The sequence below is a fragment of the Sandaracinaceae bacterium genome, from assembly GCA_020633055.1.
Lineage (GTDB): Bacteria > Myxococcota_A > Polyangia > Polyangiales > Houyiibacteriaceae > JADJJE01.
On the sequence record JACKEJ010000004.1, the window covers coordinates 403,701 to 461,371 of the forward strand.

At 71.5% G+C, this 57,671-nt stretch carries 36 protein-coding genes and 2 pseudogenes (2 of these 38 cut by a window edge); 18 read left to right on the forward strand and 20 right to left on the reverse strand.

Going from position 1 to position 57,671, the window contains the following annotated elements; genetic code table 11:
• Positions 1-126, reverse strand: partial view of a 2OG-Fe(II) oxygenase gene (locus H6726_01590; protein MCB9656314.1) — the 5' portion only. It extends 705 nt beyond the left edge of the window; 126 of the gene's 831 nt are visible here — the first part of the coding sequence; the start codon lies at positions 124-126; its stop codon lies beyond the left edge, outside the window.
• 115 nt (positions 127-241) lie between these two features.
• On the opposite strand from H6726_01590, the gene H6726_01595 reads away from it, so the two are divergent.
• Positions 242-1,408: a hypothetical protein gene (locus H6726_01595; protein MCB9656315.1), complete on the forward strand. Its 1,167-nt coding sequence runs from the start codon at positions 242-244 to the stop codon at positions 1,406-1,408.
• A gap of 80 nt (positions 1,409-1,488) precedes the next feature.
• On the forward strand, positions 1,489-2,379 hold the full coding sequence (locus H6726_01600; protein ID MCB9656316.1) for a diiron oxygenase: 891 nt from the start codon (positions 1,489-1,491) through the stop codon (positions 2,377-2,379).
• Positions 2,380-2,514: 135 nt separating this feature from the next.
• Here H6726_01600 and H6726_01605 read toward each other — a convergent pair whose 3' ends face one another.
• On the reverse strand, positions 2,515-2,847 hold the full coding sequence (locus H6726_01605; GenBank protein MCB9656317.1) for an antibiotic biosynthesis monooxygenase: 333 nt from the start codon (positions 2,845-2,847) through the stop codon (positions 2,515-2,517).
• Positions 2,848-3,141: 294 nt separating this feature from the next.
• Between H6726_01605 and H6726_01610 the strand changes: the two genes are divergently transcribed.
• The 7 genes and pseudogenes from H6726_01610 (at position 3,142) to H6726_01640 (ending at position 13,971) form a co-directional block, all read left to right on the forward strand.
• Positions 3,142-3,399 (forward strand): hypothetical protein, encoded by a 258-nt coding sequence (locus H6726_01610; GenBank protein ID MCB9656318.1) that lies wholly within the window; start codon positions 3,142-3,144, stop codon positions 3,397-3,399.
• A 13-nt stretch (positions 3,400-3,412) separates the two neighbouring features.
• Positions 3,413-5,149, forward strand: a complete 1,737-nt coding sequence (locus tag H6726_01615) for an amino acid adenylation domain-containing protein (GenBank protein MCB9656319.1) — start codon at positions 3,413-3,415, stop codon at positions 5,147-5,149.
• The gene (locus H6726_01620; protein ID MCB9656320.1) at positions 5,146-6,024 is read left to right on the forward strand and encodes a polysaccharide deacetylase family protein; all 879 of its coding nucleotides are present in this window, start codon (positions 5,146-5,148) and stop codon (positions 6,022-6,024) included. Before H6726_01615 ends, H6726_01620 begins: the two co-directional genes overlap by 4 nt.
• Before the next feature lie 55 nt (positions 6,025-6,079).
• Positions 6,080-9,498 (forward strand): annotated as a pseudogene (locus H6726_01625) (NAD-dependent epimerase/dehydratase family protein).
• Complete coding sequence (locus tag H6726_01630) at positions 9,495-10,676, forward strand: glycosyltransferase (protein MCB9656321.1); 1,182 nt, start codon at positions 9,495-9,497, stop codon at positions 10,674-10,676. Before H6726_01625 ends, H6726_01630 begins: the two are co-directional and overlap by 4 nt.
• Positions 10,677-10,863: 187 nt before the next feature.
• Positions 10,864-11,841 (forward strand): hypothetical protein, encoded by a 978-nt coding sequence (locus H6726_01635; protein ID MCB9656322.1) that lies wholly within the window; start codon positions 10,864-10,866, stop codon positions 11,839-11,841.
• A 135-nt stretch (positions 11,842-11,976) separates the two neighbouring features.
• Positions 11,977-13,971 (forward strand): hypothetical protein, encoded by a 1,995-nt coding sequence (locus H6726_01640; protein ID MCB9656323.1) that lies wholly within the window; start codon positions 11,977-11,979, stop codon positions 13,969-13,971.
• Here the strand turns inward: H6726_01640 and H6726_01645 are convergent.
• From H6726_01645 to H6726_01670, 6 genes are read right to left on the reverse strand one after another with little or no spacing between them, the layout of a single operon-like run.
• Positions 13,926-15,095, reverse strand: coding sequence for a hypothetical protein (locus tag H6726_01645; protein ID MCB9656324.1), 1,170 nt, complete (start codon positions 15,093-15,095; stop codon positions 13,926-13,928). The genes H6726_01640 and H6726_01645 overlap by 46 nt on opposite strands.
• Complete coding sequence (locus tag H6726_01650) at positions 15,092-15,604, reverse strand: glycosyl transferase family 28 (protein ID MCB9656325.1); 513 nt, start codon at positions 15,602-15,604, stop codon at positions 15,092-15,094. Before H6726_01650 ends, H6726_01645 begins: the two co-directional genes overlap by 4 nt.
• Positions 15,601-16,062 carry a UDP-N-acetylglucosamine--LPS N-acetylglucosamine transferase gene (locus H6726_01655; GenBank protein ID MCB9656326.1) on the reverse strand — a complete coding sequence of 154 codons (462 nt, stop codon included), beginning with the start codon at positions 16,060-16,062 and terminating at the stop codon, positions 15,601-15,603. Before H6726_01655 ends, H6726_01650 begins: the two co-directional genes overlap by 4 nt.
• Before the next feature lies 1 nt (position 16,063).
• Positions 16,064-18,070, reverse strand: coding sequence for a hypothetical protein (locus tag H6726_01660; protein MCB9656327.1), 2,007 nt, complete (start codon positions 18,068-18,070; stop codon positions 16,064-16,066).
• A gap of 10 nt (positions 18,071-18,080) precedes the next feature.
• Positions 18,081-22,787: an LLM class flavin-dependent oxidoreductase gene (locus H6726_01665; protein MCB9656328.1), complete on the reverse strand. Its 4,707-nt coding sequence runs from the start codon at positions 22,785-22,787 to the stop codon at positions 18,081-18,083.
• Between the two features lie 43 nt (positions 22,788-22,830).
• Positions 22,831-23,826 (reverse strand): SLBB domain-containing protein, encoded by a 996-nt coding sequence (locus tag H6726_01670; protein ID MCB9656329.1) that lies wholly within the window; start codon positions 23,824-23,826, stop codon positions 22,831-22,833.
• A 357-nt stretch (positions 23,827-24,183) separates the two neighbouring features.
• Between H6726_01670 and H6726_01675 the strand changes: the two genes are divergently transcribed.
• The 4 genes from H6726_01675 to H6726_01690 are packed head-to-tail and all read left to right on the forward strand — an operon-like array spanning position 24,184 to position 34,215.
• Entirely contained in the window at positions 24,184-25,527 is a 1,344-nt protein-coding gene (locus H6726_01675; GenBank protein ID MCB9656330.1) for an undecaprenyl-phosphate glucose phosphotransferase, read from the forward strand.
• A 5-nt stretch (positions 25,528-25,532) separates the two neighbouring features.
• Positions 25,533-26,522, forward strand: coding sequence for a hypothetical protein (locus tag H6726_01680; GenBank protein ID MCB9656331.1), 990 nt, complete (start codon positions 25,533-25,535; stop codon positions 26,520-26,522).
• 23 nt (positions 26,523-26,545) lie between these two features.
• Positions 26,546-33,271, forward strand: coding sequence for a KR domain-containing protein (locus H6726_01685; GenBank protein MCB9656332.1), 6,726 nt, complete (start codon positions 26,546-26,548; stop codon positions 33,269-33,271).
• On the forward strand, positions 33,268-34,215 hold the full coding sequence (locus H6726_01690; protein MCB9656333.1) for a glycosyltransferase family 2 protein: 948 nt from the start codon (positions 33,268-33,270) through the stop codon (positions 34,213-34,215). Before H6726_01685 ends, H6726_01690 begins: the two co-directional genes overlap by 4 nt.
• Positions 34,216-34,925: 710 nt before the next feature.
• Here H6726_01690 and H6726_01695 read toward each other — a convergent pair.
• The 7 genes from H6726_01695 to H6726_01725 all read right to left on the reverse strand — a co-directional run bounded on the left by H6726_01695 (position 34,926) and on the right by H6726_01725 (position 42,210).
• Positions 34,926-35,606, reverse strand: a complete 681-nt coding sequence (locus H6726_01695; GenBank protein ID MCB9656334.1) for a hypothetical protein — start codon at positions 35,604-35,606, stop codon at positions 34,926-34,928.
• Between the two features lie 57 nt (positions 35,607-35,663).
• A complete protein-coding gene (locus H6726_01700; GenBank protein ID MCB9656335.1) occupies positions 35,664-36,923 on the reverse strand; it encodes an ATP-binding protein in 1,260 nt (419 codons plus the stop codon).
• A 119-nt stretch (positions 36,924-37,042) separates the two neighbouring features.
• Complete coding sequence (locus H6726_01705) at positions 37,043-37,957, reverse strand: hypothetical protein (GenBank protein ID MCB9656336.1); 915 nt, start codon at positions 37,955-37,957, stop codon at positions 37,043-37,045.
• Positions 37,957-38,622 (reverse strand): TrkA family potassium uptake protein, encoded by a 666-nt coding sequence (locus H6726_01710; protein MCB9656337.1) that lies wholly within the window; start codon positions 38,620-38,622, stop codon positions 37,957-37,959. The genes H6726_01705 and H6726_01710 overlap by 1 nt, the downstream gene beginning before the upstream one ends.
• Before the next feature lie 27 nt (positions 38,623-38,649).
• Positions 38,650-40,785, reverse strand: coding sequence for a hypothetical protein (locus H6726_01715; GenBank protein ID MCB9656338.1), 2,136 nt, complete (start codon positions 40,783-40,785; stop codon positions 38,650-38,652).
• 4 nt (positions 40,786-40,789) lie between these two features.
• Entirely contained in the window at positions 40,790-41,530 is a 741-nt protein-coding gene (locus H6726_01720; GenBank protein ID MCB9656339.1) for a hypothetical protein, read from the reverse strand.
• A 32-nt stretch (positions 41,531-41,562) separates the two neighbouring features.
• The gene (locus H6726_01725) at positions 41,563-42,210 is read right to left on the reverse strand and encodes a hypothetical protein (GenBank protein ID MCB9656340.1); all 648 of its coding nucleotides are present in this window, start codon (positions 42,208-42,210) and stop codon (positions 41,563-41,565) included.
• A 231-nt stretch (positions 42,211-42,441) separates the two neighbouring features.
• Here H6726_01725 and H6726_01730 point away from each other — a divergent pair, with 231 nt between their 5' ends.
• The 5 genes from H6726_01730 (at position 42,442) to H6726_01750 (ending at position 51,703) form a co-directional block, all read left to right on the forward strand.
• Positions 42,442-46,398, forward strand: a complete 3,957-nt coding sequence (locus H6726_01730) for a cadherin-like domain-containing protein (protein ID MCB9656341.1) — start codon at positions 42,442-42,444, stop codon at positions 46,396-46,398.
• Between the two features lie 779 nt (positions 46,399-47,177).
• Positions 47,178-48,125, forward strand: a complete 948-nt coding sequence (locus H6726_01735) for an ATP-binding cassette domain-containing protein (protein ID MCB9656342.1) — start codon at positions 47,178-47,180, stop codon at positions 48,123-48,125.
• A gap of 1 nt (position 48,126) precedes the next feature.
• Positions 48,127-48,825, forward strand: coding sequence for an ABC transporter permease subunit (locus H6726_01740; GenBank protein MCB9656343.1), 699 nt, complete (start codon positions 48,127-48,129; stop codon positions 48,823-48,825).
• A 3-nt stretch (positions 48,826-48,828) separates the two neighbouring features.
• On the forward strand, positions 48,829-50,484 hold the full coding sequence (locus H6726_01745; GenBank protein MCB9656344.1) for a GldG family protein: 1,656 nt from the start codon (positions 48,829-48,831) through the stop codon (positions 50,482-50,484).
• A 7-nt stretch (positions 50,485-50,491) separates the two neighbouring features.
• Positions 50,492-51,703: a DUF4340 domain-containing protein gene (locus H6726_01750; protein MCB9656345.1), complete on the forward strand. Its 1,212-nt coding sequence runs from the start codon at positions 50,492-50,494 to the stop codon at positions 51,701-51,703.
• A gap of 486 nt (positions 51,704-52,189) precedes the next feature.
• Here H6726_01750 and H6726_01755 read toward each other — a convergent pair.
• From H6726_01755 to bioA, 5 genes and pseudogenes are all read right to left on the reverse strand, one after another.
• A pseudogene (locus H6726_01755) lies at positions 52,190-52,585 on the reverse strand (RNA-binding protein).
• A gap of 86 nt (positions 52,586-52,671) precedes the next feature.
• On the reverse strand, positions 52,672-54,597 hold the full coding sequence (locus H6726_01760; GenBank protein ID MCB9656346.1) for an ATP-dependent DNA helicase RecQ: 1,926 nt from the start codon (positions 54,595-54,597) through the stop codon (positions 52,672-52,674).
• A 26-nt stretch (positions 54,598-54,623) separates the two neighbouring features.
• The gene (gene lnt, locus H6726_01765) at positions 54,624-56,270 is read right to left on the reverse strand and encodes an apolipoprotein N-acyltransferase (GenBank protein ID MCB9656347.1); all 1,647 of its coding nucleotides are present in this window, start codon (positions 56,268-56,270) and stop codon (positions 54,624-54,626) included.
• Positions 56,271-56,288: 18 nt separating this feature from the next.
• Entirely contained in the window at positions 56,289-56,687 is a 399-nt protein-coding gene (locus H6726_01770) for a response regulator (protein ID MCB9656348.1), read from the reverse strand.
• Between the two features lie 20 nt (positions 56,688-56,707).
• Positions 56,708-57,671, reverse strand: partial view of an adenosylmethionine--8-amino-7-oxononanoate transaminase gene (bioA, locus tag H6726_01775; GenBank protein MCB9656349.1) — the 3' portion only. Its footprint extends 380 nt past the window's final position; the window shows 964 of its 1,344 coding nt (coding positions 381-1,344); its start codon lies off the right edge, out of view; it ends in the stop codon at positions 56,708-56,710.

Consider the following 57,671-nt stretch of genomic DNA (forward strand, 5'->3'; position numbering starts at 1 on the left):
CGCCGCCGCCGCCGGATCGAGGAAGTTGTCCAGCACCACGTGCGGGAACGGCTGCGCCGCCCGAAACTGGGCGTTCAGGCGGGTGAGATCGGCCGGGGTGAAGGGCGTGATGAGCGGCGTTTGCATGAGCGTTGACGGAGGCGTGGGGTCGGTGGCGGGGCGCGGCCACTGGCGTGCGCACTCGTGTGCGCCATACTGACCTTTCCCTACATGGTCTCGGACCCTAGGGCAACGTGCACTCATGGCCATCGCGATCGTCCCCCACAGCGTCGAGCGGAAGCCCCTCGTCGAAGCGTTCAACGCCGAGCTGCGCGCGGCCCAGTCGCCGTGGGGGTTTTACGTGGACCCGGTGCCCGCCTGGATCCCGAAGCAGCGCGACGACCAGCCCGTGTGGCGGGAGCTGCACCTCGCCGTGGAGCGCGGGGCCGGGGCACAGGGTACGGAGGGCGCGCCGGAAGAGCGCTGCGTGGGCGCCTATGGGCTCAAGCCGCAGGTCTGGCGCGTGCACGGGCAGGAGCACGTGGTGGCGGACTGGCAGGGGCCGGTGTCGCTCGGCGCCATCGACAACCGCTACGCCGCGCTGGGGCTGCGCCTCTTGCGCGACATGAAGAAGAAGCAGCCACACCTCTACAGCTGGGGCCACGGCGGCGGCGACGAGCCCATCGTGCAGCTGCTCACGAAGATGGGCTGGATGCTGTACGACACGCCCTTCGTGTTCCGCGTCTGTCACGCGGGGAACTTCCTGCGCAAGAACGCCTACCTGCGGCGCGACCCGCGGCGCGCGTTGGCGCAGGACGCGCTGGCCGCGACGGGGCTGGGCGCGGTCGGGTTCTCGCTGCTGCACGGCGGGCTGCGTGCACGCTCACGCAAGCGCTTCACGGCGGAGGCGCAGGTGGTGCCCTCGTTCGGGCCGTGGGCAGACGCGCTGTGGGAACGCGCCAAGGATCGCTACGCGGCCATCGCGGTGCGCGACGCGTCGGCCATGAACACGCTGGTGCCCAGCGAGCACCACACGCTCGAGTGGCCTGCGCCCACCCGGCTGCGCGTGGTGCGCGGCGGCGAGACGCTGGGCTGGGCGGTGGTGGTGCACAAGCGGCTCGAGGGGGACGCGCGCTTCGGAGATCTGCACGTGGGTCAGGTGGCCGACTGCTTCGGGCTGCCGGAGCACGCGGGCGAGGTGCTGCATGCGGCCTTCACGCACCTGCGCGGGCTCGGCGTGGACCTGGTGACCGCGAACCAGTCGCACCCGGGGTGGGTCGCGAGCTACGCGGACAACGGCTTCGTGGTGATGCCCAAGCGCCGGCTCTTCTGCGCCTCCCCCGAGCTCCAGGCGCTGCTGCAGCCCTTCGAGCAGACGCGCCGCGGCCTGTTCCTGACCAACTTCGACGGCCACGGGCCGATGCTCTAGTCCCCACCTTTCGCTGCTCCCGCCGCTGCTCCCCCGGCCCGCTGCTCCCGCGCCCCGCTGCCCCCACCTCTCGAGGACCCATGTCGACAGCCGCTCCCGCCCGTACCACCAAGTCCGCCTCCGACGTGGCCGTGCGCCTGACCGCGCTCTCGCGCGAGCGCGCCTGGGACGTGTACCGCGACATCGCGTGGCCCGAGGCGCTGACCGGCGAGCGCTACTGCATGGCGCCCGAGCTGATGAGCGTTTGGGGCACGGAGTACTGGGACACACTCGACGAGGCTCAGCGACTGCGGCTGTCGCTCTACGAGTGCGCCAACTTCTTCAGCCTGACGCTGCAGGGCGAGCGGCCGCTGGTGGCGGGGCTGAGCGACCGCCTCTACTCGAAGCGCGTCACCAAGGAAGGCACCGAGTACCTGCACCACTTCCTCGACGAGGAGAACAAGCACATGGTGATGTTCGGGATGTTCCTGAACCGCTACGTGGGCAAGGTCTACCCCGAGAAGAAGGTGGCGCTCGAGCGCAGCTACGCCAAGGGCGAAGAAGAAGTGATGTTCTTCTGCAAGGCGCTCGTCGTGGAGGAGCTGGGCGACTACTACAACATGAAGATGATGAACGACGCGCGCCTCGAGCCCATCGTGCGCGAGCTGAACGACGTGCATCACCGCGACGAGTCGCGGCACATCGCCTTCGGTCGCCTGCACCTGGCGGAGCTCGCCGCGCACTGGCTGAGTGAGTGGAGCGACGAGGTGCGCATGCGCGTGCAGACGTGGCTGGCGCAGTACCTGAAAGCCAGCTGGGCCGACTTCTACAACCCCAGCATGTACCGCGACGCGGGGCTGCCCGACGCGTTCAAGCTGCGCACGGCGGTCATGGCGCACCCGGCGAGCGCGGCGCTGCGTACGCAGGCGAGCGCCAAGCTGGTGCGGCTGTTCTTGGACTGCGGGCTGCTCAGCGAAGCGCCGGCGCTCTGAGGGCGCTGCGTCCCGCTTTGCCGCGCGTCGCCGCATGGCGTTGGCGGTCGCCTGAACACTGCGCCTCGGCACGCGGGTGGGCACCGAGTCGCAGACCGACCCACGCGTGGGCCGGGACCCGAGGGTAGGCGGGGCTCAGCGCGACCAGCCGTACGCGCGCTCGATCTTCGCGACGCGCAGGGTGTAGCGGTCGTACCAGCGCGCGCGGCCCTGCTCGCGGGCTGCAGCGTGCTCCACCTGCGCCTTCCACGACGCGATGGATGCCTCGTCGCGCCAGTACGACACCGTGATGCCGAAGCCCGCCGCGTCGCGCGTGGACTCGATGCCCAGGAAGCCGGGTTGCTGTTCGGCCAGCTCGACCATGCGGGCGGCCGTGACGGGGTAGTCCGCCGTGTCGTCCTGCGCGGCTTGGTTGGCAAAGATGACGGCGTAGTACGGGGGCTCCGGGAGGGGCGCGAAGCGGCTCATGCACTTAGCTGACCCGACGCGCGGGGACGGTCAACCTCGAGCACCAGGGATCTCGCCAGATGGCTGTCGGTGCCCGTCGAATGTCCGCGCAAGCGCGCTCTCTGCTTGTGCCTCGGCTCGTGACGGTCGCGAGATCGGGAATCCCGAGCGCACCAGGGGGCCTGGCACACCCGCGCACATCGTGCGCCAATAGCGGCCACCGGGGTACCTGGGGTGTCTTCGCCCACCTTGCAGCACTTTGGCGCACATGACAGGTTTCCGAGGCCCTTTTTGGCCCTACGACGCCACGGACCGATGCACGACCCCCAAAACATTCGCGCGCAGCTGAAAAGCTGGCTCCTGGAACACGCCTCGGCGGCCCCACCAGAGGAGTTCACCGACCAGCTGCCCATCTTGGAGGTGGGGCTGCTGAACTCGCTCGACATCGTGGAGTTCGTGCTCTTCATCGAGGACCTGCGCGGCGAAGAGGTCGACACCGACGCCATCGAGCCCGAGGTCTTCACCAACGTCGACAGCCTGTGGGACGCGTTCTTCGCGCCCCTGGCGGCGTAGGGAGACAACGGACGTGGGGCAAGCGACGCGCACGCTGAGGGACGGCTTCCTGGGCTCGCTCGAGCGCTTCCCGGACCGGCCGGCCCTGGCCATCGGGGACGAGGCGTGGAGCTTCGCCGAGCTTGGGGTGCGCGCCGCGCAGGTGGCTGCAACGCTCCGCGCCGTCGGGTTCCGCGACGAGGGCTCCGAGGTGCGCCGCCCGGCGAGCCCCGACGCGAACCCTGACGTGGGCGCTGACGTCGGTGCCGAGGTGAGCCCCGGGGAGAGCCGCCTGGTGGCCGTCTTCGGTCATCGCCACCCCACCGCCTTCGCGGGCATCCTCGGGGCGCTGCTCCACGGCAGCGGCTACGTGCCGCTGAACCCCATGTTCCCGGTCCCGCGCAGCCGCGCCATGCTGGAGCGCTCGGGCTGCTGCGCGCTCGTGGTGGACGCGACGGCCAGCAGCAAGCTGGTGGAGCTGGTAGCCGATTTTCCGCGCGCCCTGACCATCGTGCTGCCCGACGAAGCCGACGTGAGCGCGCTGCAGGCTGCCCTGCCGGAGCACACTGTCCTGGGCGCGGTGGACCTGCGCCCCGCGAACGAGCACGTGCTGGGCGAGGCCTCGCCGGACGACATCGCCTACCTGCTCTTCACCAGCGGCTCCACCGGCCAGCCCAAGGGCGTGATGGTGGCGCAGCGCAACGTGACCGCCTTCGTGGACGTCATGGTCGAGCGCTACGGGGTCTCGGAGCAGGACCGCTTCAGCCAGACCTTCGACCTCACCTTCGACCTGAGCGTGTTCGACATGTTCTGCGCGTGGGAGCGCGGCGCGTGCGTGTGCGTGCCCACGGCGCAGCAGAAGCTGTTCCCCAGCAAGTACCTGAAGCAGCACGCGCTGACCGTGTGGTTCAGTGTGCCGTCCACGGGCGTGCTCATGAGCCGCCTGCGCATGCTCAAGCCCGACAGCTATCCGAGCCTGCGCTACACGCTGTTTTGCGGTGAGGCCCTGCCCACGGAGGTGGTCACGCAGTTCGCGGCCGCCGCGCCCGCGAGCGTGGTGGAGAACCTCTACGGCCCGACCGAGCTCACCATCGCGTGCACGCTCTACCGCTGGCGCGGTGACGCGTCCCTGCCCGAGAGCGAGCACGGCGTGGTGCCCATCGGCGAGCCCTACCCGGGCATGCGCGCCATCGTGGTGGACGAGCAGCTGCGCGCGGTGCCCCGCGGCGAGGCGGGCGAGCTGTTGCTCACAGGCCCGCAGGTCACGCCGGGCTACTGGCAAGACCCGGAGCGCACGGCGCAGGCGTTCGTGGTGCCGCCTGACGAGCACGAGACCTTCTACCGCACGGGCGACCGCGTGCGCTGGCCCGCGGGGGGACCGCTGCTCTACCTCGGACGCGTGGACAACCAGGTGAAGATCCAGGGCTACCGCGTGGAGCTCGGCGAGATCGAGGCCGTGCTGCGCGAGGTGGCCGGGGCCGAGGTGGCCATCGCGCTGGGCTGGCCCCTGTCCACCAGCGGCGCCGACGGCGTGGTGGGCTTCGTGCCCACGCCGAGCGAGCTGGTGGGCAAGACGGACGCCGCCAGCCAAGCCGCGCGCGACGCGCTCGGCGGTGCGCACGTGGCCGGCGCCCGCGAGCGACTGCCGAGCTACATGCAGCCGTCGCGCGTGCTGCTGATCGACGAATTCCCGCTCAACGCGAACGGCAAGGTGGACCGCAAGGCGCTGCGCGCGCTGCTGGACACGCCGGCCGAGGGAGGTGCCGCGTGAAGCGCCCGCTGAACAAGCGCTGGGTGGTGAAGAAGGCGGCGCGCGCCGGCGTGACGCTGGGCTCGGCGTTGAGCGGCTCGCTATGGCTGCGCTCCGCCATGGCAGGGGGCGCGTGCGTGCGCGTGCTGACCTACCACCGCGTGGGGGACGACTGCCCGGAGGACCCCTTCTGCGTGACGCGCGACGCGTTCGACGCGCAGATGCGCCTGCTGGCCGAGGAGGGGCGCGCGGTGTCCCTCGCGCAGGTGCAAGCGTTCGTGAGCGGCGCACCGACCGACGGCGCAGTGCTCCCCGCGGACGCGTGCTTGGTGACCATCGACGACGGCTGCCTGAGCACGCTGACCGAGGTGCTCCCGACGCTGCAGCGCTGGGGCGTGCCGGCGGTGGCGTTCGTGAGCGCCGCGCTCGTCGGCGCAGACTACGAGGGGCTGCCCGAGCGCTACCTGACGTGGGACGAGCTGCGCACGCTCGACGCAAGCCCGCTGGTCACCATCGGCTCACACGCGCACACGCACCGCTCGCTGGGCCTGATGGACCCCGCCGAGGCGCGCACCGAGGCGCGTCGCTCGCGAGAGACGCTGGAGGCGCAGCTGGGGCACGAGGTGCGTTCGTTCGCCTACCCGTTCGGGACGCGCGCAGACTTCAACGGCGTGACCGAGCGCGTGCTGGCCGAGGCCGGCTATCACATCGCGTTCAACAGCATGCACGGCGCGGTGCGGCCCGGTGCCGACCCCATCAGCCTGCCGCGCGTGAAGGTGGAGGGCGGCGAGCCCCTGTCGTTGTTCGCGCTGCAGACCCGTGGGGCGATGGACGCGTGGCGCGTGGTGGACCAGAACCTGCACCGCCTGCAGCGCGTGCGTCAGGAGATCGTGTGACGGCTCGGCGCACCGTGAGCCGTGCGGCGGTCCGCTGGGAAACGGGGGGTCGCTCGTGAGCCGGGGCGGCCGGGTCGCACGCGTGGGGGTCGTGCTGATCGGACGCAACGAGGGCGCGCGCCTGGTGCGCTCCCTCGAGTCCGTGTGCGACGGACGGCGCCCCGTGGTCTACGTGGACTCGGGCTCCACCGACGACAGCGTGGCGGAGGCGCAGGCGCGTGGCGCCCTGGTGGTGGCGCTCGACATGTCGCAGCCCTTCAGCGCGGCGCGAGCGCGCAACGCTGGCTGGCGTGCGCTGCTCGCCGCACACCCGGACCTGGACGCGGTGCAGTTCGTGGACGGCGACTGCGAGGTCGCCGAGGACTGGCTCACGAGCGGCGCCGCCGCGCTGGCCGAGGACGACACCGTGGTGGCCGTCATGGGCTACCGCCGCGAGCGCTACCCCGAGGCCAGCGTGTACAACCGCGTGTGCGACGTGGAGTGGCGCAGCGGCCCGGCGGGGGACGTGCGCTGCTTTGGCGGAGACGTGATGATCCGCGCCACCGCGCTGCAGGCCGTGGGCGGCTACGACCCGAGCGTGATCGCGGCCGAGGACGACGAGCTGGGCGTGCGCCTGCGCGCCGCCACGGGCGGGCGCTTCGTGCGGCTCGCGCAGGACACCACGCTGCACGACGCGGACATGCACCACGCCAGCCAGTGGTGGCAGCGGGCCAAGCGCTGCGGCCACGGCTACGCGCAGGTGAACCACCTGCACGGCGCGCCGCCGGAGCGCTACTTCGAGGCGCAGCTGCGACGCAGCCTGTTGTGGGGGCTGGTGGTGCCAGCTGGCGCGCTGCTGCTCGCGCCACCCACGCTCGGGCTCTCGCTGGGCCTCTTCGCGCGTTACCCGCTGGTCGCCGTGCGCGCGGCGCTGCGGACGCGACGGCAGGGCTTCCCGGTCTCGCACGCGCTGGCGTGGGGCGGCAGCGTGGCCCTCGCGCCCTTCCCGGAAGCGCAGGGCGCCCTCAAGTTCCACCGCGACCGCGCACGGCGCGCCGCCCCCGAGATCATCGAGTACAAGTCATGAGCGCCAACGACCCGAGCACGCCTTCGCCCCTGTCCGTCGCCATCGTCGGCGCGGGGTACATCGCCGACTACCACGTGGCCGCGCTGCGCGCCGTGCCCGGGGTCCGCATCGCCGCGGTGTGCGACCTGCGCGAGAGCGCGGCCGCACGCTTCGCCGCGTCCCACGGGATCGGGGCCTCGTACGGCGACCTGGGGGCGATGCTGAACGCGGAGACTCTGGACGCGGTACACGTGCTGACGCCACCCCAGGCCCACGTCGCGCCGGCCGCGCAGGCGCTGCGCGCGGGGGTGGACGTGCTGCTGGAGAAGCCGCTCGCCCACACGCTCGCGGGCTGCGAGGAGCTGGCCCACGCGGCACGCGAGGGGCGCGCGCAGCTGGGCATCAGCCACAACTTCCTGTTCACCAAGCCCTACGAGCGGCTGGTGGCCGACGTAGAGAGCGGGCGCCTCGGGCACGTGGACCAGATCGACGTGGTCTGGAACAAGGAGCTGGGGCAGCTGAAGGGCGGGCCCTTCTCGGCCTTCATGCTGGCCGACCCGCGCAACATCCTGTTCGAGGTGGCGCCGCACTCGTTCGCGCACGCGCTGCACCTGACCAGCGTCGGGCCGCGCGCCGCGGGTGTGGTGGACGCGGCCGCGTGGGACGACCTGAGCGTCGACGCGCGCGACGAGGTGGCGCTGCCGCGGGGCCTGCGCTTCTTCCGGCGCTGGGAGATCCGCGGCTGGCTGGGCAAGACCAGCGTGCGCCTGCGCTTCGGCTTCGACGCGGGCTACCCCGAGCACTACGTGCACGTGCACGGCAGCAACGGCACGGGGCACGTCGACTTCGAGAACAACACCTACGTGCGGCAGGAGCACACGCCCTACCTGCTGGACATCGACCGCATGGTGAACGTGGCCCGCGGCGCAGAGAGCGCCGTGCGGCAGGCGGGCGCGACGCTGGGGCGCGTGGTGTTGGCCAAGGCCGGGCTGCCGTTCGCGGCCGGGCCCTTCGCGGAGAGCATCGCGCGCGCCGTGGGCGCCTTCTACGCGACGCGCACGGACGCGCTGGACACGCGCCTGGGCCTGCCGCTGGCGCACGCGACGGTGGCCTTGGCCGAGCGCATCGCCGAGCGCGTGGCTGAGCAGGCCGGGCTGGGTGAGGCCCGTAGCGCCAGTGCCCCAGCCGCGAAGACGGGGACTACTGCCGGTGCCCGCAAGGTGGCCACCGCGCGCCGTCCGGACACGCTGGTGGTGGGCGGCACGGGCTTCATCGGACGCGCGCTGGTGCGCCGCCTGGTGGAGAGCGGCGTGAGCGTGCGCGTCCTGGCGCGTGACCCAGCTGGCGCCCCCCCCGAGCTGCAGCGCCCCGAGGTGGAGTGCGTGCGCGGCGACTTCACGGACCTCGGGTCCGTCGTGCCTGCGCTCGAAGGCATCCAGCACGTCTACCACCTGGCCCGCGGCTACGGGAACACGTGGGACGAGTACCTGCGCTGGGACGTGGCGCCGACGCGCGCGTTCGCCGAGGCGTGCGCCAAGGCCGGTGTGTCGCGCTTCTTCTACGCCAGCTCCATCGCCATCTACTACGCCGGGGCGCGCGCGAGCGTCATCACGGAGGAGACGGCGCCCCTCGAGGACATGCTGGCCGCGAACCCCTACGCGCGGAGCAAGGCCGAGAACGAGCGCGTGCTGCGCGAGCTCATGCGCGACGCGGGGCTCCCGCTGACGATCTTCCGCCCGGGCATCGTGCTGGGCGCGGGCGGCCCGCCGCTGCACTGGGGCATCGCCGCGTGGCCCTATGCCTCCGTCTGCCGCCTGTATGGCTCCGGCGACCACCCGCTGCCCATCGTGCTGGTGGACGACGTGGCCGACGCGATGGTCGCGGCGCGCACGGCCGAAGAGGTGTTGGGCAAGTCGTACAACCTCACGGCCGAGGCGTGCATCACGGCCAACGAGTACCTGGACGAGGTCGAGCGGCACGCGGGCGTCTCCATCCGCCGGGTGCCCGTGTCGGCGCCGCGCGCCTTCGTCACGGCCTGGTCCAAGTACGCCATCAAGGCGCTAGGGGGCGACCCACGCGCGCTGCAGCCCAGCTACGCGGACTGCGAGGGGCGCAGCTTCGCGGCCACCTTCGACTGCAGCAAGGCCGCGCGCGAGCTGGGCTGGCTGCCCGAGCAGCGGCGCGAGCGGCTGGTCGCCGAGGGGATCCACCGGCCGGTGGAGGAGCACTTCGAGCTGGCGCCCGCGACGGCGGGAGACGCGCACGTCGCGTCGCTCGACGCGGCGGCGCGCACCCGGAAGGCCAGCGCCGACGAGCTGCGCGCCACGAACCCAGGACTCGAGCGGGCCCCGTCCCCTCACGGCGAGCGCAGGCGTGCGCGCGCGGCCAGCGGGGCGCGCACTCGTCGCACGTCGGAGAAGCGCCCGTGATCTTCGCGGCCAGCGCGGGACTCGGTCTGAGCGGGACGCTGCTGACGCTGCCGGGGACGCTCGAGCTAGGCGCCCTCACGCTCGGCTCGCTGCTGGCGCGCCCACGCCCGCTCGGTGACCCGGCCCGCTGCGGCGTGCTCGCGGTGGTGGTGCCGGCCCACGACGAAGCGGACGGCATCGGACGCTGCGTCGCGAGCCTGCTCGCCTGCGTCCCTCCGCCCGGCGGCGTGCGGGTGCTGGTTGTGGCTGACAACTGCAGTGACGACACGGCCGAGCGCGCACGCGCGGCGGGCGCCGAGGTCCTGGAGCGCAACGACCCCGAGAGGCGTGGCAAGGGCTACGCGCTCGAGCTCGGGTTCGAGCACGTCCTGTCGGATCCCCGCGTGGAGGCCGCGCTGGTGGTCGACGCCGACACGACCGTGGCCGAGAGCTTCCTCGTGACCATGGCGGCGGCGTTCGCGCCAGGTGCGGATGGGACTCCGGGCGCGGACGGGGCGCAGTGCCGGTACCTGGTGAGCAACCCAGACGCACAGCGCCTACGCAATGTCGCCCTCTTGGCCTTCAACGTTGCGCGACCTCGTGCGCGCGAGTGTTTCGGCCTGTCGGTGGGTGTCCTCGGCAACGGCTTCGGCCTGCACCGCCGCGTGCTGGAGACCGTCCCCTACACCGCGCGTTCGGTCGTAGAGGACCTCGAGTACCACGTCATGATGGTGCGTGCGGGCTTCGCCATGCGCTTCGTCGAGCAGACCCACGTGAGCGCCGACGTACCAACCGCAGATGCCGCGGTACGTACGCAGCGGGCACGCTGGGAGGGCGGTCGGCTGCGCGTGTTGCGCGAGCTGGCGCCGAGCCTCTTGGGCGACGTGCTCCGTGGACGCGGGCGCTGCGTCGAGCCGCTGGGGGAGCTGCTGTTGTTGCCCCTCGCGACGCACGTGGGTGTCCTGCTCGTGGTGCTGGCGCTGCCGTTCCCGCCTACGCAGCTCTACGCTGCTTCGGCGCTCGCGCTGGTGGGCGCACACGTGCTCGCCAGTCTGTTCACCAGCGGCGCTTCGCGGGACGACTGGTCCGCGCTCGCCAAGGCGCCCCTGTACGTCGTGCGCAAGGTCGCCCTCGCCCCCGCCATCCTGCGCGCCAGCCGCGCCGAGCAGGAGTGGGTGCGCACGGAGCGAGCGTCGTGAACTCCGCATGCACATGGCCCGCCCGGGTATGTGAAACCCCTCGGCCCCCTCCGTCCGGGCCGGCAGACGCCGTTCATCGCTGGCGCGCTCGGCGAGCTGGCCATGCGCGTCGATGGGCAGCCGCCTGTCGAACCTCCCTCTGGCGCCCGTGCGCCGCTCCACGCGCGTTCGCGCTCCCACGGCTGACATGACCCACCTCACACGAGCCCGCTCCCTTCCGTCTCTGTGGTCCACCCTCGGCATGCGCCTGCTCGGCACGCTGCTGCTCGTCGTACCTGCAGCCTGCGCCGGGCAGTGCGGCACCCCTGCCAGCGAAGGGACCTCGGGCGGTGATGCCACCACGTCCACCGACGGCACAGCGCCGCCCGAGGTCCGCCCCCCGCAGCCCGACCCAGGTACCCCCCTCACGCAGGCGAACGTATTCTTCCTCGGCCACAGCCTGCAGGGCTGGGATGCGCCGGCGATGATCGGCTCGTTCGCGACCGACGCCGGGGTCACGTACCAGTATCAAGCCGCCATCGGGATTGGCGCGAACCTGGCGTGGCAGTGGACGCACCCGGAGGGTGCCGAGGGGAGCAACCCGCGCACGACGCTCGCCACGGAGCCCTTCGACGTGCTGGTGATGACGGAAGCGATCCCGCTCGCCTCGCAGATCAACGGAGCCGACAGCTTCGCCAATGCGCGACGCTTCGTGGCGCTGGCGCACGGCCAGAACCCCGACGTGCAGACGTACCTCTACGAGACGTGGGACTACCTCACGGTGGACGACTGGCGTGGCCGGCTGGACAGCGACCGAGCCCTGTGGGTGTCGATCGTGGACGCGGTGAACGACGAGCACCCGGGTCGTGACATGCTGCTCATCCCGGGCGGCGCGGCGATGGCTGCGCTCTACGACCGTATCGAGGCTGGCCAGGTGCCCGGCATCAGCGACCACCGAGATCTGTTCGTGGACGACATCCACCTCACGAACATCGGGTGGTACTTCATCGCGATGGTGCAGTACGCCACCATCTACCGACGTAGCCCGGTGGGGTTGCCCGCAGAGACGACCAACCGATTCGAACAGCCCATCCCGCCCCCGCCCGCGTCCGCCATCCCCGTGCTCCAGGAGGTCGCGTGGCAGGTGGTGCTCGGCGACTCGCGCAGTGGGGTGGCCGCGCGCTAGTCGCCGGTTCCACATCACACGCTCGGGCCCGACGGGCGGGCGGCGGTCTGGCGGTGCCGCCACGAGGTCCAACGGCACCGCCATCGTGCGTTGCGGCGATTGTCTTCGGTCAGTCCATCGGATATGCGGGTCCGCATGGATTCCTCGCGCTCGAGCCGCGTCGCGACCGCCCTGCTGCTGGGGCTGCTGGTGGCTGCGCCGTGTGCGCTGCAGGCATGGGTGAGCGACGACGCGTTCATCACGCTGCGGGTGGTCGACAACGTGCTCGAAGGGCGCGGCGCCGTGTGGAACGAAGGGCAGCGGGTGCAGGCGTACACACACCCGGCCTGGTTTGCGCTGCTGGTGATCGTCGTTGGCGTGACACGCGAGTTCTTCCTCACGCCCATGGCGCTCGGGGTCGCGCTCTCGTTCGCGTTCGTCGCCGGGCTGATGCGGCACGCACGCTTGGGACGCGGATGCTTCGTGGCCGCCCTGCTCGCCGCCTCGCCCTCCTTCGTGGACTTCGCCACCTCGGGCCTGGAGAACCCCCTCACGCACCTCCTGTTGCTGCTCGGGGCCCTCGAAGCACGTCGCCCACACCCTCGGGTCGCCCGCCTCGTGCTGTGGGCGGGGCTCCTGCACCTCACGCGCCCGGACGGTGTGCTGCTGATGGCACCTCCGCTCGCCCTCGTGCTGTGGCGCGCGGTTCGAGCGGACGGGCCGCGCCGTCCCGCACGCGACACACTGGTCGCCCTGCTGCCAGTGCTGGGGTGGTATGCGTGGGCGCTGATCTACTATGGGACACCCATCGCGAACACGGCGCTGGCCAAGCTCGGCGCCGGGCTCCCTCCGCGACACACGTGGCCCGTCGGGCTCCACTACCTCGGAACGCTGGTGCGGGACCCCGCGGCGCTGGTCCTGGTCGCGGCGGCCTCGGCGACGGCGTTGCGGGCGCTCGCACGGAAGCACACCGAGTCGTCCGGGGCGGTAGCGTTCGCGTGGTGGCTCGGCATGCTCCTGCACGTCACGTACATCGTGAGCATCGGCGGAGACTTCATGCTGGGGCGATTCTGGACTCCCCTGATCGCGCTGTCGGCGATCGTGCTCGTGCTGCACGCCCCTGCAGACCCGCCGCCCCTGACGACCGCGACGCCACACGCCCGGCGTGGCTGGGTCCTCGCGACCACGGCGTCGCTGATCGTGCTGGGTGCCCACGCCGCCGTGTTCGCGCTCGGGGTGCATCCGGGCCAACCAGAGCCCGCCACCGAGCTGGTGACCGACTACGAGTATGGGGTCTACGACGAGCGAGCCTTCTATCGGGGCGACGTCAGCATCCAAGCGTGGGTCGAGGGACGCGGCCCGTGGACGACGCTCTCCGGCCGGCGCGCGCGGGCGCTCGCCGCCGAGCTGCGAGAGTCGGGACAGCGGCGCGTCGTCGAGGGCGCGCAGGCGGGGTTCTTCGGCTTCTATGGTGGCCCCGCGGTCCACCTGCTGGACGCCTACGCGCTGGCCGACCCGCTGCTGTCGCGCTTGCCAGCGTTTCGGATGCCGCTCTTCCGCGCTGGGCACCTGCCGCGCGTCGTCCCGCCCGGCTACGTGGTCAGCGAGCGCGTCGGAGAGAACCGCTTCGACGACGAGGCGCTGGGCGCGCTGTGGGAGCGCGTACGCCTGCTGACCCGCGGGCCGTTGTTCACACGCGCGCGCTGGGAAGCCATCGCGTGGTTCATGACCCACCAGAGCACCGATGGCCTGGACGTGGACCGCTACCTGCTCTGGCACGCGACGCACGTAGCGGCGGGCCAGCTCACCCGCGGCCCCGTGGGAGTGCGCGACATGGGCATCCACGTCGAGCTCGAGGGCGTGGCGCGCGCCCACCAGGTCACCGTGACGCTCGACCCTCCGGACCGACGCGAGCTGTGGTTCTACCGGGGCGACACGCGCCTCGCGGAGCTCGTGGCGCCCGCGTCGAACGACCCCGTCGACGTCCCCGACGCGGCGCGCGGTGGCTTCGACCGAGTCGTCGTGCTGCCGCGCGACCGCTACCTCCCTGACGCGCGTCGCCTCCTGGGCTTCGCGCTCGATGGACGTGTGCTGCCCGAACCTGCTCAGCCGTCCGGGGTCAGCCTGCCCCACTCCAATACGCGCAGGTGAGCGAGGTCGATGCCCGCGGTGTCCCCGCTCGCCAGAACACCCGCGTAGGCTCCGCGCGCCGCCTCTGAGCCATCCGCGTACACGTTGATGGAGTCCGAGTAGTCGCCCACGTAGGCACCGTAGACCTGGATGGCCCGCGCAATGACGCGCGCGCCAGGGGAGAGGCCGAGGGCGTCCACGTCGAGCCGCGGGTCGAGCTGCACGCGGCCTCCGCAGGGGATCCCCGTGTGTTCCGAGATGCGGCCGTTGGCGGGGTGTCCCGTGCTCGCAGGGGAGACGAACCAACGCTGGCGAACTCCGGGGTAGGCGAGCACGAGGGCGTGGCGGATCTCGCCCGCGCGTAGCTCGTCGGGGGTGACCAACCCGGCGACGAGCGGAAAGCCACACGCGCGGGAACCGTGCGACGCGTACCATGGCGCGGGGCCGCCCTTGGGGGGACGCACGCCTGAGCCCCCGAGGTCCACCGTGGCGCACAGCGTGCAGTCCCAGCCTCCATCGGAGCGTCGCCGCGCCTGAAAGAAGTCGTAGGCGCGGCCAGCCGCGCGATCGACGAGGGCCAGGTGACCATCGGACTCGGGCGCGGGCTGCGCGTCCGTGGGCACTGGCCAGCGCAACGTGGGGTGCTCGCCTTCATTGCTGAGTGAGGTGTGGACCGCCACGCGCGGGGTGCGGCTGTCGACCGTGTACACCGGCACGCTCCACGGGTGGATGCTCACGCTCAACCCCGGCCAGCGCGAGCTCCGCGCGAGATGCTGGATCAGCGCCGCGCTGTCAGGGCGAACCGGCGCGTCCGCGGCGATTGGGGTATTCCACGGGCTGTCGTCGGCGAACGGACGGTAGGGACGTGCCGACGCGGGCACGGCAGGCGTGGTATCCAAGCGCTCGGGTGCGACCGAGGGACCGTGGCCGTCGCGGCCGGCGCCAGCGCACCCGAGCGTGACCAGAGCGGCGAGCGCGAGCGACGTGGAGCGCAGGCGCGCCCCGCTCGGAGGCATGTCCCGCGAGCAGTCCCGCGATCCCAGCCGCGTGCCCCCGGACACGCGCACCGGGCCGGGGTGGGTGTCCCGCGCGTCGTGTACGCGTCGCGCTTCCTGTACCCGCAGCGCGTCCCGTGCGCGGCTCACGGTCGCGCCGTCGGGAGCGCCCCGGTGTCGATGAAGGCGCGCAGCGCGTCGAAGAGCGGACCATCGGTCTGGGCCGGCACGGGCACCACGGGCGCGGCGCGCAAGAGGACGGCGAGGCGCTCGAGCTGCGCGGGGAGCTCGCGCGCTTCCCAGGCCACCAGCACCCCGGGTCGGAGCGCAAAGCGGCGTGCGGTCGCCAGCTGGTGATCGTTGCGGGTCTCGCGCAGGTCGGCGCGGCGCGGCAGCACCAACACGGGCTTGCCCCGCTCGAGCGCGGCGAAGAGCGTGCCGGTCCCGGCGTGGCCCACGATGGCATCGGCCTCGTCGCAGGCGCGCTCGAAGTGCTCGGGGTCGAGGAAGGGCTGCGCGCGCAGGTGCGTGGGACACAGCGCGCTCGGCCCGATCTGCGCCCTGACACTCGCCTCGGGGTGCAACCCAGCCCACCCGTCCATGGCATCCACCAAGCGGTCGAACGGCATCTGGGCGCCCACCGTCAGCAGCAGCTTCATCCCAGCACGCTCCCCGCGAACAGCGGCCCGCCCGGGCGCGCCAGCTCGGGCCACTGCGTGAGCCACAGGTTCGCGAAGCGCCCCACCTTCTGCCCGCTCATGGACAGCTCCTCGACGTTGGCGAGGCTGTCCACCCAGATGGTACGCGCCCCCAGCGCGCGCCCCAGCACCACGCCGAAGAAACCCGGCAGCGCGCCAGTGCTGACCACTACGTCAGGGCGCTCGGACACCAGCACCCGCAGCACCGCCGACGCACAGCGCAACATCCCCACGCGGTCCCAGCGCGTGGTGTCGGGAACGACCCGCAAGGGCGCGTTGCCCACGTGCGCCCGGTAGCGCTCGTCCACGGTCACGAACACCACGAAGTGTCCTTCCAAGGCCGGCCGCAAACGCAGCAGCTCCACGAAGTGACCGCCCCCGGAGCTGATGGCCAACACCTTCTGTCGCCGCCCGGGCATGTCAACCAGCGAACCCCGCGAGGAACCCCCCCACATCGCCCGCGCGGTCGTTCTGACGCGCGACCGTCTCGGAGACGGCCAAGAGCGCAAACGCGACGCCCTCCTCGCGCGCCAAATCGCGCCGCAGCCACGTCAGCTCGGCGGCCTTGATGCCCGCCCCCACCAGCACCAGCACTCCGTCCGCGCGCCTCGCTGCGCGCCGCAAGCCCGCGATCCCGCGTGGCCCCTCCCACGCGTGGGTGACCACACGCAGGGCCTGGCTGACACGGATGCCCCCCGTTTCGTCTCCCGACGGTTGTCCGGCCGGCGGGTGGCCCGACGCTCCACTCGGGATGCCGGTGGGGGAGCTGGGTCGCCCGCGGCGCTCGATGGGCAGCACGTTCCCGATGACGTGGCGCTCGGGCTCCCCCGCGCTCACCGCCCGCAAGGACGCGAGCACGGTCTCGGAGCCCTCCTGCTCCACGCCGCGCCAACTGCTCCGGATGGTCAAGGTGAGCATCTCCGCGAGGCTGCGCTCGACCTCGGTGGCCCCGACCATCAGCAGCTCACCGCGCTTGTCGCGCAGCAGCTCTTCGAGATCCGCCAAGAGGTCCGTCAGCGCCTCGCCGTCGGACGGCCAGCGAGACGTCGCCACCACGGGCCCGTTGCCCCACCACGCGATCTCCTGCGGTGCGATCAGGCGCAGGCCGTTCAGGTCGCGCGCCACGACCACGAGCAGCGCGAACAGGGCGAACGCGAGCGGCACGGCGAGCGCGATGATCTTCTTCTTCTTGGAGGGCACGGCCATCTCCGGGGGGATGGCGGCGGACACCGACCGGAAGCCCGTCGGGACGTCGTGCAGCTGGTCGTCGATGGAGCCCGCGCGCTCGGTCAGGCTCTCCACCAACGCGCCCTTCACGTTGACCTGCGCGAGCAGGCTCGCGGCCTGCGACTCGATGTCGCTGAAGCGATTCCCTCGCTCCTCGGCCTGCGTGGCGAGCTGCTCGAGCGTGCGCTGCCGCTGCTCGAGGGAGCCCAGCTCGGTCTGCGCCGTCGCCAACCGGCTGCGGCGCTCGGCGCTCAGCGCGCTCCCACCGACCACCACCGTTCCTGCAGTGGCGTCCGCGCTCTCCTGTTGCCGCGCCAGGGCATTCACCTGCCGCTGGAGGGACTGCACCTGCGGGTGCGACTCGCCGAGCCCCTGCCCGCGCGCCTCGCGCAGGTGCTGCCGCAGCTCGGCCAAGCGCGCCTCTTCACGCCGACGCTCCGGAGTGGCGGTCGACGCGCTGCGCACGCGAGGCGCCTCGTTGGCGCCGTCCTCCAGCTGCGCGACTCGTGCGCGCATGGCCTCCACCTCGGCGGCCGCCAGCGTGGCTTGCGTGCGAAGCTCGGCGGCCTGGGCGATGACCTGCGACTGCTCCACGTCCATCTCGCTGATGCCGTGCTCCGACCGGAAGGTGTCGTAGGCGGCGCGCGCGTCGTTGAGCTCCACCGCGGCCGCCGCGATGCGCTCGGCCACGCTCGCCTGCTCGCTCTCGAGGGCTGCGCGCCGTAGCTCGGCGTGGTGCATCAGGAACAGCTCCGCCGCGCTGTTGGCGAGGGCCGCCGCCGCCTCTGGGCTGTCGCCGTACGCGTTGAAGCTCACCTGCCGCGTCCCGTGGTCGGCGACCACCTGCAGCACCGCGCGCATCGCGTCGAGCGTCAGGTGCTGGAGCCCAGCGCGCTCACGCATCTCGAGCACGTAGCGGTCGGTCAGCGCGACGGACGCGAGCGAGGGCAGCTCCTGCTGCGCCTCGAGGAAGCTCTGCCCAGGGAGGCCGTCATAACGGACCACGGCAGACGTCAGGTAGGAGCGCCCCACGCCGAACTTGGCCACCAGCACGCCGATCACGAGGCCCACGCAGGCCGCGCCCACGATCCACGCCTTGCGCTGCCAGACCACGCGCACGAGCCGCAACGGGTCGAGCGGCGTCCCGGCCCGCCCGCCGGCGCCTTCGTCGTCCATGTCGTCTTCGGGTCGTCGACTCATCGTGCCCTCCTCAGCGGCGCCTCAAGACGCGTCGCGAACCTTCGGGTGCGGGGGTGGCGCCGTTGGCAGCGGCGCGCTCCGCGGCGCGCTCCGCGGCCTTGGCCAAGGCCTGGTTGGCCGCGCCGCCGCCGTCCAGATGCTCGGCGAGGGCGGCGATGGTCGGGAAGCGGAACACGTCGGTCACGGTCAGTGTCTTGCCCGTGGCCTCGCGGATCTCGCGGTGCGCCTGCACGGCCAGCAACGAGTGCCCGCCCAGGTCGAAGAAGTTGTCGCGCGCGCCGACGTCGGCCAGCCCGAGCAGCCGCTTCCAAACCTCGGCGATCTGCTTCTGCGTCTCGCCGGTGGTGGGCACGCGCTCGGCCGACGCGCCCTCGGCCTTGTGCTCGGGCCGCGGGAGCGCCTTGCGGTCGACCTTCTTGTTGGGGGTGAGCGGATAGGCCGGGAGCCGCACGAAGTGGGCCGGCACCATGAACGTCGGCAGCGTCTCGGCCAGGTGCGCCTTGAGCGTGGGCACGTCCAGCGGTGCCGGGCTCAGCAGGTAGGCCACCAGGCGCTTGTCGCCCGGCACGTCCTCGCGCGCGATGACCACCGCGTTGGTGACGCTCGCGTGCGCCTCGAGGCGCGCCTCGATCTCGCCCAGCTCGATGCGGTAGCCGCGCAGCTTCACCTGATGATCGACGCGGCCGAGGAACGTCAGCTCGCCGTCGTGACGCCACTGCACCTCGTCACCCGTGCGGTACATGCGCGCGCCGGCGGCGCTCGCGAATGGGTCGCGCACGAAGCGCTCGGCCGTGAGCTCGGGGCGGTTCCAGTAGCCGCGCGTGACGCCCTCGCCGCCGATGTACAGCTCACCCGGCATGCCTGGCGGCACCAGCTCGTGCGCCTCGTCCAGCACGTAGAGCTGCGTGTTGCAGATGGGTCGGCCGATGGTGATGGCCGCCGCCTCGGGGTCGACCGCCGACGTGGAGGACCAGATGGTCGTCTCCGTGGGGCCGTACATGTTCGTGATGGTCGTGGCCGACGCGCGACGGATGTCCTGCGCCAGGCTGAGCGGCAGCGCCTCGCCCCCGATCATCATGTGCTGCACCCTCGCGAGGGCGCGGCGCGACTCGTCGTTGGTGACCAGCATGCGGGCCATCGATGGTGTGCACTGCAGGTGCGTCACGCCATGCCGCACGAGCTGCGCGGCGATGCTGTAGTCGTCGGCGGCGTGGCTGGGCGCATCGTCGCTACATGCCGCGCGCAGCTGGTTCAGCATGGGCAAGTGCGCCATGACCGTGGCCGAGTCCACGCCGAAGTCGATCAGGCAGCCCACCTCGTCGACGCCGACCGCGCGACAGGCCTCGACCATGCGACGCGCCGAGGCGGGCGTCCCGAACAGCGCGCTGGTCTCGTAGTAGCGCTCGAACGAGTGGTCGAGCAGCGCCTCGGTGTCCTCGGGCGACAGGCTCTCGAAGTTGTCCGCGAACGACTTGGTGCTGTCGGCCGCCGCCTTGAACGCAGGGAAGGCCCACGCGTGCGTCTGGATGAGCGCGATCGAGCTGCGCAGGTAGTCCTTCATGGGACCGCGCACCAGCTCCTTCACGGCCGCGTCGTCCTCGCCGATGAAGGTGTGCAGCATGAGCACGACCGTGCCCTCGCCCGGGTGCCCGGCCTTCTTCCAGGCCTCGCGGTAGACGCGGATCTTGTCGGCCACGTCGCTCAGGCTCTGCCCGAGCAGGTGCGTGAGGATGCCTCCGCCCATGCGGCCGGCGAGCTCGAAGGTCTCGGGGTTGCCCGCCGCCGTGATCATGAAGGGCAGCTCGGGCTGCACCGGGCGCGGCAGCGAGCGCACGGCCACCGGGCCCGTGGGGCCCTCGAAGGTGACGTGCTCGCCGCGCCACAGGCGCCCGATGGTCTCGATGTCCTCGATCATCTGCTCCTTCTGACGACCGAACGATTGCGGGCGCAGGAGGAAGTCGTTCGGCTGCCAGCCAGCCGCGAAGCTGATGTCCACGCGCCCGCCCGAGAGGTTGTCCACCAGGCCCCACTCTTCGGCGATGCGCACGGGGTGGTGCAGCGGGCTGACGCAGCTGCCCGCGCGGATGCGCACCCGCTTCGTGACGGCGGCGATGGCGGCGCTCACGACGGACGGGTTCGGGTAGAGGCCGCCGAAGGCGTGGAAGTGGCGCTCGGGGGTCCACACGGCCGAGAAGCCGTGCTCGTCGGCGAAGCGCGCGCCGTCCAGCAGCAATTTGTACTTGTCGGCCGCGTTCTCGCCTTCGTCCGACGCGAAGTAGAACAAGCTGAAGTCGATGCTGCGCTCACAGCTGCGCGTGACGGCGCCGCCGCTCACCAGCCCGCGGTCCTCGTCGCCGGCCAGCACCACGCGGAAGCCGCGCGCCAGCGTGTAGAACAGCTCCAGCACGGAGATGTCGAAGCTCAAGCTGGTGACCGCGAGCCACGTGCTGCCGGGCTCGTGCGCGATGCGCTCGTCCATGCCGACGAAGAAGTTCGACACCTGCTGGTGCTCGACCATCACGCCCTTGGGCGTGCCGGTGGAGCCGCTGGTGTAGATGAGGTACGCGAGGTGCCGCGACGAGAAGCCGTCCACGGGGTGCCGCGCGTCCGACTGCTGCGCCAGCTCGGGGCACGCGTCTAGCGCCACCAGGTGGGCCTCGGTCCCGTCGAGGTCGGCGCGCAGCGCGGCCTGGGTGACCACCAGGCGTGCCTCACTGTCGCGCAGCATGAACGCGACGCGGTCGGCGGGGTACGTGGGGTCGAGCGGCAGATAGGCCGCGCCCGCCTTGAGGATTCCCAGCGCGCCCACCACGAGGTCCACCGAGCGGTCGGTGTACAGGCCGATGGGCGCGTCCGCCGTAGCGCCAAGCGCGCGCAGGTGCGCGGCCAGGCGGTTGCTGCGCTGGTCCAGCTGCGCGTACGTCAGCTGGGTCTCGCGATGCACGAGCGCCACCGCGTCGGGGGTGCGGTCCACCTGCTGCTCGAACAGTTGGTGCACGCCCAGCTCGGACGGGTACGGCGTGGCGCTGGGGTTCCACTCGGTCAGCAGGCGCGCGCGCTCCGCCTCGCTGAGCAGCGGCAGCTTGCCCACCGCCTGCGCGCCGTCGGCCAGCGCGCTCTGCAAGAGCACGTCCAGCTGCTGCGCGAAGCGGGTCGCCGTGCGCTCGTCGACCTGCGCCGCGTCGAACACCAGCTGCGCGCGGCGGCCGTCGGTCTGCACCGCGAGCAGCGCACCGACAGGGAGCTCGGCGTTGGGCGCGATGTGTTCCTGCACGTCGAACGCCACGGGCCAACTGGGCAGCGTGAGCCCAGGCTGCCGCGCGGCGAGGTCCAGCGGGAAGGTCCCGCGGCGCGCCGTGGTCGCGAGCGCGTCGGCGGCGCTCCCAGCGAGCTCTTGAAACGAGCTGTCGCGCGCGACAGCGAGCACGAGCGGCACGCGGCCGCTGAAGACGTGCGCCGCGCCCGCCACACGCGCGAGCCCCGCGTGGGTGTGACCGAGCTCCACGCGCGACGCCGCCCCGAGGCGGTGCAAGAGCGCGCTGACACCCGCGAGCAGCGCTGCGGGATCGGCCACGCCGGTCTCGAGCACGAGCGTGTCCCCCTGCGACGCAGCGCCGGCAGCGTTGGTCTGCGGTGCGGCGTCCGCAGCGCTGGACTCGGCGGCGCCGCTCCCGCTAGTCGCGCCCGGCAAGCGCGCCGGCGCGCTGTCCCGCAGCGCGCGCACCCACACGGGCTCGTGCGGCGCGAGCCGCGCGTCGAGTTCGGTGAGCTGGGCGCGAACGGCGTCGCTGGCCTGCACGCTGGACCCAGGCGAGACCCCCAGGGCCGTGAGCGCGCCGTCGGTCAGCGGCTCCCCGCTCGTGCTGCGCAGATCGCTCAGGCGGATGGTCCCACGCCCGGTCGCGACGTCGAGGCTGCCCGCGTCCACCGCCACCACGCTGCCCGGCACCAGCAACGCGCTCGCCCCCGTCTCTTGCGCGGCGCCCACGAGCACCACGCCACCGTCGAGCACCAGCTTCGCCGTGCCGACGGGGTTGGGGTAGCGGCCGTGGTCGAGCGCGCGCACCCACGCCACCAGCTCCGCCGCCGAGCGCGTGAAGTCGAGCGCGCAGGCCCCCGCGGGTCGCTGCGCCTTGGCGAAGTAGCTGCGCTGCGAGAGGTCCTGCTTCGTGCGTGGGAGCTCACCGCGGCCCAGCGCGTCGGCCACACCCGCGAAGGTCTCGATGGCCACCTCGTAGCAGCGCGTGTTGAGCGTGAGGCAGGTCTCGCCCGGCGCGACGTCGAACGTGCGCTGCGCGACGATGTCGCCTTCGTCGACGCCCCCCTCGATGAGGTGGAACGTGATGCCGTGCGTGGGCTCTTGGTTCAGCAGCGCCCAGACCGGCGCGTTGAGCCCGGCGTAGCGCGGCAGCGGGCCGTCGTGGAAGTTGATGGCGCCGCGCGCCGGCAGCGCCAGCACGTCCTCGGGAATGATGGACAGGTTCGCGATGCTGAACAGCCACTCGAACGGCTCGCTCCCGAGCCGCTGCGCGAGCGTCTTGCGTGGGGCGGGCTCGAGCACGCGCAGCCCACGCCCCTCTGCCCAACGGGCGATGTCTGCGTTCTCGGTGACGATGGTCTGCACCGCGTTCCCACGCGCGAGCAGCGCCTCGGCGCACTGCACGAGGAGCGTCCCGTTGCCCATGAGCACGCTGCGAAAGGGGTTTTGCGCTTGCATCTTCGTCTCCGACATCCGTTCTCTGACCTGGGTGCGCGCCGGCTCAGCGCGAGGTGCTCACCACGGCCGCGCCAAGGCCTGTGGTGGCCGCGACGCTGACGACGGGCGCGATCGCCGCCATCACGTCCCGCAACTTCGAGAGGCCGGTGGCGCCCACGTAGACGACGTCACCAGGGGCCAGGATCGGGTCCGCGCCCTCGCCGTCCAGCAGCTGATCCAACCGCGCCACGTAGACCTCCGGCGCCGCGTGGTCGCCGCGCACCACGATGATCTCGGCGTGGTCCGCGTCACGCGTGGGCCCGCCCGCAAAGGCGAGCGCCAGCGTGAGCCGCAAGCCCGCGCGGTAGGGCATGGTGCGGGCGGCGTGGACCTCACCGAGCACGCTCACCAACCCCTCGAGCTGGGGCGGCACGTAGAGGTGGTCGCCTGGGCGGACACGCACGTTGTGGCGTGGGTCGCCCATGACCGCGAGCACCAGGCTGACGGGCACCACCTGCCCTTGGCGCACGAGACGCGCGCCGTGGAGATCGGCGAGAGGCACCGTCATGTTCGCCTCTTCGCCGTGCGCGCTCCCCCCCGCGGAGGCCAGCAGGTCCGCAAGGCGCATGCCCGGCACCACTGTGACGCGTCCAGGCGAAGCCACGGCGCCGATGACCGTCGCGCGCTGACCGTTGGGCTGCGCGACGATGATGGTCACGCGCACGGTCTGATCGAACGGCCGCAGCGCAGCCTCGATGCGCGCCTCGCCCTCGGTGAGCGACAGACCCGCCACGTCGACATCGCCCGCGAGGGGCACGTGCAATACGCCGCGCTCGTCCACGGTCAGCCCCAACACGGCGGAGTCGGTGCCGCTGATCATCTGGAGGTTGACCACGTCGCCGGGCATGAGCGTCAGCGCCTGCGGGGGGTCCTCGTCGAGGCCCGTGAGCTCGGGGGCGGGGGCCTGCACAAATCCGTGCTCTGCGGATGGCACGGTGGGGAGCGGGGGCAGCGAGCTGCCGCAGCCGGCGGTCAGGAGAGCGAGCACGACTCCCGACATGGGGACCCACCACCCATAACGTGTGCAGGTATGTGTGAATGTAGGCACGCGGTTCCTGCTAGCGCCGATCGGGAGCGGCGGCAAGGCGACAAAAGTCCTATTTACACGAGCGATACGCGACTGGAGGGCACACCGTGCCAGCTTCCGTGCAGCCGAATCGGAATCCGTTCACATGGTCAAGTTTCTCGCACGCAGGTGCCGAAGTGGGTGGCCAGGTAGGTCATTCTGACCCAGAGTCCGCCATGTAGTCCGCTGGAGCACTACGTCGCCATGCCGCTTTTCGACTCGTCCAAGCCTGGAATCATTCGCCCCTACCACTCGCTGTTGACCCTGGTCCAGCGGGCGCTGGACGTGGCCATGATCGTGGTCGCCCTGTGGGTCACCCGTGGGCTGTACGCTCCCGAGTTCGAGCCTTGGCGGGTTCACGACACGCTGGAGGCCGGCGCCGCCGCGCTCCTCTTCCTCTTCTCGGCCGACGCCTGCGGGCTGTACCAGGGCTTCCGCGGCGTGCCGTTGGTCCAGGAGCTGAAGCGCGTCTGGTTGGCGTGGTTCGCGGTGTTCGGCCTGTTGCTGCTCACGGCGTTCGCGCTCAAGGAGTCCGCCAACTACAGCCGTGTCGTGTCCATGGGCTGGATGCTCAGCGCCCCCGTGTTCGTGAGCGTGTGGCGCTCGCTGGTGCGCCTCGCGCTGCACGAGGCTCGGCGTCGCGGCCACAGCACGCGCCGTGTGGCCATCGTCGGCATGACCCCGCTCGGGGAGCGCGTCGCGCGCAGCATCCATCAGGCGCCCTCGCTCGGGCTGTCGCTCGAAGGCTTCTACGACGACCGCGGCGACGACCGGCGCGAGGCCATCGACGCCGAGCTGGGCGAGTTCGCGGGCACCTTCGACGAGCTGGTGGCGCGCGCCACCCTGGGCGACCTGGACCTGGTCTACGTGTGCCTGCCGCTGCGCGCCGAGTCGCGCGTGCACAAGCTGATCGCCCAGCTGGCCGACACCACCGTGAGCGTGTACGTCGTGCCCGACTTCTTCGTGTTCGACCTGTTGCACGCGCGCTGGACGGCGCTCGGCGAGATCCCGGTCGTGAGCATCTTCGAGACGCCCTTCATGGGCACCGAGGGCTGGCTCAAGCGCGCGGAGGACCTGGTGCTGGGCACGTTCGCCGTCGCCGTGGCCGCCATCCCCATGGCGCTCATCGCCATCGGCATCAAGCTCACCAGCAAGGGCCCCGTGCTGTTCAAGCAGCGCCGCTACGGGCTGCACGGTGAGGTCATCGACGTCTACAAGTTCCGCTCCATGACCGTGGCCGAAGACGGCACCAACGTGCGTCAGGCCACCGCCAACGACAGCCGCATCACGCCCTTCGGCGCGTTCCTCCGGCGCACCTCGCTGGACGAGCTGCCGCAGCTGGTGCACGTGGTCACCGGCAGCATGAGCCTGGTGGGCCCGCGCCCGCACGCCGTCGCGCACAACGAGGCGTACCGCAAGCACATCTACGGCTACATGCTGCGCCACAAGGTCAAACCGGGGCTCACCGGCTGGGCGCAGGTCAACGGCTGGCGTGGCGAGACGGACACGCTCGAGAAGATGGAGAAGCGCATCGAGCACGACCTCGAGTACATCCGGCGCTGGAACCTCTTGCTGGACATCAAGATCGTGTTCATGACGGTGTTCGGACGCGCGGTGCACCAGAACGCGAAGTGACCGGCATGTCGCGGCGCAAGAGGGCAGGCTTCGTGCTCGCGCTGACGTCGGCGCTGGTGGGCGGCGTGGGCCTTCTCGTGCATCGCCGCTGGCACAAGCTCTGGTTCATCCCCGAGCCCCCCAGCCGCGGCATGGCGCAGGGGAGCTGCGAACCCGCCGGTGTGGTGCCCCGGCTGCACGTGCTGTTCGTGGGCCACAGCCTGGTGAACCAGACCATGCCACGCATGGCGTCGGCCATCGCCGCGGCGCTCGGGGTGGAGCTCACCTACGACGTACAGCTCATCGACGGGGGCTCGCTCGAGGTCAACTGGAACCACGCGGAGGAGGCCACGGGCGTGAACGCGCGCGAGGCGCTGGGCACGGGCGCGTACGACACCATGGTGCTCACCGAGGCCGTGAACCTGGACGACCACCTGCGCTGGAGCGATCCGCCGGGACACGCGCTGCGCTGGTACTTGCTGGCCCGCGCGGCGCGCCCGGACGCGCGCCTGTTCTTCTACGAGACGTGGCACCACCGCAGCGAGCCGCGGCACGCGAGTGGCTTGCCCGTGCTGCCCAGCCGGCTGAGCTGGCGCGAGCAGCTGGACGCGGACCTCGGCAAGTGGGAGCACATCGTGGACGCGGCCACGCGTGAAGCCATGCGCAGCGCGCCCGACGCCGCGCCCCTCGACGTGCACATCGTCCCGGGTGGGCAGGCGCTGGCCGCGCTGGTGGACGCCGTGCGCGCGGGTGAGGTGCCCGGGGTGGCACGCGAGGTGGAGCTCTTCACGGACGGCGTGCACCTGAGCGACCTCGGCAACTACTTCATCGCGTTGGTCCAGGTGGCGACGCTCACGCACGTGGACCTCACCGGCGCCCCGCACCAAGTGCCCCGCGCCGACGGCGAGCTGGTCAGCGTCCCCCCTGACACGGCGCGCGCGCTGGCGGCGCTTGCCCAGCGCGCGGTCCGCCTCTACCCCCGCTCGGGCGCGACCTGCCCCACGGAAGCGAACTGATCATGTCCGACGAATACGAAGTCATGGAGCGCGACATCGCCATCGTCGGGATGGCGGCGCGCGTGCCCGGGGCGCAGACCCCCGCCGAGCTGTGGAAGAACCTGGTGGGCGGGGTCGAGTCCATAAGGCAGTACACGGACGAGGAGCTGCTGCAGAAGGGCGAGCGCCCGGAGCTGCTGCGCGACCCCCGCTACGTGCGCGCGGCGGCGCCTCTCGCCGGCCTGCCGAACTTCGACGGAGAGTTCTTCGGCTTCAGCCCGAAGGACTGCGCCATCATGGACCCGCAGCACCGGCACTTCCTCGAGTGCGCGTGGGAGGCGCTCGAGAACGCCGCGCACCCGCCCGAGCGCTTCGGTGGCCCGGTGGGCGTGTTCGCGGGCTGCGGCATGGGCAGCTACTTCTACGTGAACGTGTGCTCGCAGGCCGAGCTGGTGCGCGACGTGGGGCTCTTCCTGCTGCGCCACACGGGCAACGACAAGGACTTTCTCTCCACGCGGGTGAGCTACCTGCTGGACCTGGCCGGGCCCGCCATCAACGTGCAGACCGCCTGCTCCACCTCGCTGGTGGCCACGCACCTCGCCGTGCAGAGCCTGCTCGCTCGGGAGTGCGACATGGCGCTGGCGGGGGGGGTGACGATCGAGCTGCCGCACGAGCGGGGCTACCTGTACCACGAGGGCGAGGTGCTCTCGCCGGACGGGCACTGCCACGCGTTCGATCACCGCGGGCAGGGCACCGTGTTCGGCTCGGGCGTGGGCGTGGTGGTGCTGCGCCGCCTGGGCGACGCGCTGGACGACGGCGACGTGATCCACGCGGTCATCCGCGGCACGGCCGTGAATAACGACGGCGCGAAGAAGGTGAACTACCTGGCGCCCAGCGTGGACGGACAGGCCGCGTGCGTGGTGGAGGCGCTGGGCGTGGCGGGTGTTCCTGCGCGCAGCGTGGAGTACATCGAGTGCCACGGGACGGGCACCGCGCTGGGCGACCCGATCGAGGTCGAGGCGCTGACGCAGGGCTTCCGCACGCAGACCGAGGAGCGCGGCTTCTGCCAGCTGGGCTCCATCAAGACCAACATCGGGCACCTGGACACGGCCGCGGGGGTGATCGGCCTGATCAAGGCCACGCTGGCTCTGAAGCACGCACAGATCCCGCCCTCGCTCGGCTACGAGAAGCCCAACCCGGCCATCGACTTCGAGAGCTCGCCCTTCCGCGTGGCCAGCCAGCTCAGCGCGTGGCCAGCGCCCGCACAGCACCCGCGTCGCGCGGCGGTGAACTCGCTCGGCGTGGGCGGCACCAACGCGCACGTGGTCTTGCAGGAGCCGCCGGGCCTGCCCGAGCCCGAGCCGCCCAAGCGCACGACGCAGCTCATCACGCTGTCGGCGCGCACGCGCAGCAGCCTCGACGCGCAGAGCCAGCGCCTGGCCGCGCACCTCTTGGACCACGCACAGCGCCAAGAGGCGGGCGACGGCGCAGACGAGCCCTCCGAGCTGAGCCTGGCCGACGTGGCCTTCACGCTGCACCACGGGCGGCGCGCCTTCGGTGAGCGACGCGTGCTGGCGGCCAGCAGCCTGCGCGAGGCGGCCGAGCTGCTGCAGGCGGGCGACCCCCAGCGCGTGTTCACGCACACGGCGCTGCGTGGCACCACGGAGAGCGGCGCGCCGCACGTGGCGTTCCTGCTGCCGGGCGGCGGGGCGCAGTACGCGCGCATGACGGCGGGGCTGTTCGAGCACGAGCCGGTGTTCCGCGAGCACATGGAGCGCGGGCTCGAGCTGCTGCGCACGCGGCACCAGCTGGACCTCGCGCCGCTGCTCTACCCGGCGGCGGGCGACGAAGCGCGCGCGCAGTCCGAGCTGGACGCGCGCATGGACCGGCAGCTGCCGGCCATCTTCCTCACCAGCGTGGCCATGGCGCGCACCTTCGAGCACTACGGCGTGACCGCCAGCGCGTACCTGGGGCACAGCGCCGGCGAGAACACCGCCGCGCACCTCTCGGGCGTGATGAGCCTCGAGGACTGCCTGGGCTTGGTGATGCTGCGCGCCCAGCTGTTCATGCAGACCGAGCCGGGCGCGATGCTGTCGGTGACGCTTCCCGAGGCGGAGCTGCGCGCGCTGCTGCCGGACACGCTGGAGCTGGCCGTGGTGAACGGGCCCGAGGCGTGCGTGGTGTCCGGCGAGCCGGGAGCCATCGCGGCGCTCGAGGCGAGCCTTGCGGCGCGCGAAGACGTGGAGACGCAGCGCCTGGCCATCCCGGTGGCCGCGCACTCGCGGCTCTTGGACCCGATCTTGGAGCGCTTCGGCGCGTACCTGCGCAGCATCACGCTCTCGCCGCCGCGCGTGTCGTTCCTGTCGAACCGCAGCGGCACGTGGATCACCGACGCCGAGGCCACCGACCCGGCCTACTGGGTGAGCCACCTGCGCTCGGCCGTGCGCTTCGCCGACAACGTGGACGCGCTGCTGCAGCGGGGCCCGAGCGTGCTGCTGGAGGTGGGCCCGGGCCGCACGCTCAGCTCACTGGCGCGGCAGCACGGCGCGTTCCGCAGCGGCGGACACCAGGCCTTCGCGTCGGTGCGGCACAAGGACGAGGCCGTCTCGGACGCGCACTACCTCACGGCGTGCCTCGGGCGGCTGTGGGCCACGGGGGCGGAGCTGGACTGGGGCCAGCTGTGGCCGGGGGAGCTGCGCTCGCGCGTGGAGCTGCCCACCTACGCGTGGGACCACAAGCCGTACTTCATCGAGCCGGCGGCGCCCGCGCGCGTGGCGGAGGAGAGCGCGCTCGAGAAGCTGCCCGACGTGCGCGACTGGGGCTTCGTGCCGCGCTTCAAGCCTTCGCTGGTGGACCTGCCGCTGGCGGACGACGGGCTCCTGGACGAGGGCTCGACGGGAGCTGGAGCGGAAGGTGCGCAGCAGACGCACCTGATCTTCATGGACCGCGGCGGCGTGGGCCAGCGGCTGCGCGCGCGGCTGCAGGCGGCTGGGCAGCGGGTGGTGGCCGTGTACGAGGGCGACGCGTTCCACTACCGCGGCGACGACGAGTACACGCTCAGCCCAGAGCGCGGGCGCGAAGGCTACGCCTCGCTCATCCAAGACCTGGTGGAGCGCGGACGCACACCGGAGCGCGTCGCGCACCTGTGGCTGCTGGAGCTGAGCGAGGAGTTCCGCCCCGGGTCCAGCTTGTTCCACCACCACTTGGAGCGCGGATTCTTCAGCCTGTTCTTCCTGGCCAAGGCGCTCATCGACGCGAGCCTCCCCGGCGTGCACCTGAGCGTGGTCGGCAACGGGCTCCTGCGCGTGGGCGCGGACGAGGCGCCGCCGCACCCGCAGAAGAGCACCGTGCTGGGGCCCGTGAAGGTGCTCTCGCGCGAGCTGGAGGGGGCCACGGCGCGCTTGATCGACGTGACCCTGCCGACGCAGCGCGCCCAGCTGTTCGGGGGCTCGCTGCGCGCGGGCCTGCTGGACCCGTTCGGCGGCAAGCGGCGCGTGGAGCAGGCGCTGGACACGCTCAGCGAGCGCCTGTTCGACGAGCTGCGCGCGACGGCGGGCGACGAGGTCGTCGCGCTGCGCGGGGACAAGCGGTTGACGCAGGTGTTCGTGCCGCGCGCGCTTGCTCCTGTGGGCGACGCGCCAAAGCCGAGCGCGGCCGCCGCGAGCGCCACGAAGAACGGTGCGGGCTCGGCCGCTCACGCCGAGTCCCCGGCCGCCGCGCTCACCCCCGAGACGCTACCTGCCGCGCTGCGCGAGCGCGGCGTGTACCTGATCACGGGCGGCCTCGGCGGGCTCGGCCTGACCGTCAGCCAGTACCTGGCGCGCACGTGTCACGCGCGCCTCGCGCTCTTGGGGCGCACGCCCCTGCCCCCGCGCGAGCAGTGGGACACCTGGATCGCGCAGCACGGCGCCGACGAGCGCAGCAGCCGGCGCATGCAGCGCGTGCTGGAGCTGGAAGCGGCGGGCGCCGAGGTGCTGCTGCTCACGGGCGACGTCACCAACGCGGACGAGGTGCGCGCCGCGCTCGCGGCCGTGGACCAGCGCTTCTCTGCGCTGCACGGCGTGTTCCACGCCGCCGGCGAGCTGGACGACGACCTCATCGCGCTGAAGACGCTCGAGAGCGTGGAGCACGTGTTCGCGCCCAAGATCCAGGGCACGCGCATCCTGCACGAGCTCACGCGCGAGCGCGGGCTCGACTTCCTGCTGCTGTTCAGCTCCACCTCGACGGCCACCGCCCCCGCCGGGCAGGTGGACTACGTGGCGGCCAACGCGTTCCTGGACGCCTTCGCCGAGAGCGAGCGCGCGCAGGGACACCCCGTGACCTCGCTGCACTGGGGCATCTGGAGCGACGTGGGCATGGCGGCCGAGCCGGCCCGCGTGCGCGCCCACGCGCCCGTCGGCACGCCCATCGGACAGCAGCCGACGCACCCGTGGCTGAGCGCGCGCGTGAGCGACGGGCGCGGCGAGTCCACCCTGCGCGGCACGCTCGCCCCCGCGCGGCACTGGCTGCTGGACGGGCACCGCACGCTCGGTGGGCGCGCGCTCGTGCCGGGCACGGGCTTCGTCGAGCTGGCGCGGGCGGCGCTCCGTGCGTATGGCGAAGAAGGCCCCTTCGAGATCGAGGACCTCTTCTTCGTGCGCCCCTTCGCCGTGGCCGACGGCGAGGCGCGCGACCTGCACGTGAAGCTGCGCCCGAGCGAGCGCGGTTACCGCTTCGAGGTACGCGGGCAGGTGCACGTCGGCGGGCGCGAGGGCACGGTGCTGGTGGCGCAGGCCCACCTGGCGCTGCGGCCGGAGCCCCCGCGAGCCGCGCTGGACACGGCCGCGCTGCAGGCGCTCCAGGCGCGCTGTGACCGTGCTCACCAGGGGCCGGACAGCGCCGGGCTGCGCACGCCCCAAGAGGCGCACCTGCGCTTCGGCCCGCGCTGGCGCGTGCTGCACGAGGCGCACCTGGGGGCCACCGAGGGCCTGGCGCGTCTCGCGTTGCCGCCCGCCTTTGCCGGCGAGGTCGCGGAGCTGGGGCTGCACCCGGCGCTGCTCGACATCGCCACCGGCTGGGCCATGCCGCTCATCGAGGGCTACGGGGCGGAGGCCCTCTACGTGCCCGTGGCCTACGAGCGCGCGCGTGTGTATGCGGACCTCACCCCGCAGTTGCTGAGCTGGGTGCGCACACCCGTGCCCAACCACGCCGACGCCGAGTTCGCGTTCTTCGACGTGACGTTGATGGACCCGAGCGGGCGCGTGCTGATGGAGGTCGAGCGCCTCGGCCTGCGGCGCATGACGCCGGGCCCGGACTTCGCGCAGGGCGAGCGCGTGGCCCCCGCCGACGTGGCCTTCGACGAGGAGCACGGCGCGCAGGCCCCCTCCCCCGGCGAGCTGCAGCGCGATCGGCTCTTGGCGCGCGGCATCGGCACCACAGAAGGGCAAGACGCGCTCGGCCGCGTGCTCCAGCTGCTGGGGCTGGGGGGTTCGTCAGACGCGGCGCGCAAGGCGCCCGCGCAGATCTTCGTGAGCTCCATGGACCTGCCCACGCTGGTGCGTGAGAGCGGCGTGAGCGCGGGCGGTGAGACGGCCGGCGGCGGGCTCGAGCTGGCGCGCCCGGACCTGGGCGTGGACTATCTGGCCCCGCGCGACGAGGTGGAGAAGACGCTCGTGGGCTTCTGGCAGGAGCTGCTGGGCGTGGACCAGGTGGGCGTGCAGGACAGCTTCTTCGACCTGGGCGGCCACTCGCTCTTGGCGGTGCGCCTGTTCGCCAAGATCAAGGCCGCGTACCGCGTGGAGTTCCCCATCTCGGTGCTGTTCGAGGCGCCCACCATCGAGCGCTGTGCGCTGCTGGTGAAGGAGCGCCTGGCCGAGCGCGGCGTGTCTGCCGACGGCGCCGCAAGCGAGGGCGGCAGCGGCAAGGCCGCGCACGCCCCCCGCTATACGCACCTGGTGCCCATGCACACCGGCGACGGCGGGCCCAAGACGCCCTTCTTCCTGGTGGCGGGCATGTTCGGCAACGTGCTCAACCTGCGGCACCTGGCGCACCTGGTGGGCACCGACCGGCGCTTCTACGGACTGCAGGCGCGCGGGCTGTACGGCGAACAGGCGCCGCACGAGACCTTCGAGGAGATGGCCGCGGCCTACATCGAGGAGCTCAAGAGCGTGCAGCCGCGCGGGCCATACTTCCTGGGCGGCTTCTCGGGCGGCGGCATCACCGCCTACGAGATCGCGCGGCAGCTGGAGGCGCAGGGCGACGAGGTGGCGCTGCTGGTGATGCTGGACACGCCCGTGCCCATGCCCCCCGCCGACCTGAGCGTGCGCGACCGTGTGCTCATCCAGCGCGCCGAGCTGCGCGCCAAGGGCCCAGCCTACGTGGCCGAGTGGGTGGAGCGTCGCGCCGCGTGGGAGCTGGGCAAGCTGCGCCGCCGCTTCGAGAGCGCCACGCCCGACAGCACGCCGGAGAAGTTCCACGACGAGGCCATCGAGCAAGCCTTCCGGCGCGCGCTCGAGCGCTACGAGGTGCGCGCACGCCCCGCGGCCGAGCTGCACCTGTTCCGGCCCGTGCTGCCCGTGGCGTACGACCTGGGCAACGGCCGGCGCATCAACCACGAGCGCTCGTACGTGTACGAGGACAACGGCTGGAGCCCGTACGTGCGCGCGGTGCACGTGAGCGAGGTGCCGGGCGACCACGACTCGATGGTGCTGGAGCCCAACGTGCGCGTGCTGGCCCGCCAGCTGCGCGCCGTGGTCGAGGCGGCCGAGAACCAGCTGCGGAGGGCGCGATGAAGGTCTTGTGCGTGGTGCTCAACTACAAGACGGCCAGCATGACGCTGGACGCCGTGCGCGCCGCGCGCGTGGCCCTCGAAGGCGTATCCCACCGCATCGACGTGGTGGACAACGACTCGCAGGACGGCTCCTTCGAGCAGCTGAGCGCCGCCGCGCGCGAGGCCGGCTGGGACGACGTGCGCGTGGTGCAGAGCGGCCACAACGGCGGCTTCGGGGCGGGCAACAACGTGGCCCTGCGCGCCGCCCTGCGCGAGGCCGAGCCCCCCGAGTTCCTGTACATCCTCAACTCGGACGCCTTCCCCGCTCCGGACGCCATCAAGGCGCTCGTCACGTTCATGGAGGCGCACCCGCGCGCAGGCATCGCCGGCAGCTTCATCCACGGCCCCGAGGGCGACCCGCACCTGACCGCCTTCCGCTTCCCCAGCGTGGCCAGCGAGGCCCTGAGCGGCTTCCGCCTGGGTGCCCTCCAACGCCTGCTGCCGGAGCGCGAGGTGCCCGTGCACCCCATGCCCAGCACCACCCAGCGCGTGGAATGGCTGGCCGGCGCGTCCATGATGTTCCGCCGCGAGCTGCTCCAAGAGATCGGCCTCTTCGACGAGACCTTCTTCCTCTACTTCGAAGAGACCGACCTCTGCCGCCGCGCCATGCTCGCCGGCTGGGAGTGCTGGTACGTCGTCGAGAGCCGCGTGGCCCACATCGGGAGCGTCTCCACCGGCATGAAGAACAAGGCGCGCCCCATGCCTCGCTACTGGTTCGACAGCCGCCGCCACTACTTCACCAAGAACCACGGCGCCGCGTACACCTGGGCCGCCAACGTCGTGCACGCCGCGGGCTTGGCCAGCTTCAAGGCCCGGGCGCGCGTGCAACGCAAGGCGGACACGGACCCCGTGCACTTCCTGCGGGACTTCGTGCGCTACAACTTCGTGGAGCGCCCACCGCGATGAGGGTGTGACCAGCATCACGTGGCTCGGCGCCACCACGTAGCGACGTCAAAGGCACGATCGAACCACGTCTGCAAAGTCACCCTCTGGCATCCCACGGGAGTCGCGTACGGCAAAGGTTCGGGGGAGAACGCCTCCATGGGGACTACAAGACATCCTCGACCGCACGAGGACTTCGTATCGTTCCAGCCGAACGCGTCCAGTCGCTGCATCGGAACCGTCGAGCTCGAATAGGACCCGATAGCGTTCGCGCGTTGGTTGCCCATCCAACACGTACCCTTCGGACACGCCATCGTACTCGTACGCCATCTCATCGTCTCGACACGCTACGTCTCCCGACACGCGACTCGAGGCGCATCGACAAACGTCGGCGAGCTGGCGCTCTCCAAGAGCTATCGGGTCCGTGGCGCCGAGCGTCGGTCGGGCGGTTGGTCGGAGTGTCTCATGGTGTGCACACGCACCCAGGCACGCAGCCCAGGAGACGAAAGCAACGAAGCGTCTCCACTGTATCTCCCGCCTTCGAAGCATGGCACACGACACGTATTCACACCCCTTCGAGGAGGCACGCTGCCAGAGACATCGGCTCATCGAACATCGCCCAGGTCGACTCAAACAGGGCGAACATCATCTGGCATCGCTTCGCTGTGGATGAGCTCCACACCATCCGCGACACAGGCGTGGCGCTCCGTCGACGTTCCGCCCAGAGTGCCTCTCTACCACCAGTGGGGCCTCGGCTGGTTTCGAGAGCAACACGCCCCATTGAGCCGGACGTCACGGGGGCTCCCGTGCCACCACAAGAACGTGGCTTCGTCGCCCGTGGAATCCCGTGTCGGCACGGGTTCGGTCTCGCTCAGCGCACGGGTCCCCGTCCACCGCACGGAGAAGCGGGCACGGCGGGTCCTCCTTGACGTGGTCGTGACGTAGAAGGTCTCGGGCAGGTCTTGGATCACGCCTCGACGGTGGATGTTCCTCAAGATCCGTCGCGAGCGCCGGACGGCAACGATGGTCTCCGAGACCGGCGGCGCGACGTAGCGATCTGCCCCACCGCGGCGATCGGGATAGAGGTCGTCCACCGCGATGGCGCCGTCCCAACCTCGGTCGGTCTCGTGGAGGTCCACGAGGAGCACAGTTCGCCCGTCGCGCTCGACTGCCACGACGTGGAAGTCTTCCGACGCGCGCTGCGAGGCCCCTCGACGCGGCGAGCCTACTGCCACCACGAGCAGCAGACCGACCGCGAGCAAGCGCAAGGAGGGGCCCCGGTCACGCGAGCGGGTGGCGTCGGCAGCGCGCGTGGGCTGCACAGCGCTGCCCGCGACAACAGCGACCGCGACGACACCATCCGGGCAGGCGCCTACCAACCCAGGGTCGTCCTCGACGCGTGCAACACGAGGCATGAACGCTCAAGGTAGCAACGCGTTGGCCGTGGACGCCAACCGCGGGACAGGTCCGGCTCAGATCACACGCCACCAAGGCGCGGCGACGATGCCACGCTCCATGCGGAACGTGGCGTCGCCCGTGTGCAGCAGCAGGCAACCGGCCACGTCGTCACCGTACTCGTCGCGGAACGCGCGCAGGTGGCGCGCATCGTTCGCTGTCGGGTGGGCGCCTGCCTTGACCTCCACGCCCAGCAGGCGCCCTCGGTCTTCGATCACGGCGTCCACCTCTTGGCCCGACGCAGTGCGCCAGTAGAGGATCGCGGGCCGCGGGCCAGGCTGAGCGTCGGCCCACGCCACGAGGTCACCGACGATCAGGTTCTCGAGGTGCACCCCGCCCGGCTCGGCGCCGCTGAGGTGCAGCGCCAGCCCCGTGTCGGCCCAGTACAGCTTGGGAGCCTTGATCAACCGCTTGGTGCGGTTCACGGCGTATGGCTCGAGGCGAAAGACGAGGTGGGACGTCTCGAGCAGACCGATGTGACGCTGTACGGTCGAGGCCGGGAGCCCGATGTCTCGCCCCAGCTCCGCCTGGTTCAGTAGCCCGCCGAGGCGCAGCGCCGCGGCACGCATCAGGCGCCGGAAGTCGGGCAGCGACTGCACCTGGGCCAGGTCGCGCAGGTCGCGCTCGAGGTAGGTGCGCACATACCCTTCGAACCACGTCCCGCGGCGCGCAGCCGACGACAGCTCGAGCGCCGGCACGGGGAAACCGCCGCGACGGGCGAGCGCGGTCCAGTCCTCCGCTGGCGTCGCGTCGTCTGCAAGGAGCGTCGGCCACCGCTCGACGGGTTCCTCCAGCAGCGCCCGCCACTGGCCCGCACAGCCGAGGCCCAGCTGCTCGCGCCGCGTGAGCGGGTGCAGGGTCCGGTAGGCGGCGCGCCCCGCCAAGGAGTCGCCCACGGCCCCCATCAGCAGGAGGTTGGCCGACCCGGTGAGCAGGAAGCGCCCCCGACGCCGCGGCCGGTCGCGGTCCACCAGCGCCTTCACGGCCAGCAACAGGTCCGGCTCGCGCTGCACCTCGTCGAGGGTCATGGCCGCGTACCGCAGCAGCAGGTCCTCGGGCGCGTCCGCCGCTTGCTGGCGCACGCCGAGGTCGTCCAAGGTCAGGTAGGGCCGCTCGGCGAACGCGTCGCTCTCGCGCGTGAGCGTGCTCTTGCCGACCTGTCGCGCACCCGTGAGGACGGCCACGGGAAACGTGGCCAGATCCTCCGAGAGGGCGCGGCTGATCAGTCGGGGCCGGTAGGTGGTCACAGGCGCATGATAGTCGCCCAGACGGCGCATGACAATCACCCATGATGTGGTTGACTGTCATCAGAGAGCCCGGCGTGGACAGCGACGCGGAGCTGACGGGCCGCCCGCTCGCGCCCGTGGACCGCGTGGGCACCTGGCTGCGCGCCGCCTCAGCCCGCAGGCTGCACGACGCGCAGCGTCGTCCCGTCGAGCTCGCTCACCACCCAGCCCTCCGTGACGGCACCTTCGGCGTCCACGGCGGGCGGAGCATCCTCCGCGTCCTGGCGGTCCCGCATGGCCTGGTTCATGGCCACCACGCGCCCCTTCGCGTCGATCACCAGCGTGGGTGCGGCCTCGCGATCCAGCGCCCACCCGAGCAGGCGCCGTAGCTCGGTCGCGTCGCGGCGCTCCGCGTCTGCGCTCGGGGTGGCGGGCTCCCCCGCGCCGCGGTCCAGGATGGCGTTCAGGTCCCGCGCGATCTGCCGCAGCTCCGTGGGCCCCGGGCCGACCACGCAGCGCGCGCGGGCGTCGCCGTTGCGGATGCGCTCGAGGGTCTGACGCAGGATCTCCACGGGCAGCTCGAGCCGCAGCCGCAGCCGGCGATACACCATCACGCCCAGCCCGAGCGCGAGCGCGCCCAGCATGGCGGCCGCCCACGCGCCCGCGGTCCCGAGTCGCCGCGCCCCCCGGTCGGCGCGCGCCATCGAGTCATGGTTGACCTGCGCCAGCTGACGCAGCGCGGCGATGACGTCACGCCGCGCGTCGGGCTCCCCCGCCAGCGCCCCGGCCTTGCCCCGCGCGATGCGCTGGATGAGCGGCCGCTCCTCGGGCTCGGTGACGTTCTCGCGCGCCCGTGAGAACGCCTCCTCGAAACGCTGGTGGCTGGCCGGATGGCTGGCCACGTCCGGCTCGGCGAGGATGCTCAGCATCTCCTCCACGGCCAGGCTGCTGAAGACGTTGTCCTCGAGGATGTGCTCGATGGCCGGCCCCATGCGGTTGAGCAGCACGATGCCCAGCGCGGACAGCAGCACCTGCAGGACCAGGATGGACCCGATGCCGACGCTGGCCTCTTGGCGCAGCCGCATCAGCTGCGCTCCGTGAGCTTGCGCGCTGCCGCCTCGGTGCTGACCAGCATCAGGATGTCGCCCTGCTGCAGGGGCTCCTGTGGGTCCGGGATGCTGGCGTGCACCACGCTCTGTCGCTCGCGTCGCACGGCCGAGACGGTCACCAAGAAGCGCTTTGGCAGCGCCAGCTCGGCCAGCGTGCGGCCCCAGAAGGACTCGGGCGCCACCAGCTCGGTGAGCACCAGGTCGCCCCCCAGCGGCATCACGTTCAGCACGTTGCGCCACGCCAGGCGCACGGCCAGCCGCTCGCCGTAGCTGCGCTCGGGGTTGATGACCTCGTCGGCGCCCACCAGCTTGAGGATGCGCGCGTGCAGGTCGTCGGTGGCGCGCGCCACGATGTGCTTGGCCCCCAGCTGCTTCAGCAGCGCCGTGACGATGATGCTGCCCTCCCGATTGTCGTCGCCGATCGCGCACACGCACGTGTCGCGCGTGGCCGGCGCCAGCGCGGCGAGCGCTTCTTCGTCCATGGCGTCCATCAGCACCGCGTCCGCCACGTGCGAGGCGATGTCGTGGATGTGCGCGGGGTTCACGTCCACCGCCAGCACCTCGCCGCCGTTCTTGGCGAGCGCGCGCGCCAGCGCCATGCCGAACTGACCGAGACCGATGACTACCGTTTGCTTGGACATAGAGCCTCCGCCCGAGGGCGCTCGAGATCACCCGACCGACACGTTCTCTTCTGGGTACGTGTGGTCGACGCGCGCCGAAGAAGCCGACGCCAGAAAGACGAAGAGGGTGAGCGGGCCGACGCGCCCCGCGAACATGCAGGCCACGATGATGACCTTGCCGATGTCGTCCAGCATGCCCGTGGCGCCCACGCTGAGGCCCACGGTCGCCAGCGCGCTGACCACCTCGAACAGCGCCGCGTCGAGCGGGATGTCCTGCGTGATCTGGACGCACGCGAGCCCCACGCAGCTGGCGAGCACGCCGAGCGTGGTGACCGCCGTCGCGCGCAGCACGCTCACGTTGGGCAGCGTGCGCCCGAAGATCTCGATGCGCTCGCGGCCGCGCGCCACGGCCAGGATGGACAGCACCACCACGGCCAGCGTGGTGGTCTTCGCGCCGCCCGCGGTGGACCCGGGGCTTCCGCCGACGAACATCAGCAGGATCATCAGCGTCCACGTGGCCGGGGCCACGCGCGCCAGGTCGATGGAGTTGAAGCCCGCCGTGCGCAACGTGATGGACTGGAAGAGCGCGTTGCCCAGCTTGTCCACCAGGCTCATGTCCGCGAGGGTGTTGTTCCACTCGAGCGCGGCGATCAGGAACGCGGGTGCGACGATCAAGAGGGCCGTCGTGGAGAGCACCAGCCGTGTGTGCAGCGAGTGCCGCTGGACACGCGGGCGCCGGAACCACACGAGGGCCATGACCACGCTGGGGCCGAGGCCGCCCACCACGATGGTGACGGAGATGACGCCCAGCACGAACGGACTCTCGGCGTAGGGGACCAGGCTGGCGCTCTGGAGCGCGAACCCCGCGTTGCAGAACGCCGAGATGGCGGTGAAGGTGCCGCGCCAGAGCGCCATGAGGAACCCGTCGTCGCCGGCCCAGAACGCCAGCGTCAAGAGCAGCGCGGAGAGCCCCTCGGTGGCCACGGTCACCACGAACACGTCGCGCAGCGCGCCCCGCAGACCCGCTCGCCCAGACGCTCCGACCAAGTCCACCGCCGCGCGCTCGTGCGAGAGCGACAAGCGCTTGCCCAAGAACACCACCGCCGCCGCCGAGAACACCATGATGCCGAGGCCCCCCACCTGGATGAGGGTGAGCACCACGGCTTGCCCGAAGCCGGAGAAGGCCACGGGCGTGTCCACCGTGATCAAGCCCGTCACGCACGTCGCGCTGACCGCGGTGAAGACGGCGTCCATGAACGGCAGCGGGTCACCGTGCGCAGCGGCGATGGGCAGCGCCAGCAAGAGCGTGCCCACGGCGCAGATGGCCACGAAGGAGACCACCAGGACGCGCGACGGGTTGTTCAGCACCACGTCCACCAGGTCGGGCTCGCGCGCGATGGCCGCGGAGGGCGCGAGCCTGCGTCGGAACGCGTGCCGCGACGCGAGGCCCAGCATGGCCAGCGGCGACAAGAGCCCGAGCGCCACATAGCGGAGCGACTCCTCCAGAGGCGCGCCCAGCGCGAGCGTCGCGATGACGACGGCCGCGGGCAGCAGCGCGGTGAGCCCGGCGGACACCACCAGCGCCACCTGCCAGCGCGTGGCAGGCAGGCGCCCGCGCCACGCATAGGCGACGGGGACGAGGAACAGCACCGTCAGCGCGCTGACGCTCGCCACGGTAGCGGCGGGCATGCTGAGCCACGCGTCGAAGCCGAACAGCGTCGCGACCAACGCGGCCACCTGCACCTCGAACTCGGCGGGGTGCTCGACCCTCAGGTGGTCCAGCACCCGCAGCCGATCCGGGGGCCAGACATAGGCCAAGAAGCCGACCATTCCCGACAGCAGCACGAGCCCGCGCTCGGCGTCCTCCGGCCGGGAGAGCAGCATGGCCGCCATGAACGCCATCAGCGCGAGCGTCACCACGGCACGCCACACGCGGCGCCCCTCGCGGTGCAAGACGGATCCGAGAAGAAACAACAATGAGACGCCGCTGGCGGCCACCCACCAGGCAGGGACGAAGCCCTCGACCACTTCCCGCACGGCCGCGCTGGGCACCACGGTGATGGCCGCGGGCGCCAGCGCCAGCCACAGCACGCGGATGCCGCGCGTTCGTCCGCAGGTGTAGGCCATGTCGGTGGTGCTGGTGTGCCAGGTCACCCGGGTGTGCGCAAAAGAGCGTCGGGCCATGGCATCAGGGGGACGTGGGTGGGTCGCTCGCGCTGGGCTCGTGCAGGCGCGCGAGCTTGTCGCCGTGGCGACGACGAAAGCGGCGCACGTAGCCCAGCGTGACGGCCAGGAACGACGCGATGCCGGAGGGGATGAGGCCCAGGAGCGCCGCGATGACGAACATGAAGAGCAGCCAGGCCAGCGCGGCCAGCACGGGGCCGCTGAACAGGATGGCGCCCAGGTCGATCAGCAGCACGGGGAGCAAGATGACGAGCGCCACGGGCCCCGCGTGGCCCACGTGGCCCATCCCCTCCAGCAGCCAGTGGCGCTCGCTGCCCACTTGCATGCACGCCTCGGCCACGCCCACGCCCGCGTGCTCGAGCGGGCCGCTCATGAGCCAGAACGAGATCACGAGCGCGAGCGGGATGCAGAACACCGGGACCAGCACCCACGGGCCCGAGAGGGTCCACGCCGCGCGTAGCGCGCCCCCCACCGTGGCGATGGGGAACGCGACCGTCAGCGCGTAAAACAGCGCGAAGAAGGGCAGCACCACCCACATGAGCGGGTCGGTCCCCTCGGACCTCATGCCGTCGACGCACGCGACCATCAGGAACGCGAACAGCAGGCCGCCCACCACCAGGAGGGTCTTCCCGAAGGGCCGAAAGAACGAGGCCAGCACGAAGCGCAGCTCGGCCTTGAACACGGTCCAGCTGTTCTTCGCGACGTTCTTTCCGGTCTGCTTGGCACGGGAGAGCGCGTCGTCCATCGGGCGAGGCTACCCCCATGCGGCCGCGACGCCTATGGCGCTGCGTCGGCCGCGTCGGCCGCGTCGGCCGGGGCGTCGCAGGGACGACAGGCCTCGATCACGATGACGGCAGGCTCCCGGATGACCGGCAGCAGCGGCGGGTCCTCCAGGTAGCGCACCACCGCCCGCTCGCAGCGCGACAGCGCGGCGCGCTCGTCGACGGCGTCGAAGAAGCCCCACATCACCCCCGTGCCGGGGATGTGCGCCATGCGCATCTCGGGCGCCCCCGCGAGGTCGGCGAGGTCCTGGGCTCGGCTGCGCACGTACATGTCCACCCCGTTCCCACGCGTCCCGTGCGGCAGCGCGCGCAGGTCGAACCCGAGGTGCACCACGGCGCATCCGGCCCACGGACGGGCATCCCGCGCGGCCGCAGGCGTGTCATCGCCCGCGTCCTGACCGTGCAACGCCAGCGTGGCGTCGTCGCCGGTCGGGTCGGTCGCGCGCCCTTCCGCCTGTGCTGGTCCCTCACCACCTGCGGGCCCACGTGTGTCGGAGGCGCCACCCGCTTCTCCTCCGGGCGCGGTTGCCTGTTGGACCGGATCCACTTCACCTCCCACGGTCTCCGTGGCTGTGGTCGACCCACAGCCCGTGGCGACGCCACCAGACGCCAGCAAGAGCAAGGCACGCATGAGACAGCGCATGCGCTCAGCCTCGCCCTTCGGCCGCCTCGCGGCAAGCGACGCGAAGGTCACCGCCTGCGTGCACACAGTGCGAGACCGCTTGGCGCGCGCTGGAGCGCGGCAGTCAGCTCGCTGGTGCGCCCAGCAACGAGAGCGACTCGCGCGCAACGCGACGCACGGCAGCTGCGGTCCTCACACGCCGCCGACGTACGTGGCACACTGCCGGACCAAGCGGATTAGAGGAGTTGGCCGATGAAGCGGATGCTCATGAGGGCGAGTTGGTGCGTGTGGTTGTCGACGGCGTGGGTGATGCCGGGCTGTGGGGACGGCGCGGACCGCCTGGTCGACGCGGCCACGGACGGGAGCGCCGACACGGGCGCGTCGGACGGTAGCATCGACTTCGGGGGCGACGGCGGCACGTCCAACGATCTCGGGACACCGGACGGTTTCGTCGGCGTTGCGCCATCCGCCCTGGCGGATGGGTATGCGGCGTCGAGCGGCTTCACGCTCTCGGTCGACGCCTCCACCGGCGTCTTGGCGAACGACACCCTGGGCGACCCAGTAGGCACGGTCGTGAGCTTCGGCGGCGGTTCGCTGGGCGGGACGGCCGCAGATCGCGTCGCAGGCGCGACCGCCGCCATCGGGACGGGCTCACTCGTGCTGCGCGCCGACGGCAGCTTCGACTTCACCCCAGACACGGGCTTCCTGGGCTCGTTCACCGTGGACTACGTGCTCGCCAACGCGGAGGGCAGCGCGAGCGCCACAGTCACGATCGAGGTCAGCGCGGGCCCCACCGCGGTCGACGACACCTACGCCGCGCTCGCCGACACGACGTTCCAAGTCCTCGGTGGCACGGCCGACGCCCTGCTCGCGAACGACCTGGGTGCGCCTGCGCCTAGCGTGGTGAGCTTCGGAGGCGGCGACCTGGGCGGCTCGGTGGACGACCACAGCGCCGGCGCGACGGCCTCGTTCGGCACGACCGGCTCGCTCACGGTCACCGCCGACGGCGGCGTCGAGCTGGTCCCCGAGGCGGGGTTCAGCGGTCAGTTCACCTTCGACTACGAGATCATGAATGCGCTGGGCAGCTCCACCGGCACGGTGACGATCACCGTTCAGGCCGCTCCCACGCTGGCGGGCACGCCCCCCAACGGTGAGGTCGGTGTGTCCTACGCGTTCAACTTCACGGTGAGCGGCTTCCCCACCCCGACGCTCAACGTGACCGCCGGTGCGCTGCCCCCCGGCCTCGCGCTCTCGGGCAACAGCATCACGGGGACACCCACCATGCCGGGCAACTTCAGCGGGATCACCGTCACCGCCGGCAACGGCGTCGGCGCGCCAGCGACGCTCGACTTCGCCATCACCGTCAACAGCCCGCCAGCCATCACCAGCGCCGCGAGCACCACGTTCGTCGTCGGTGTGGCGGGCTCGTTCACCGTCACGGCCACCGGCACGCCCGCCCCGACCATCGCCCGCACGGGCGCGCTCCCCACCGGCGTCACGTTCGCGGGCGGTGTGCTCTCCGGAACCCCCGCCGCCGGCACGGGCGGCACCTACCCGGTCACCTTCACCGCGTCCAACGGTGTCGGCAGCAACGCGGTGCAGTCCTTCACGCTCACCGTGAACCAGGCCCCCAGCGTCAGCGGGGCACCCCCGAGCGGCGCCCTCGGCACCAGCTACAACCACGCCTTCACCGTCGCAGGCTTCCCCGCGCCCACGCTCAGCCTGACCGCCGGCACGCTCCCGCCCGGCCTCGCGCTGGTGGGCAACAGCATCACCGGCACGCCCACCATGCCCGGCACCTTCTCCGGGCTCACCGTCACCGCCAGCAACGGAGTCGGCTCCCCCGCCACGCTCACCTTCTCCATCACCGTCAACAGCCCGCCGGCCATCACCAGCGCCGCGAGCACCACGTTCGTCGTCGGTGCGGCGGGCTCGTTCACCGTCACGGCCACCGGCACGCCCGCCCCGACCATCGCCCGCACGGGCGCGCTCCCCACAGGCGTCACGTTCGCGGGCGGCGTGCTCTCCGGCACCCCCGCCGCAGGCACCGGCGGGACCTACCCGCTCACCTTCACGGCCACCAACGGCGTCGGCAGCAACGCCGTCCAGTCCTTCACGCTCACCGTGAACCAAGCGCCGACCGTCAGCGGCGCTCCGCCCAGCGGCACCGTCAGCACGAGCTACAACCACACGTTCACCGTCGCAGGCTTCCCCGCGCCCACGCTCAGCCTGACCGCCGGCACGCTCCCGCCCGGCCTCGCGCTCGCGGGCAACAGCATCACAGGCATGCCCACCATGGCGGGCACCTTCTCCGGGCTCACCGTCACCGCGTCCAACGGCGTCGGCTCCCCCGCCACGCTCAACTTCTCCATCACCGTCGCCGGCAACCCCGTGGCCGTCGCCGACGCGTATGGGGTGACGGGCAACATCGGCGTCAGCGTCCCCGCCCCCGGCGTCCTCGGCAACGACACGCTGAGCGGCGCGACCCTCACGCACGTCGGGCCCGCAGCCTCCACGACGACGGCCGTCCCCGGGACCATCACCACCAGCAACGGCGGCAGCGTGACGCTCCAGGCGAACGGCAGCTTCACCTACAACCCGCCCGCTGGCTACACGGGCACCGACGCCTTCCACTACCGCCTCACCAGCGGCGGGAACACGACGACCGCGCAAGTGACGCTCAGCATCACCAACCGGGTGTGGTTCGTGGACTCGACGGCGAGCGCGGGTGACGGGCGCCTGTCGAGCCCGCGCAACAACCTCGCCACGGCCATGAGCGGGGCCACCGCCGGTGACCGCATCTTCGTCTACCGGCAGGCCTCGAACTACGTCACCAACGTCACGCTACAAGCCAACCAGCGGCTCATCGGTCAGGGCGTGGCGCTGGACGCCAGCAGCCTGGGCTTCACGCCCGCTCCGTTCAGCGTGGCCCTGCCAAGCGCCACCACGCACCCGGGTATCCAGGGCAGCGTCACCTTCGGCGGCGCCAACGCCGGGCTCTTTGGTGTGCATGTGACCCCGTCGTCCGGCGGCGGTGTCACCGATGGGGGCGTGGCCCGCGCAGGGCTCGTCGCGTCCAACGTGCGCGTCACGACGTCGGGCGGCGTCGGCGTGTCGCTCACGGGCTCCAGCGGGAACCTCTCGTTCCGCAGCGTCAGCACCACGGGCGGCACCCGCGGCATCTCGCTCTCCGGGGTGGGTGGCACCTTCACGGTGACGGGCGACGGGTCCACCGCGGGCTCGGGCGGCACCATCCAGAACACCACCGCCCATGGCGTGCAGCTCACGAACGTCAGCGCGGCGGTGAGCTTCAGCTACATGGCCTTCAACGGGTCCGTCTATGACAATGTCAGCCTCGAGACCAGCGGCGCAGGCGTGAAGCTCGACTCGAGCAGTTCCGTCGCGAGCTCGCTCACCATCGACCGCTGCAGCTTCGCCTCCAACCAGGGACGCGCTGTCTACGTCCACCCCACGGGCAGCGGCGCGACGGCGCTCACCCTCACGAACAGCACGTTCCCCACGAACCTGGTGGGGACGTCCGAGGTGTTCGTCTTCTACGAGGGCAGCTCGAACGCCAACACCTACGACATCCGCGGCAACACCTTCACGAACATCAACATCACGGCCGTCCAGGTGTTCATCGGGACCAGCCTGGGCGCGCAACAAACGGCGCGCGGTCACGTCAGCAACAACAACATCACAGGCCTGCCCAACGGCTTCGCGACAGGCATCTCGGTGGGCGTCAACGACAACGCCGGGTCGACCATGATCGTCGCCGTCGAGAACAACATGTTCACCGCCATGGGCACCATGGCCATCGATCTGAACAAGCAGCCGCTCAACAACAACATGCACGTCACCGTGCGCAACAACACGGTGCGCTCGCCCGTCTCACCTGGCACCAACTACCTCTACGGCCTGCGCCTCACCATGGCGTCCAGCTCCTCCGCCGGCCCGGCCGGGACCTACTGCGCGAACGTAAACGGCAACGACATCCCCGACTTCGGCGGCGGCTCGTCCATCCGCATCCGCCGCCTCGGTACGCACGCCGGACTCACCACCTCCATCCAGGGCTTCACCGGCAACACCCAGGCCCAGCTGACCACGTTCCTCGCCGCCGCCAACGCTGGACCCCTGGGGCCCATCAACTACTCCCCCGACCCCCTGACGCAGTTCGCCTTCCCGAACCAGACCTGCCTCACCCCCTGAGCCCGCCGCGCGCCCCGGGCCCGGTCACGCCGCCCGGTTCCCACGTCCAGGTCCCGGTTCCCGAGTCCCAGATCCGGCCGGTTCCCGAGTCCCACGTCCCGCCGCCCGGTCCCCGAGTCCCGGATCCTGCCACCCGGTCCCCGAGTCCCAGGTCCACCACCCGGTCCCCGAGCCCCAGGTCCGCCGCCCGGTCCCCGAGCGCCGCCGCACGCCCGGCCAGCCCACACACGCCAACCGCACTGACCGCCGCCGAGACCAGCTGCGCCGGCCCCACCAGCACCACCAGCCTCAGCCGAGTCCAGGCGCGCCCCCCTTCCGGCGCGCCCCCACCCGGTACTCCGGCGGCCCGTCCCGCCCCCGAGCGCTCCCGCATCCCATCGCGCCAACCCGCGTTCACCCGCCTACCCCGCGCCTCCCCCGACGGGCCCCACCCGCCCCGTGCGGCCAAGCCGCCCGAGGACGGGGGGCGCCCTGGTCTAAGGGTGTCGGAGGGACCCGCTTTTCAAGCGCCGCCCCGCGGCGCGTAGAAAACGGGAGGCCCCGCAGGGAGCGCCTGCGCGACCGAGCCCGTGACCAGGGCGCCTCCCGTCCTCGCACGACCAAGCCCCCAGCTTCGACTAAAAGGCGAACCACCCGGAATGCCGGGCCAAGAAGTGTGTTACGAGCCCCGGCAGCTGGATCTGCCGGGGTTCTTGACTAGGAGGGCCCCCGGACTACCATCCGCGCGCCCCGAACCTATCGATTTCTCGACGGAAGATACGCTTCATATGAGTGACCTGATGATCGAGGCCCAAGAGCTGCACAAGCTCTACGGGCCCCAGACCGCCCTCTCGAAGGCGAGCTTCAAGGTGCATCGCGGCGAAGTCGTCGGCCTCCTGGGCCCGAACGGCGCCGGCAAGAGCACCACCATGAAGATCCTCACCTGCTACATCTCGCCCACCAGCGGGACGGCCACGGTGAACGGCTGCGACGTGTTCGACGACCCCGTCGGCGCGCGCCGGGCCATCGGCTACCTGCCCGAGAGCACCCCGCTCTACTACGAGATGATGGTGCTCGAGTACCTCGAGTTCATGGCCGCCATGCGCGGCTTCAAGGGCGTCGAGGGGCGCCGACGCATCAAGACCGCGGTCGAGCAGACCTCGCTGGGCGATGTGCTCGGCAAGGAGATCCGCGCGCTCTCCAAGGGCTACAAGCAGCGCGTCGGCCTGGCTCAGGCGCTCGTGCACGAGCCGCCCATCCTGATCCTGGACGAGCCGATGAGCGGCCTCGACCCCAACCAGGCGTCGGAGATCCGCGACCTCATCAAGGAGATCGGCGAGAAGCGCACGGTCATCCTGAGCACGCACAACCTCGCCGAGGTGCAGGTCACCTGCGACCGCGTGCTCATCATCTCGGGCGGGCGCATCGTGGCGGACGACACCCCCGAGGAGCTCACGGACCGCGCGGGCAAGGCCAAGTACGTGGCCACCGTGCAGGGGAACGCCGACAGCTCCGCCGCCGCGCAGAAAGCCTTCGAGAAGGTCAAGGGCGCCTCCACCGTGCGCGCGCGCACGGGCGAGGAATCTGGCGAGCTGATCTTCGAGATCCTGCCGGAGGGCGACAAGGACCTCCGCGCGGACATCTTCAAGGCCGCCGTGGCCGCCGACCTGGTGCTACTCGGACTCGAGCACCAGGGCGAGAACCTGGAAGACATCTTCCGCGAGCTCACCCAAGTGGGAGAGGCGTGACATGCAGAACATCCTGACCATCGCGGGGCGGCAGTTCCGCAGCTACTGGAACGGCCCGACGGCCTACATCGTCCTCGCCCTCGTGCTCGCCGCGCTGGGCTGGTTTTTCTGGAGCCCCTTCTTCCTCATCGACCAAGCGAGCGTACGCTCCATGTTCGAGTGGCTGGGCATCCTCAGCGGCTTTGCGGCCCCCGCGCTCGCCATGGGCCTCCTGGCGGACGAGAAGCGACAGGGCACCATCGAGCTGCTCATCACGCTGCCTGTGCGTGACCACGAAGTGGTCCTCGGCAAGTTCCTGGGCGTGCTCGGCCTGTATGGCGTGCTCGCGCTGCTGACCATCCCCTACCCCATCGCCGTATCGCAGTTCGGGCCCCTCGAGGCGGGCCCCGTGGTCACCGGCTACGTCGGCATGTTGCTGCAGGGAAGCGCCATGCTCGCCATCGGCCTCATGGCCAGCAGCTTCACCGAGAACCAGGTGGTGGCCTTCTTCGTGGCGCTGACCATCACCATGATCTTCGTCCTCATCGACAAGATGCTGGTCTTCCTCCCCAGCGGGTTCCAGTGGTTCAGCTTCGGCTATCACGCGGGCCCCCTCACGCGCGGCGTCATCGACCTGCGCAACGTCGTGTTCTTCCTCTCCGTGACCGCCCTCTGTCTGGGCATCGCCTTCCGCTCCCTCGAGAGCCGCCGCTGGAGCTGACTCATGTCCACCAACAAGCGCACGCGCGCGGCCAGTGAGTCGCTCGTCTTCCTGCTCATCGGGGCCGGCATCCTGCTCGCCCTGAACGTCCTCGGCCTGTTCACTCCGTACGGCCGCTTCGACGCCACCCGCAACCACCTGTTCAGCCTGGCACCCAGCTCCGAGCGGCTCATGAACGAGCTGAACGAGGACATGGAGATCGTGGCTTACTTCAGCCAGGATCTGCCGCCGCAGTTCGCCTCCACGGAGCGCGAGGTGCGCGACCTGCTCGAGGAGTACGTCCAGGCCAGCAACGGGCACCTCACCGTGCGCGTGATCAACCCGGACACCGACGAGCTGAAGGCGCAGGCCGAAGAGGACGGTGTCGAGGCCGTGCAGCACCAGCTGATCGAGGCGGGCGCGCGCAGCTCGCGCCTCGGCTTCCGCGGCCTGGTCATCAAGTACCTGGGCGAGACGCGGCCCATCCCCGTCATCGCGGGGACGGACGGTCTCGAGTACGAGCTCACCATGCGCATCAAGCAGCTGGTGGGTGAGCAGCGCGTGATCGGCATCATGAGCGGCCACGGCGCGTCCAGCCTGTCCACGGACCTCGGACCGTTGCGCCAGCTGCTGCCCAACTACGAGCTGCGCGAGGTGAGCGCGGCGGAGCCCATCCCGGCCGACGTCGTCGCGATGCTGGTGGTGGCCCCGAACGAGGCCATCCCGGAGGCCGAGCTGCAGAACCTGAACGCTTTCGTCATGAACGGCGGTGGGCTCGGCATCATCGGTGGCTCCGTCAAGCTGAACCTCGAGCAGCAGCAGGGCCCGCCCAGCGCCGAGCTGGTGGACACCGGGCTGAACACCCTGCTCGAGCGCTGGGGTGTGCGCCTGGAGCAGAACCTGGTGGCGGACCCGCAGTGCGAGCTGCTGCCGATGGGGGGCATGGCCGTGCCCTACCCCTTCTTCCCGCGCGCGGTGTTGGACGCCGAGCAGCAGGAGCATCCGTCGGCGTTCGGTCTGGCCACGGTGACGATGCCGTTCAGCGCGTCGGTCAGCGTCCTCGACGAGTCGCCGGCCGACGTGCGCATCCTGCCCGTCATCTCCTCGTCCGAGGGCGCGTGGGTGGTCAACGACAGCAACATCGCCATCATGCCGCGTGACCCGACCGAGTGGCATCGCACGGGCCGCGTAGGCACGCGCGGAATGGCCGTGGCCATCCAGGGTCCGCTGCCCAGCGCCTTCCCCGACGCCGGTGGAGACACCCCCGCGCGCGCGGCGAGCGACGTGCGCGTGCTCGTCGTGGGCAGCAGCGCGCTGTTCCTGCAGGCCGGTCAGGGTCAGATGACCGACACGCTGGTCTTCGCCCTCAACAGCGTGGACTGGCTCGCGGCCGAGGAAGACCTCATCGCCATCCGCACCAAGAGCGTGGCCGAGCCCGGGCTCGACCAGCCCGCCAGCCTGCGCGCCGCCGAGCAGCGCGCCCAGACCGCGCGCGAGAACGAGGACCGCGACGAGTTCGCCGCGGCGCTCGAGGAGCGACAGGCCGCCGAGGACGCGTACAAGCGCTCGCAGCAGGTCACGCAGTGGGCGCTCACGCTCGGGCTGCCCCTCTTGCTCGCGCTCTTCGGGGTGATCCGCTGGCGTCAGCGCATCGCCAAGAAGAACAACATCAAGCTCTGAGAGAACGATGCAGAACAAGAAGCTCCTCATCGCGGGCGGCGTGTTGGTCGCCTTGATCGGCCTCGTGGCCTTCATGGCCAACCGCCGCAGCAGCAACGACGCAGGCGGCGGCAGCAGCGCCGACGGCGGCGCGAGCCTGCCGGACATCACGGGCAGCGAGATCACCTCGCTCACCATCCACCGGCCCAACGCCGAGGCCATCACGCTCACGCGCGACGGAGAGACCTGGCGTGTCACGGCGCCCATCGAGGCGGACGCGGACGACAACATCCTGCGCACGGCCATCGAAAAGCTGGACGAGCTGGAAGCGGACTCGGTGGTGGCGCGCAACCCCGAGAACCACACGCGCCTCGAGGTGGACGACGAGCACGGCGTCCGCGTGACGGTGCGCGCCGGCGACGCCGAGGTGGCGGACCTGATCCTGGGCGCCACGCGGGGCGGCGGCACCATGGTGCGCGTAGCAGGGCAGGACGTCGTGGTCAGCGCGCGTGGCTCGCTGCGCTTCGCGTTCGACCGTGAGCTGAGCGCGTTCCGCAACAAGCGCATCGTGGACGTGGCCCCCGAGCGCGTCGTCGGCCTGCGCTATCAAGTGGGCGAGCGCGCGCTCGCCTTCGCGCGCGGCAGCGACGACGAGTGGGCCCTGTCCGAGGGCGAGCCCATCGAGCGCTTCGGTGCGCAGCGGGTCCAGGCCGTGGCCGCGACCCTGGCACGCATGCGCGCCACCGAGTTCGCCGCAGCGGACGTGACCGAGGGCGCAGCCGGGCTCGAGACGCCAGCGGCCGTCGTGACGCTCACCATCGGACCCGAGCCCGCTGCCCCCGAAGCCACGGAAGGCGACGCTGCGGAGACCGCCGATGGCGGCGTGGCCGAAGCCGACGCACCCGCCGAGCCTGCCGCGCCGGCCGCTCCCGTTCCGACGGAAACGCTGGTGCTGGAGCTCGGCGGCGACGCGCCGAGTGACGGTCAGATCTACGTGCGTCTGCGCGGCAACCCGACCATCTACACCATCTCGCGCTACAGCGCGGACCGCCTGCGCGGCGAGCCCAGCCTGTTCCAGGACCCCGAGCCTGGCGCGGAAGGTGCGGAGGACGCGGCGGGCCTCGACGCCCCCCCAGGCCTCGAGGGTATGGGCGGACCCGGCGGCCAGCAGATCCCCGAGGAGCTGATGCGCCAGATCCAGGAGCAGATGCAGCGTCAGGGCCTCGGCGGCGCTCACTGAGCCGGATGGCATCGGGATGCACCAGGCCGAAGCCTGGTGCGTAGCTGCAGGGCCCTCTGAGAGTCCGCGCACCGGCCTTCCATGGCACGCGACCACGCAGTCCGCCCCCGCCGTGGGGCGGACTTGCAGGTCACGCTGCAGCCCCGGGGCACCTGGCTTCAGCCTGGTGCCCCCATCTTCACCGACCGCCCCAGCTCACTCGTCGTCGTCGTCGTCCGCTTCCCAGCCACGGCCGCCGCGCCACTTGTTGTTGGGGCGACGCTCTTCGTCACGCTCCCCGCGACGCGGCGCGGGGCGCGTCTCGTCGCGCCGCTTGGGCGCGTGCTTCTCGCGACGCTTGCGCGACTGCGCGTCGCCATCTGGACCGGCGGCCGCATCGGGCGGAGGTCCTTCGCGATAGGGACGCGGCGGAGGACCAGAGTCTCGATCCATCGGGGGACGCCGCGCTGCCGGACCGGGAGACCCAGCGTAGCCACCTGGGCCCGAGCGCTCGCCGCCTCCCATACGGTCTCCGCCACCACCTTGATAGCCACCGGGCCCACGCGGACGGTCGCCGTAGCTCGGACGCGGCCCATCGCCGCCTGGGCCAGGTCGCGGCCCGCGCGGCCCACCACCGGGGCCACCTGGACGCGGCCGTTCGACGGCCTCCGTGACGGTCACCCGACGACCGTCCAAGTCGCGCTCGTGGTTGGCGGCGATGATGGCTTCGAGGTCCTCCGTGTCGTCGAAGTCGACGAACGCGAAGCCGCGTGACCGTCCGGTCTCGCGGTCCAACACCACGGTGGCCTTTCGCACCTCGTGCCCCTTGGCCTCGAAGTGTGCCCTGAGTGAATCGTCAGTCGTCGAGTACGCCAGGTTCCCGACGAAGATTCTCTTGCCCACGAACGTTGTCTCCTACCAATGCGAACTTGCATGCGCGCGCGTACGTCGCGCCACCACGAAACCTGATTCTACGTGCGAAGCGGGCACTACGACAAGCCGACACTACGCTCGATGACCGCGATCAAGCGCGCACCATACGCCTCGATGCGCGCGGGACCCATGCCGTGAACGCCCGCCAAGCCGCCGTCCGTGGTGGGTCGCTGCACGGCGAGACCGAGCAACGTGCGGTCGTGACAGATGACGTACGGGGGCACGCTGCGCTCTCGCGCGAGCGCGGTGCGCTCTTCACGCAGGGCCATGAACAGCTCACGCGAGGTGTCGTCGAGCGCGTCGAGATCGACCGCGCTGCTGGCCTTGCTCGCAGGCGCACCGTCACGTCCACCGCGCTTGCGCGACGTGTGGCGCCCGGCGCTCGCCGAAGGCAGCAGCACGTCGGCCGGCAGCTCGCCCTTCATCACGCTCACGCCGCGCGGAGTGAGCACCAGCAGCGGATATTCGTCGCTCGTGAGGTCCACCAGCGCCGCCGTCACCAGGCGCCGCAAGAGCGCGATGGTCCACTCGAGCCCCTCGTCGCGAAACAGCCCGAACGTGGACAGGGACTCGAACCCCCACCTCTTGCTCTTGACGCTGCTCTTTCCCGCGAGCATCTCGGCGACGGCGCGCAGTCCCACGCTGCCACGGGCGCGGGCGACACCGCTGAGCGCCTGCCGCACCTTCAGGCGCGCGCCCTCGAGATCCTCGACCGACTGCCCAGACGCCACGCCCTCGCGCGCCTCGAGCGCGCTGCACACGTCGCAGTGACCGCACCCGCCCAGCGTCTCTTGGTCGTCGCCGAAGTAGCGCAAGATGAAGTCGTGGCGGCAGCTGCCTGCCTCCACGTAGCGCATGAGGTCCAGGAACAGCCCCCACTGCCGCGCGGCGAGCTCCGCGCCCGAGCCGCGCATGTCGATCAAACGCTTGCGGAGCCCCATGTCGCTCGCGCTCGCCAGGAGCACGCCCTCGGCCGGCGCGCCGTCGCGCCCCGCGCGCCCCACCTCCTGGTAGTAGGCTTCGATCGATCCCGGCGCCTGCAGGTGCACCACCACGCGGATGTCGGCGCGGTCGATGCCCATGCCGAACGCGTTGGTGGCGGCCACCACGTGCAGCGCGCCGCTCGCGAAGCGGGCGTTCACGTCCGCGCGCTCCTCGGGGCCCATGCCCGCGTGATAGACCCCGGCGCGGAAGCCCGCCTCGGTCAGCGTCTCCCCCATCGCCTCCGCGTTCTTGCGCGTGGCCGCGTACACGATGGCGCCACCCGCCGGCGCGCTCGTGCTCCCGAGCACCTCGCGCAGGATGGACACCGTCGCCCGCCGGCGCGCCTTCTGCCCGTCGATCTCCTCGCAGGACAGGTGCAGGTTGGGGCGCGCGAAGCCGCGCAGCACCACGCGTGTGTCCCGCTCATCGAGCACCAGGCGCGCCAGGATCTCGTCGCGCACCGCAGGCGTGGCGGTGGCCGTGCAGGCCAGGACGTGAGGTGGATCCAACACGCGCAGCACCTCGCCCAGACGCAGGTACTCGGGGCGGAAGTCGTGCCCCCACTGTGCGATGCAGTGCGCCTCGTCGATGGCCACGAACGGCGGACGCAGCGCGCGCACCATCTCGAGCGTGTAGCGGTTGCTGAGGCGCTCGGGGGCCACGTACACCAAGTCGTACTCTCCGCGCCCCACGGCGGCCTCGCGCTCCTTCAGCTCTTCGAACGGCAGCGTGGACGCCAGGAAGGTGGCCCGTACGCCGCGCGCCCGCAGCGCCCGCACCTGATCCTCCATCAGCGCGATCAGCGGGGACACGACCAGCGTGGTCCCCTCGAGCTCCGTCGCGGGGTACTGGTAGCACAGCGACTTGCCGCCGCCGGTGGGCGCCACCACCAGCACCCTGCGCGGCCCGCTCAGCAGCGCGTCGATGGCCTCGCGCTGCCACGCGTGGAAGCTGGGCAGGCCGAAGCGTTGCTGCAGCCGCTGGTCGCTGGCGGACATGGACTCCGTTCCTACCGCGACCGCGCTCACGCGCCAACCACGGGAGCGGTTCCAGCGGCCCGGCGACGACGCACGAGCATGACCAGCGCGAGCAGCGTGGACACCCACGCGGGCCAGTCGCCGAGCGTCTCGTACAGCGTGGGCTGGTCCATGCGCGGCACCGTCGCGTGCAGCTGCTCGCCCGTGAACAGCCCCCCCGACGTGATGATGCGCCCGACGGGGTCGATGAACGCGCTCACGCCGCTGTTGGTGGAGCGCACCAGCGCGCGGTGGTGCTCGACGGCGCGAAAGCGCGCCATGGCCAGGTGGATGTGCGGCTCCTGGCTCATGCCGAACCACGCGTCGTTGGTGATGTTGACGAGCAGGTGCGGCTGCGCCTCGGACACGGCGTAGCGCGTGAAGCCGGGCAGCACGTCCTCGTAACAGATCAGCGCCGTGATGCGCGTGTCCGACGACTCCCCGGGCAGCACCAGCGGCCGCACGTGCGTCCCCGGCGTGAGGTTGCCCGTGCGCGGCGACAGCTCGTACAGCTGCGGGAACACGTCGCCCAGCGGCAGGTACTCGCCGAACGCCAGCAGGTACGTCTTGTCGTACGTCCCCAGCGTGCGCGCCTCGGCGTCGATCAGGTAGGCGGTGTTGAAGTATTGGCGCTCACCGCTCTCGTCGTACTCGCGCCGCAGCCCCCCGAAGAGCAGCGGCGTGGTGATGTCGCGGAGCACGCGACCGAGGTCGGCGTTCGCAGGCAGCGTCCAGAGGTACGCAGACTCGGGCCACACGATCAGGTCCAGCGGGTCACCGAGGGCGCGCTGGGCGCTCTCGAGCGCGCGCGACCCCTCGAGGTGCAGGCGATGACCCCGCGCCGGATAGAGGTGCTTCTCGAACACGCCCATCGCGGCCTGCACGATGCCCACGTGCAGCGTCTCCGCGCGGGCTGCGCGCGCGTCCACCTCGTGTACTCGGTAGGCCCCATAGGCCGCGCTCAGCCCGACCAGGCCCACGCTCGCGAGCAGCGGTCCGAGCGCCGCGCGGGGCACGGGGGCGCGTTCGACGCGCGCGCGAACCAGCGGGAACAGCGCGGCCTGCACCAGCAGCGCCAGGGCGCCCACCAGCCCCGGGCCTCCCAGATCGGCCGCCTGCATGAGCCAAGTCTGGTCGAAGAAGGCGTAGCCGAAGTGGCTGGGAAACAGCGTGGGGAACCACTGTTCGAGCGCCAGGATGAAGGCCACCGCCGCCCACGCGATGGGGTAGCCGTTGCGCTTGGCGCGCCACAGCCCGAGCGCCAAGACGAGCTGCAGCAGCCCGAGGTAGGCCCAGAAGAACGAGGCCAGCAGGGAGGCGATGCCGAGGTTGAAGCCGCTGAAGACCTCCAGCATCTTCGCCATCCAGTGGTAGCCCCCCGCATAGGCCACGAAGCCGTGCGTGAAGCCCACGGCCGCCGCGCGGCGCGCGGTGCGGACGCTGGGGTGCGACAGGGCGAAGAACAGCGGCAGGAAGCACACGAAGGCCAGCGGCCAGATGCCGAAGCCGCAGAACGAGAGGAAGTGCAGCGTGCCCGAGAGCGCGGCCAGAGCGAAGGGCACGTAGCCGCGGCTGGTCGGGGTCTCAGGCGGCGCGGCCGCACCCTCCCGCGTGGGCGGGGCGCCCTCGTCGGACGACGTCGTCGGGTCAGTCATGCGCGGGAGCTGCCTCGGTCAGAGGCGCAGCAGCTTGCGGACCTTGGCGAGGAGGTCTTCCTGCTTGAACGGCTTGGTGACGTAGTGCTTGGCGCCAGCGTTGATGCCGCTCACGACGTCCATCGCGCCCGTCTTCGCGGTGAGCATGATGACGGGCACGCGCGCCAGGCGCTCGTCTTCGCGCATCGCCTTCGTGAGCCCATGGCCGTCGAGGCGCGGCATCATGACGTCGGTGATGACCAGGTCGGGCGGGCGCTTGCTGGCCTTCAGGATCTCGAGCGCCGCCATGCCGTCCGTCGCGGTCTGCACACGGGCAATCGGCTCCAATAGGCGGGAGACCAGGGTGAGCACGGCGGGCTCGTCTTCCACGCACAGGACGCGCGGCTTGTCGGGTGGTGGCGGAGGCGGCTGGGCCATCTGGCAGGGAACGTATCAGGTCAGGGGGAGGGGCGCACACGCTGCGTCTCGAGCGCTGCGGCGACGCTAGCGTGGACGACGGAGAGCAGCTCGTCCAGCGCGCCTTCCGTGATGTTGAGGGGGGGCACGACGTATACCGTGTCCCCCAGCGGGCGCAGCTGGGCCCCCCGCGCGCGAGCCTCGTCGTGTACGGCCCAGCCCAGCTTGGCGAGATATCCCCCGTCGCCCAGGTCGGCCGCCGCAACCATCCCGAGCGCCCGCGTACGCTTCACGCCGGGCAGCCGCGCCAGCGCCTCGAAGCCGGTGGCGAGCTGCGCGCAGCGCGCCTGACTGCGCTCGAGGATCTGCTCGTCGCGGTAGATGGCCAGCACCTCTCGCGCCACCGCCGCACCCAGGGGGTTGCCGTAGAACGTGTGCCCGTGCATCAGCGCGCGCGTCTTGTCCCCACGGAACCCATCGAACACCCGCTCGGTGGCCAAGGTCGCGGAGAACGGCAGCGCACCGCCCGACAGGCCCTTGGCGGTGCACAACAGGTCGGGCGTGATGTCCGCGTGCGTGCTGGCCCACATGGCGCCCGTCCGGCCGAGCCCGGTGAAGACCTCGTCGCAGATCAAGAACGTGTCCACGGCGCGCGTCACCTCGCGCAAGCGGCGCAGCAGGCGCGCCGGATAGGTGCGCATGCCCGCAGCGCCCTGGATCATTGGCTCGACGATGACCCCCGCGATCTGGTCCTGGTCGCGGCGCAGCGTGTCCTCGAGCGCATCGAAGAGCGCGTCCCAGCCCGCCTCGTCGTCCGCGTGCGCGGGCTCGGGCAGCCCCTCGGCCGCGGCGCGGCCGCCCGGGAAGAGGGGCGCGAACAGGCCGTTGAACGCGCCGACGTTTCCGACCGACATCGCGCCCACCGTGTCGCCGTGGTAGCCGCCCGGGAGCGCCAGGAAGCGCGTGCGGCTGGGGCGCCCGTTCTGCTGCCAGAACTGGAACGCC

Excerpts from the sequence above, each read along its gene's own strand:
- H6726_01595 (MCB9656315.1), top strand. The coding sequence starts at position 242 with ATGGCCATCGCGATCGTCCCCCACAGCGTCGAGCGGAAGCCCCTCGTC.
- H6726_01600 (MCB9656316.1), top strand. The coding sequence starts at position 1,489 with ATGTCGACAGCCGCTCCCGCCCGTACCACCAAGTCCGCCTCCGACGTG.
- H6726_01605 (MCB9656317.1), bottom strand. The coding sequence starts at position 2,847 with ATGAGCCGCTTCGCGCCCCTCCCGGAGCCCCCGTACTACGCCGTCATC.
- H6726_01610 (MCB9656318.1), top strand. The coding sequence starts at position 3,142 with ATGCACGACCCCCAAAACATTCGCGCGCAGCTGAAAAGCTGGCTCCTG.
- H6726_01635 (MCB9656322.1), top strand. The coding sequence starts at position 10,864 with ATGACCCACCTCACACGAGCCCGCTCCCTTCCGTCTCTGTGGTCCACC.
- H6726_01640 (MCB9656323.1), top strand. The coding sequence starts at position 11,977 with ATGGATTCCTCGCGCTCGAGCCGCGTCGCGACCGCCCTGCTGCTGGGG.
- H6726_01650 (MCB9656325.1), bottom strand. The coding sequence starts at position 15,604 with ATGAAGCTGCTGCTGACGGTGGGCGCCCAGATGCCGTTCGACCGCTTG.
- H6726_01655 (MCB9656326.1), bottom strand. The coding sequence starts at position 16,062 with ATGCCCGGGCGGCGACAGAAGGTGTTGGCCATCAGCTCCGGGGGCGGT.
- H6726_01660 (MCB9656327.1), bottom strand. The coding sequence starts at position 18,070 with ATGAGTCGACGACCCGAAGACGACATGGACGACGAAGGCGCCGGCGGG.
- H6726_01665 (MCB9656328.1), bottom strand. The coding sequence starts at position 22,787 with ATGCAAGCGCAAAACCCCTTTCGCAGCGTGCTCATGGGCAACGGGACG.
- H6726_01670 (MCB9656329.1), bottom strand. The coding sequence starts at position 23,826 with ATGTCGGGAGTCGTGCTCGCTCTCCTGACCGCCGGCTGCGGCAGCTCG.
- H6726_01675 (MCB9656330.1), top strand. The coding sequence starts at position 24,184 with ATGATCGTGGTCGCCCTGTGGGTCACCCGTGGGCTGTACGCTCCCGAG.
- H6726_01680 (MCB9656331.1), top strand. The coding sequence starts at position 25,533 with ATGTCGCGGCGCAAGAGGGCAGGCTTCGTGCTCGCGCTGACGTCGGCG.
- H6726_01685 (MCB9656332.1), top strand. The coding sequence starts at position 26,546 with ATGGAGCGCGACATCGCCATCGTCGGGATGGCGGCGCGCGTGCCCGGG.
- H6726_01690 (MCB9656333.1), top strand. The coding sequence starts at position 33,268 with ATGAAGGTCTTGTGCGTGGTGCTCAACTACAAGACGGCCAGCATGACG.
- H6726_01695 (MCB9656334.1), bottom strand. The coding sequence starts at position 35,606 with ATGCCTCGTGTTGCACGCGTCGAGGACGACCCTGGGTTGGTAGGCGCC.
- H6726_01700 (MCB9656335.1), bottom strand. The coding sequence starts at position 36,923 with ATGCGCCGTCTGGGCGACTATCATGCGCCTGTGACCACCTACCGGCCC.
- H6726_01705 (MCB9656336.1), bottom strand. The coding sequence starts at position 37,957 with ATGCGGCTGCGCCAAGAGGCCAGCGTCGGCATCGGGTCCATCCTGGTC.
- H6726_01710 (MCB9656337.1), bottom strand. The coding sequence starts at position 38,622 with ATGTCCAAGCAAACGGTAGTCATCGGTCTCGGTCAGTTCGGCATGGCG.
- H6726_01715 (MCB9656338.1), bottom strand. The coding sequence starts at position 40,785 with ATGGCCCGACGCTCTTTTGCGCACACCCGGGTGACCTGGCACACCAGC.
- H6726_01720 (MCB9656339.1), bottom strand. The coding sequence starts at position 41,530 with ATGGACGACGCGCTCTCCCGTGCCAAGCAGACCGGAAAGAACGTCGCG.
- H6726_01725 (MCB9656340.1), bottom strand. The coding sequence starts at position 42,210 with ATGCGCTGTCTCATGCGTGCCTTGCTCTTGCTGGCGTCTGGTGGCGTC.
- H6726_01730 (MCB9656341.1), top strand. The coding sequence starts at position 42,442 with ATGAAGCGGATGCTCATGAGGGCGAGTTGGTGCGTGTGGTTGTCGACG.
- H6726_01735 (MCB9656342.1), top strand. The coding sequence starts at position 47,178 with ATGATCGAGGCCCAAGAGCTGCACAAGCTCTACGGGCCCCAGACCGCC.
- H6726_01740 (MCB9656343.1), top strand. The coding sequence starts at position 48,127 with ATGCAGAACATCCTGACCATCGCGGGGCGGCAGTTCCGCAGCTACTGG.
- H6726_01745 (MCB9656344.1), top strand. The coding sequence starts at position 48,829 with ATGTCCACCAACAAGCGCACGCGCGCGGCCAGTGAGTCGCTCGTCTTC.
- H6726_01750 (MCB9656345.1), top strand. The coding sequence starts at position 50,492 with ATGCAGAACAAGAAGCTCCTCATCGCGGGCGGCGTGTTGGTCGCCTTG.
- H6726_01760 (MCB9656346.1), bottom strand. The coding sequence starts at position 54,597 with ATGTCCGCCAGCGACCAGCGGCTGCAGCAACGCTTCGGCCTGCCCAGC.
- lnt (MCB9656347.1), bottom strand. The coding sequence starts at position 56,270 with ATGACTGACCCGACGACGTCGTCCGACGAGGGCGCCCCGCCCACGCGG.
- H6726_01770 (MCB9656348.1), bottom strand. The coding sequence starts at position 56,687 with ATGGCCCAGCCGCCTCCGCCACCACCCGACAAGCCGCGCGTCCTGTGC.